Source organism: Streptomonospora arabica (assembly GCF_039531585.1).
Taxonomy (GTDB): Bacteria; Actinomycetota; Actinomycetes; order Streptosporangiales; family Streptosporangiaceae; genus Streptomonospora; species Streptomonospora halophila.
In genome coordinates this window covers 1-56,176 of record NZ_BAAAQI010000018.1, presented here as the reverse complement: position 1 = coordinate 56,176, position 56,176 = coordinate 1, and the positions used below count along the sequence as shown (strand labels likewise).

51 protein-coding genes and 3 tRNA genes (1 of these 54 cut by a window edge) are annotated in these 56,176 nt (G+C 73.2%); 14 read left to right on the top strand and 40 right to left on the bottom strand.

Translation table 11 applies throughout. From position 1 onward, the window contains the following. From ABD284_RS21865 to ABD284_RS21855, 3 genes are all read right to left on the bottom strand, one after another. A protein-coding gene (locus ABD284_RS21865) for a hypothetical protein (RefSeq protein ID WP_344146808.1) crosses the window boundary here: on the bottom strand, positions 1-274 show its 5' portion. 176 nt of this gene lie to the left of the window's left edge; the window shows 274 of its 450 coding nt (coding positions 1-274); the start codon lies at positions 272-274; the stop codon falls past the left edge of the window. A gap of 117 nt (positions 275-391) precedes the next feature. Then, positions 392-1,651, bottom strand: coding sequence for a class I SAM-dependent methyltransferase (locus tag ABD284_RS21860; RefSeq protein WP_344146805.1), 1,260 nt, complete (start codon positions 1,649-1,651; stop codon positions 392-394). Between the two features lie 52 nt (positions 1,652-1,703). Beyond that, entirely contained in the window at positions 1,704-3,128 is a 1,425-nt protein-coding gene (locus tag ABD284_RS21855) for an FAD-binding oxidoreductase (RefSeq protein ID WP_344146802.1), read from the bottom strand. 552 nt (positions 3,129-3,680) lie between these two features. Here ABD284_RS21855 and ABD284_RS21850 point away from each other — a divergent pair. Next, positions 3,681-4,445 carry a glutamate racemase gene (locus ABD284_RS21850; RefSeq protein ID WP_344146919.1) on the top strand — a complete coding sequence of 255 codons (765 nt, stop codon included), beginning with the start codon at positions 3,681-3,683 and terminating at the stop codon, positions 4,443-4,445. A gap of 74 nt (positions 4,446-4,519) precedes the next feature. On the opposite strand, the gene ABD284_RS21845 is transcribed toward ABD284_RS21850, so the two are convergent. From ABD284_RS21845 to ABD284_RS21835, 3 genes are all read right to left on the bottom strand, one after another. Then, positions 4,520-4,870 carry a hypothetical protein gene (locus ABD284_RS21845; protein ID WP_344146799.1) on the bottom strand — a complete coding sequence of 117 codons (351 nt, stop codon included), beginning with the start codon at positions 4,868-4,870 and terminating at the stop codon, positions 4,520-4,522. A gap of 220 nt (positions 4,871-5,090) precedes the next feature. Continuing rightward, positions 5,091-5,654, bottom strand: a complete 564-nt coding sequence (locus ABD284_RS21840; protein ID WP_344146796.1) for a TetR/AcrR family transcriptional regulator — start codon at positions 5,652-5,654, stop codon at positions 5,091-5,093. Then, a complete protein-coding gene (locus ABD284_RS21835; protein ID WP_344146793.1) occupies positions 5,647-6,483 on the bottom strand; it encodes an alpha/beta fold hydrolase in 837 nt (278 codons plus the stop codon). Before ABD284_RS21835 ends, ABD284_RS21840 begins: the two co-directional genes overlap by 8 nt. 290 nt (positions 6,484-6,773) lie before the next feature. Between ABD284_RS21835 and ABD284_RS21830 the strand changes: the two genes are divergently transcribed. Together ABD284_RS21830 and ABD284_RS21825 are read left to right on the top strand one after the other, a co-directional pair. Next, positions 6,774-7,262 (top strand): hypothetical protein, encoded by a 489-nt coding sequence (locus ABD284_RS21830; RefSeq protein WP_344146790.1) that lies wholly within the window; start codon positions 6,774-6,776, stop codon positions 7,260-7,262. After that, positions 7,255-7,587, top strand: coding sequence for a winged helix-turn-helix domain-containing protein (locus tag ABD284_RS21825; protein WP_344146787.1), 333 nt, complete (start codon positions 7,255-7,257; stop codon positions 7,585-7,587). The genes ABD284_RS21830 and ABD284_RS21825 overlap by 8 nt, the downstream gene beginning before the upstream one ends. Positions 7,588-7,674: 87 nt before the next feature. On the opposite strand, the gene ABD284_RS21820 is transcribed toward ABD284_RS21825, so the two are convergent. Together ABD284_RS21820 and ABD284_RS21815 are read right to left on the bottom strand one after the other, a co-directional pair. Further along, positions 7,675-8,046 carry a hypothetical protein gene (locus ABD284_RS21820; RefSeq protein ID WP_344146784.1) on the bottom strand — a complete coding sequence of 124 codons (372 nt, stop codon included), beginning with the start codon at positions 8,044-8,046 and terminating at the stop codon, positions 7,675-7,677. Positions 8,047-8,519: 473 nt separating this feature from the next. Beyond that, entirely contained in the window at positions 8,520-10,043 is a 1,524-nt protein-coding gene (locus ABD284_RS21815; RefSeq protein ID WP_344146781.1) for a hypothetical protein, read from the bottom strand. Between the two features lie 235 nt (positions 10,044-10,278). Between ABD284_RS21815 and ABD284_RS21810 the strand changes: the two genes are divergently transcribed. The 3 genes from ABD284_RS21810 (at position 10,279) to ABD284_RS21800 (ending at position 12,781) form a co-directional block, all read left to right on the top strand. Next, the gene (locus tag ABD284_RS21810; RefSeq protein ID WP_344146778.1) at positions 10,279-10,626 is read left to right on the top strand and encodes a hypothetical protein; all 348 of its coding nucleotides are present in this window, start codon (positions 10,279-10,281) and stop codon (positions 10,624-10,626) included. 135 nt (positions 10,627-10,761) lie between these two features. Next, complete coding sequence (locus tag ABD284_RS21805) at positions 10,762-12,108, top strand: AI-2E family transporter (RefSeq protein ID WP_344146775.1); 1,347 nt, start codon at positions 10,762-10,764, stop codon at positions 12,106-12,108. A 148-nt stretch (positions 12,109-12,256) separates the two neighbouring features. Beyond that, positions 12,257-12,781 carry a DUF6315 family protein gene (locus ABD284_RS21800; RefSeq protein WP_344146772.1) on the top strand — a complete coding sequence of 175 codons (525 nt, stop codon included), beginning with the start codon at positions 12,257-12,259 and terminating at the stop codon, positions 12,779-12,781. A 51-nt stretch (positions 12,782-12,832) separates the two neighbouring features. Here ABD284_RS21800 and ABD284_RS21795 read toward each other — a convergent pair whose 3' ends face one another. From ABD284_RS21795 to ABD284_RS21785, 3 genes are all read right to left on the bottom strand, one after another. Then, positions 12,833-14,974 (bottom strand): ATP-dependent DNA helicase, encoded by a 2,142-nt coding sequence (locus tag ABD284_RS21795; protein ID WP_344146769.1) that lies wholly within the window; start codon positions 14,972-14,974, stop codon positions 12,833-12,835. Positions 14,975-15,086: 112 nt separating this feature from the next. Further along, positions 15,087-15,878, bottom strand: a complete 792-nt coding sequence (locus tag ABD284_RS21790; RefSeq protein ID WP_344146766.1) for a DUF427 domain-containing protein — start codon at positions 15,876-15,878, stop codon at positions 15,087-15,089. A 383-nt stretch (positions 15,879-16,261) separates the two neighbouring features. After that, the gene (locus ABD284_RS21785) at positions 16,262-17,548 is read right to left on the bottom strand and encodes a hypothetical protein (protein WP_344146764.1); all 1,287 of its coding nucleotides are present in this window, start codon (positions 17,546-17,548) and stop codon (positions 16,262-16,264) included. 484 nt (positions 17,549-18,032) lie between these two features. On the opposite strand from ABD284_RS21785, the gene ABD284_RS21780 reads away from it, so the two are divergent. Next, positions 18,033-18,650 carry an RNA polymerase sigma factor gene (locus ABD284_RS21780; protein ID WP_344146762.1) on the top strand — a complete coding sequence of 206 codons (618 nt, stop codon included), beginning with the start codon at positions 18,033-18,035 and terminating at the stop codon, positions 18,648-18,650. Beyond that, positions 18,650-19,591 (top strand): hypothetical protein, encoded by a 942-nt coding sequence (locus tag ABD284_RS21775; RefSeq protein WP_344146760.1) that lies wholly within the window; start codon positions 18,650-18,652, stop codon positions 19,589-19,591. Before ABD284_RS21780 ends, ABD284_RS21775 begins: the two co-directional genes overlap by 1 nt. Positions 19,592-19,733: 142 nt before the next feature. Here the strand turns inward: ABD284_RS21775 and ABD284_RS21770 are convergent, their stop codons facing one another. The 5 genes from ABD284_RS21770 to ABD284_RS21750 all read right to left on the bottom strand — a co-directional run bounded on the left by ABD284_RS21770 (position 19,734) and on the right by ABD284_RS21750 (position 23,619). Next, positions 19,734-20,342, bottom strand: coding sequence for a DUF998 domain-containing protein (locus ABD284_RS21770; protein WP_344146757.1), 609 nt, complete (start codon positions 20,340-20,342; stop codon positions 19,734-19,736). A gap of 126 nt (positions 20,343-20,468) precedes the next feature. Further along, entirely contained in the window at positions 20,469-20,609 is a 141-nt protein-coding gene (locus ABD284_RS21765) for a hypothetical protein (protein WP_344146754.1), read from the bottom strand. A gap of 116 nt (positions 20,610-20,725) precedes the next feature. After that, a tRNA-Ala gene (locus ABD284_RS21760) sits at positions 20,726-20,798 on the bottom strand. 242 nt (positions 20,799-21,040) lie between these two features. Next, the gene (locus ABD284_RS21755; RefSeq protein WP_344146751.1) at positions 21,041-22,555 is read right to left on the bottom strand and encodes a family 43 glycosylhydrolase; all 1,515 of its coding nucleotides are present in this window, start codon (positions 22,553-22,555) and stop codon (positions 21,041-21,043) included. Positions 22,556-22,773: 218 nt separating this feature from the next. Beyond that, positions 22,774-23,619: an NAD-dependent protein deacetylase gene (locus ABD284_RS21750; RefSeq protein WP_386699711.1), complete on the bottom strand. Its 846-nt coding sequence runs from the start codon at positions 23,617-23,619 to the stop codon at positions 22,774-22,776. 610 nt (positions 23,620-24,229) lie between these two features. On the opposite strand from ABD284_RS21750, the gene ABD284_RS21745 reads away from it, so the two are divergent. Then, positions 24,230-25,798 carry a DHA2 family efflux MFS transporter permease subunit gene (locus ABD284_RS21745; RefSeq protein WP_344146748.1) on the top strand — a complete coding sequence of 523 codons (1,569 nt, stop codon included), beginning with the start codon at positions 24,230-24,232 and terminating at the stop codon, positions 25,796-25,798. Positions 25,799-25,870: 72 nt separating this feature from the next. On the opposite strand, the gene ABD284_RS21740 is transcribed toward ABD284_RS21745, so the two are convergent. Continuing rightward, positions 25,871-26,233, bottom strand: a complete 363-nt coding sequence (locus tag ABD284_RS21740) for an aromatic-ring hydroxylase C-terminal domain-containing protein (protein ID WP_344146745.1) — start codon at positions 26,231-26,233, stop codon at positions 25,871-25,873. A gap of 288 nt (positions 26,234-26,521) precedes the next feature. Continuing rightward, positions 26,522-26,594, bottom strand: a tRNA-Ala gene (locus tag ABD284_RS21735). A 141-nt stretch (positions 26,595-26,735) separates the two neighbouring features. Between ABD284_RS21735 and ABD284_RS21730 the strand changes: the two genes are divergently transcribed. Continuing rightward, a complete protein-coding gene (locus tag ABD284_RS21730) occupies positions 26,736-27,029 on the top strand; it encodes a GroES family chaperonin (protein ID WP_344146913.1) in 294 nt (97 codons plus the stop codon). Positions 27,030-27,577: 548 nt separating this feature from the next. After that, a complete protein-coding gene (locus tag ABD284_RS21725) occupies positions 27,578-28,540 on the top strand; it encodes a phosphatidylinositol-specific phospholipase C (protein ID WP_344146742.1) in 963 nt (320 codons plus the stop codon). Positions 28,541-28,672: 132 nt separating this feature from the next. On the opposite strand, the gene ABD284_RS21720 is transcribed toward ABD284_RS21725, so the two are convergent. Then, positions 28,673-29,527 (bottom strand): class I SAM-dependent methyltransferase, encoded by an 855-nt coding sequence (locus tag ABD284_RS21720; protein ID WP_344146739.1) that lies wholly within the window; start codon positions 29,525-29,527, stop codon positions 28,673-28,675. A gap of 130 nt (positions 29,528-29,657) precedes the next feature. Next, a complete protein-coding gene (locus tag ABD284_RS21715; protein ID WP_344146736.1) occupies positions 29,658-30,245 on the bottom strand; it encodes a helix-turn-helix domain-containing protein in 588 nt (195 codons plus the stop codon). A gap of 99 nt (positions 30,246-30,344) precedes the next feature. Between ABD284_RS21715 and ABD284_RS21710 the strand changes: the two genes are divergently transcribed. Both ABD284_RS21710 and ABD284_RS21705 read left to right on the top strand, forming a co-directional pair. Beyond that, positions 30,345-30,833: a hypothetical protein gene (locus ABD284_RS21710; RefSeq protein WP_344146733.1), complete on the top strand. Its 489-nt coding sequence runs from the start codon at positions 30,345-30,347 to the stop codon at positions 30,831-30,833. Between the two features lie 93 nt (positions 30,834-30,926). After that, on the top strand, positions 30,927-32,576 hold the full coding sequence (locus ABD284_RS21705; protein WP_344146730.1) for an MFS transporter: 1,650 nt from the start codon (positions 30,927-30,929) through the stop codon (positions 32,574-32,576). Positions 32,577-32,681: 105 nt separating this feature from the next. Here the strand turns inward: ABD284_RS21705 and ABD284_RS21700 are convergent. The 4 genes from ABD284_RS21700 to nadD all read right to left on the bottom strand — a co-directional run bounded on the left by ABD284_RS21700 (position 32,682) and on the right by nadD (position 34,691). Then, a tRNA-Ala gene (locus tag ABD284_RS21700) sits at positions 32,682-32,754 on the bottom strand. Positions 32,755-32,875: 121 nt separating this feature from the next. Continuing rightward, positions 32,876-33,502: a histidine phosphatase family protein gene (locus tag ABD284_RS21695; protein ID WP_344146727.1), complete on the bottom strand. Its 627-nt coding sequence runs from the start codon at positions 33,500-33,502 to the stop codon at positions 32,876-32,878. Positions 33,503-33,587: 85 nt separating this feature from the next. Then, a complete protein-coding gene (gene rsfS, locus ABD284_RS21690; RefSeq protein ID WP_344146724.1) occupies positions 33,588-34,010 on the bottom strand; it encodes a ribosome silencing factor in 423 nt (140 codons plus the stop codon). A 27-nt stretch (positions 34,011-34,037) separates the two neighbouring features. Then, entirely contained in the window at positions 34,038-34,691 is a 654-nt protein-coding gene (gene nadD / locus ABD284_RS21685; RefSeq protein ID WP_344146721.1) for a nicotinate-nucleotide adenylyltransferase, read from the bottom strand. A 207-nt stretch (positions 34,692-34,898) separates the two neighbouring features. Here nadD and ABD284_RS21680 point away from each other — a divergent pair, with 207 nt between their 5' ends. Beyond that, positions 34,899-35,969: a M48 family metallopeptidase gene (locus ABD284_RS21680; protein WP_344146718.1), complete on the top strand. Its 1,071-nt coding sequence runs from the start codon at positions 34,899-34,901 to the stop codon at positions 35,967-35,969. Between the two features lie 80 nt (positions 35,970-36,049). On the opposite strand, the gene ABD284_RS21675 is transcribed toward ABD284_RS21680, so the two are convergent. The 16 genes from ABD284_RS21675 to ndk all read right to left on the bottom strand — a co-directional run bounded on the left by ABD284_RS21675 (position 36,050) and on the right by ndk (position 55,829). Next, positions 36,050-36,874 (bottom strand): SAM-dependent methyltransferase, encoded by an 825-nt coding sequence (locus ABD284_RS21675; protein WP_344146715.1) that lies wholly within the window; start codon positions 36,872-36,874, stop codon positions 36,050-36,052. Positions 36,875-37,000: 126 nt separating this feature from the next. Further along, the gene (locus ABD284_RS21670) at positions 37,001-38,305 is read right to left on the bottom strand and encodes a glutamate-5-semialdehyde dehydrogenase (protein WP_344146910.1); all 1,305 of its coding nucleotides are present in this window, start codon (positions 38,303-38,305) and stop codon (positions 37,001-37,003) included. A 358-nt stretch (positions 38,306-38,663) separates the two neighbouring features. Continuing rightward, on the bottom strand, positions 38,664-38,930 hold the full coding sequence (locus tag ABD284_RS21665) for a hypothetical protein (RefSeq protein WP_344146712.1): 267 nt from the start codon (positions 38,928-38,930) through the stop codon (positions 38,664-38,666). Positions 38,931-39,035: 105 nt separating this feature from the next. Next, a complete protein-coding gene (proB, locus tag ABD284_RS21660; RefSeq protein ID WP_386699710.1) occupies positions 39,036-40,289 on the bottom strand; it encodes a glutamate 5-kinase in 1,254 nt (417 codons plus the stop codon). A 45-nt stretch (positions 40,290-40,334) separates the two neighbouring features. Then, entirely contained in the window at positions 40,335-41,699 is a 1,365-nt protein-coding gene (gene obgE / locus ABD284_RS21655) for a GTPase ObgE (RefSeq protein WP_344146709.1), read from the bottom strand. A gap of 140 nt (positions 41,700-41,839) precedes the next feature. Beyond that, positions 41,840-42,106, bottom strand: a complete 267-nt coding sequence (gene rpmA, locus ABD284_RS21650; RefSeq protein ID WP_344146706.1) for a 50S ribosomal protein L27 — start codon at positions 42,104-42,106, stop codon at positions 41,840-41,842. Positions 42,107-42,120: 14 nt separating this feature from the next. Beyond that, positions 42,121-42,441, bottom strand: a complete 321-nt coding sequence (rplU, locus tag ABD284_RS21645) for a 50S ribosomal protein L21 (RefSeq protein ID WP_344146703.1) — start codon at positions 42,439-42,441, stop codon at positions 42,121-42,123. A 275-nt stretch (positions 42,442-42,716) separates the two neighbouring features. Continuing rightward, positions 42,717-45,683, bottom strand: a complete 2,967-nt coding sequence (locus ABD284_RS21640; protein WP_344146700.1) for an Rne/Rng family ribonuclease — start codon at positions 45,681-45,683, stop codon at positions 42,717-42,719. A 153-nt stretch (positions 45,684-45,836) separates the two neighbouring features. Next, positions 45,837-46,577, bottom strand: coding sequence for a TIGR03936 family radical SAM-associated protein (locus tag ABD284_RS21635; protein ID WP_386699709.1), 741 nt, complete (start codon positions 46,575-46,577; stop codon positions 45,837-45,839). 578 nt (positions 46,578-47,155) lie between these two features. Next, complete coding sequence (locus ABD284_RS21630) at positions 47,156-49,090, bottom strand: TIGR03960 family B12-binding radical SAM protein (RefSeq protein ID WP_344146697.1); 1,935 nt, start codon at positions 49,088-49,090, stop codon at positions 47,156-47,158. A gap of 151 nt (positions 49,091-49,241) precedes the next feature. Then, positions 49,242-50,420, bottom strand: coding sequence for a rod shape-determining protein RodA (gene rodA, locus ABD284_RS21625; protein ID WP_344146694.1), 1,179 nt, complete (start codon positions 50,418-50,420; stop codon positions 49,242-49,244). A 22-nt stretch (positions 50,421-50,442) separates the two neighbouring features. After that, the gene (gene mrdA, locus ABD284_RS21620) at positions 50,443-52,533 is read right to left on the bottom strand and encodes a penicillin-binding protein 2 (protein WP_344146691.1); all 2,091 of its coding nucleotides are present in this window, start codon (positions 52,531-52,533) and stop codon (positions 50,443-50,445) included. A 98-nt stretch (positions 52,534-52,631) separates the two neighbouring features. Further along, complete coding sequence (gene mreD, locus ABD284_RS21615) at positions 52,632-53,174, bottom strand: rod shape-determining protein MreD (protein ID WP_344146688.1); 543 nt, start codon at positions 53,172-53,174, stop codon at positions 52,632-52,634. After that, the gene (gene mreC, locus ABD284_RS21610) at positions 53,171-54,181 is read right to left on the bottom strand and encodes a rod shape-determining protein MreC (RefSeq protein ID WP_344146685.1); all 1,011 of its coding nucleotides are present in this window, start codon (positions 54,179-54,181) and stop codon (positions 53,171-53,173) included. Before mreC ends, mreD begins: the two co-directional genes overlap by 4 nt. Position 54,182: 1 nt before the next feature. Beyond that, entirely contained in the window at positions 54,183-55,217 is a 1,035-nt protein-coding gene (locus tag ABD284_RS21605; RefSeq protein ID WP_344146683.1) for a rod shape-determining protein, read from the bottom strand. A gap of 201 nt (positions 55,218-55,418) precedes the next feature. Next, positions 55,419-55,829, bottom strand: coding sequence for a nucleoside-diphosphate kinase (ndk, locus tag ABD284_RS21600; RefSeq protein WP_344146681.1), 411 nt, complete (start codon positions 55,827-55,829; stop codon positions 55,419-55,421). Between the last annotated feature and the right edge of the window lie 347 nt (positions 55,830-56,176).

Here is a 56,176-nt window from a genome sequence, read left to right as displayed (position 1 = left end):
TGATCACGGCGAACTCGACCTCGGGAGGGAGCATGTCGGCGACGGTCGAGGCGACGGCCTCGCGCGAGTCGGCCGGCTTCCAGACCACGCCGGTCTCCTGCACGCGCCGGGAGAGGAAGGAGCCGAAGACCTTGAGCTCGGAAACGGTGGTGTCGGTGTCGTCGCCGATGTCGGCCAGGGTGCTGTCCAACAGGTCGCGGTCCTTGCGGACGTAGGCGTCGACCAGCGTGATAGCGAGCTGCTTCGTGCGGTCCGTGTCGTCTGTGCCAGGCATACTCCCATGATGCCCGCACCCGTGCCTTGGATGGGCATCAGCCCGGCTCCGCGCGCCGCCGCGGCCGGGCCCGGCCCCGCGTCAGCGGGGGGACCCGGCCGCCGGCCGGTGCCGCGGCTACTCGAAGCGCGGCCGCAGCGGCATGTGCGCGGCGGTGCCGTCGAGCTTGACGCCGAGGATCTGGTGCAGCTGGACGACGTTGCGCTCGAAGCCGAGGATGCAGCCGTTCATGTACAGCCGCCACACGCGGGCCGTGCCCTCACCGACCTCGCGGACCGCTGCGTCCCAGTTGCGGTCCAGGTTGTCGGCCCAGTGCCGCAGCGTCAGCGCGTAGTGCTCGCGCAGGTTCTCCTGGTGGCGGATCTCGAAGCCGGCGTCGTTCATCCGCATCTGGATCTCGGCCGGGCCCTCCAGCTCCCCGTCCGGGAAGACGTAGCGGTTGATCACGCCGCCGGGCTTCATCGCCGGAAGGTCGTTGCGCGGGCGGGTGATGCAGTGGTTGAGCAGCCGCCCGCCCGGCTTGAGCTTGTCGTTGAGCCCGGCGAAGTAGTCCGGCAGGTTCTTCTTGCCGATGTGCTCGGTCAGGCCGATGGAGCTGATCCGGTCGTAGATCCCGTCGGGCACGTCGCGGTAGTCCATGTGCCTGACCTCGGCCAGATCCGTCAGGCCCTCCTGGGCGATGCGCTTGCTCGCCCACTCGGCCTGCTCCTTCGACAGCGTCACGCCCAGCGCCTTGACGCCGTACTCGCGGGCGGCGTGCATCACCATGCCGCCCCACCCGCAGCCGACGTCGAGCAGCCGCATGCCCTCCTCCAGGCCGAGCTTGCGCGCCACGAGGTCGTGCTTGTCGTACTGGGCCTGCTCCAGCGACGCGTCGCCGCTGCCGAAGACCGCGCACGTGTAGGTCATCGACGGCCCCAGCACCAGCTCGTAGAAGGCGTTGGAGACGTCGTAGTGGTGGTGGATCACCTCGGCGTCGCGGTCCTTCGCGTGTCGGGTGCCCAGCCAGGACAGCCGCCCGCGGCGCATCTCCTGCGGCGGCGGCGGGATGCGGTTGACGAATTTCACCCACCCGATGCCGCGCACGATCCGCGCCATCTCCCCCGGCGGAATCCGCATGCCGTCGTTGAAGGCGACGCCGGCCATCCGGTCCAGGGCGGTGTACATGTCGCCCTCAAGGTCGATGTGGCCGGCCACGTAGGCCCGTGTGAGCCCCATCGCCCCCGGCGACTGGGCAAGGTAGTTCAGCGCCGCCGGATTGCGCACGACCAGTGTCGTGTCGCTCTCGGGGTCGCCGGCCGTGCTGCCGTCATAGGCGCGGAAGCGAACAGGCGCGTCCTTGCCGACGACGCGTTCGAAGATCTCCGCTAGCCGCATGATTGTTCCCTTCTCACCCGCGTCAGCCCACACCGCGCCGTGGGCCGGCGCCTCACTTGTTACCGACGCACTTGGCGTAGAGGTCGAGGAGACGCTCGTCGGGGTCGTAGGCCCGCTTGAGGCCCCGGTACCCCTCGCCGTTGTACAACCCCCAGAACTCGTCCTCGGAGTAGAACGCGTCCGAGTACAGCGACTTGTGGCCGCCCAATCGGGAGACCTCCTCCTCGACCGCCCGGTTGTGATGGGCGCGCCGCTGCCCAGGGCGCATGGGGACCATGCCCCAGAACCCGAAGTTGACGTAGAGCCGCTCCCGCTCCAGCGGGTACAGCGGCCACACATGCGAGCGTCCCGCTGCCGGCGGCGCGGTCTCGCGCAGCCGGAGCGGGCACATCCACACCGGGGACATGCCGATCTCGGCGTGGAAGAAGTCGAGGAACTCGGCGCCGCGCTCGACGCCGACCTCGATGTCCTGGATGACCGGCTCCTGCTGCGGACGGCCGCGGTAGCGGTTGAGCAGCCGGCTGAAGTCGGTGCGCCGGTCCAGCGCCACCAGCCTGCGGTACACGTCCGAGCGCTTCAGCGAGCGCGGCCAAAGCCGGCGCACGGCGGGGCTGCCCAGCCCGAACGCGCCCGAGCACCAGAACCAGTCGGTGTCCCAGCGCCATAGGTAGTCGTGGACCGTGAGGTAGTCGCCGGGGCCGGGGCCGGCGAAGCGCGGGATGGACCGGTAGTAGATGTCGGTGCCGGTGTAGTCGCTGGTCCAGGGCGCGTGGTCGACGAAGGACGCCACGGTCAGGTACAGCTCACCGGGGCCGAAGGCGACCCCGTCGACGAAGTCGACCCGCTCCCCCGCGTGCTCGGCGTCGGCGCAGATCCGCGAGAAGGCCTCCATCGCCTCCTTCGCGCCGCTGAAGCGCAGGTGCCGCAGGTGAACGTACGGCTTGACCGGCTCCAGCTCGATGCGCAGCCGCAGACTGTAGCCCAGCGTGCCGTAGGAGTTGGGGAAGCCGTAGAACAGCTCGCTGTGCTCGTTGTCGCGGCGGGCGGTGACGACGTCGCCGGAGCCGGTGAGGATCTCGATCTCCTCGACCGACTCGTGCGGAAGGCCGTTGCGGAACGAGGAGGCCTCGATGCCCAGGCCGGTGACCGCGCCGCCGAGGGTGATGGTGCGCAGCTGCGGCACGACCAGCGGCATCAGCCCGTGCGGGAGGGTCGCCGCGACCAGGTCCTCGTAGGTGGTCATGCCGCCGACCTCGGCCACCCGCTCGACGGGGTCCACGGCCAGCACGGAGTCGAACGCGGAGACGTCCAGGCGCGGGGCGTCGGTGTCGTCGCGGAACCGGAACAGGTTCGACGTGGGCTTGGCCAGCCGGACCGGGGCGTCCGCGGGCAGGCGCGCGTAGTCGCGCTGGAGCCGCTGCACTGCCTCGACGTGGTCGGCGAAGTCCCGCTGCGATGACTGACGAATCGCTCTCACCCGCTTCTCAACCCGCTCGGCGCGTCGCCGCGCCGCTGCCGTCGTGCCGTACCGCCGGCGATGGCGGCAGGCCGTGGAACACCCTATTCCCCTCCTACCGGCCGGTAGCCCAATGGGGCCTGTGACCAGTGCAACCCGCACACCTGGGAATTCCCGCCAGGCGCGCAGCCCCCCGCAGCCGCACCCGGTCACACGCGCTGCACCTCTTGTTCCCCGCTGCCCGCCGGGCGATGCCTCACCCGAGCCGGGGCGGCCGAATGCGGCCGCCGAGCCGTGTCCCCGCCGAACCAGCCAAGCGGACGCGAGCCGTGCCGTGGGCCCGACACGCGGACGGACGGGCACGGGGGGACTGCGCGGGCGTGCGGGGGCGGGCGGCGGACGCGGTGAGGGCGCGCGGGCGGCGCGGGCGCGGCTGGGCATGCGGGCCTGGGGGCATGAGGTGGGCAGCGCGCGAGGCACGGGGGCACCGCCGGGTCCAGCGCGGGCGCGTGCTCGCCGGGCAGCGTAGGATCGGCCAACGTGCGCATCGCCTTCGTCGACTCCGGGATCGGCATGCTGTCGACCGCTGCCGCCGTGCGCGCGGCCCGGCCCGACGCCGATCTCGTCCTCTCCATGGATCCCGACCACATGCCCTGGGGCGCCCGCGCCCCGGAGGCGATCGTGGGGCGGGTCCTCGCCGGTGCCCGGGCTGCGCTGGGCGCCGGGGGCCCGGGAGAGGCGGGCGCCGAGCCGCCGGACGCGATCGTCGTGCCGTGCAACACGGCGTCGGTACACGGCCTGGCGTCGCTGCGCGAGGCCTTCGAACCGCGGATCCCCGTCATCGGCACCGTCCCGCCGATCAAACCCGCCGCTGCGCGCGGAGGGCCGGTGGCCGTGTGGTCGACGGTGGCGACCTCCCGCAGCCGCTACCAGCAGAGGCTCATCGAGGAGTTCGGCCAGGGCGTGGAGGTCGTGCCGGTGCCCTGCCCGGGACTCGCCGAAGCGATCGAGTCGGCCGCCCCCGAGGCGATCGACGCGGCGATCGCCCACGCGGCCGAGCGAACCCCGCCGCAGACCACCGCTGTCGTGCTGGGCTGCACCCACTACGACCTCGTCGAGGAGCACATCTCGGAGGCGCTGGGCGGCCGGGCCGAGATGTTCACCGCCGCCGGCGCCGTCGCCGCCCAGACCCTGCGCCGCCTCGGCATCGCAGCGACCCCTGAGCTCCCGCTGACAGGCGGCGTCACCGTCCTGGCCAGCGGGCGCCCGACCCGGCTCCCCGCGGCCGCACGCGCCTACCCTTCAGGCGCCGCCCTGGCCCGCGTACCCCAGCCGTAACCGGAGCCCGCGTCGTCAGGACGGGGCGGCCGCAGAACCGCGGTGCGGGGATGCGGACGGTCGCAACCGCAGCATCAGCTCCCGAACACCACCACGATCGACATCACCGCCATGGCCTCCATGGCCACCACGCCTCCTGTCCGGAGCCCCCGCCATCGGCGGCTATGGGGTCCGAACCACACGCCGGTCGCCGTCACCAGGGCAGTCGCGGCCCAGAACACGGCGAAGTACCAGAGCGCCGTCGGGCGCCCGCAGGAGCTCGAACAGAGCTGGACCTCCAGGTGTCCGAGCACGAGAAAGAGGAAAACGACGGGTCCGGTGAGGAGGGCGAGCACGGTACCGATGAGGGGCGGCACGAACCATTTCGGGTCGTAGTCGTCGCCTCCGGCACGCGCGTCCTGCGTTTCGTCACGCTCGTTCTGCATGGGAGGCATGCTCGCAGCCGCCGGCCGATCGTTCCTGAGTACGCAGGCCTACGCGACCGCCCTCGCACGGTGCGGTCGGGCGCAGCGCCGCCGCCTCCGCACCACGGCGGGGCCGGGCACACGAGGCACCCGGTGCCGTCCCGGTCCCGGCGCGGCTCCGGCGTCCCGGCCGGGCGTCCCGGCCGGTGTGCCGTGGCGGGCGGCGCCGTCGGCGGGCCCCTCACAGAGTGCGCAGGCCGCGGTCGGCGAAGGCGATCAGCCACTCGAAGCTCTCGTCGACGTCGGCGCTCCACTGGAAGCCGTTGGCCGCCTGCAATGCCGCGAAGCCGTGGCAGAGGCTGCGGAGCATGCGCAGAGCGTGGTCCGCGTCGGATCCGTCGATCCGGTAGCCGCGCAGGACCGACGTGAACGCGTCGAGCAGCCGCCGGCTCTCGACGGCGAGCGGGTCGTCCGGGCCGGAGGGTTCCACGCCGATCGTCGCGGCGTACCGGCCGGGGTGCTCCACGACGAAGGCGCGGAAGGCGCGCGCCGCGGCCGCCAGGGCGTCGCGGCCCGCGTACCCCTGAACCGCGCGGCCGACGGCGTCGGCCGCCTCGCCCAGCGCCACGGCCGCGATGCGCCGGTTGAGGTCCCCCTGGCCGTCCACGTGCTTGTACAGGGACGGGGTGCGCACGCCCACCCGCTCCGCCAGCAGACCCATCGTCAGGTTGGCCAGGCCGACGTCGTCGGCGAGGGCGGCACCGGCCGCGACGACGGTCGCCGGGGCCAGGCCGGCCCTAGGCACGGGCGGCGTCCGATCGCAGGAAGGAGAGGAGGAGCGACACCACCTGCTCGGGGAACTGGTCGTGCGGATAGTGTCCCGCGCCCTCGATCATCTCCAGGCGGCCGAGGCCGGACGGCAGGTCGTCGACGACCGCCGCGCCCTCGGCGTGCGGGTCGGCCCAGTCGGGGTCGAGGGTGCCCATGACGACCAGGACGGGGCAGCGGACGCCGCCGAGCTGCGCGCCGGCGTCGGTCGGGGCGCTGCGGCCCATGCCCTGCATCGCCTTCATTCGGCCCGGCTCGCGCAGCTGGGCGTCGATGCGGTCGATCCGCTCGGACCAGCCGGGCGGCTTCACACCGGGGTAGGCCACGTCGAGGTAGGAGCGCCACAGCGGCACGCTGCCGAACAGGGCCGTGCCGAGCAGCCGCAGCATGCCCTGCCGGAAGCGCTTCACCCGCAGGTCGCCGAGGCGGATCGACTGCTTGCGGGTGAAGGGCGCCAGCTCGACGACCGCGGTGACCAGTGAGGGCTCCTTCGCCGCGGCGATGGTGGCGGCGCCGCCGGAGACCGAGTGGCCGACGAGCACGGCCGGTCCGCCCAGGTGGCGCACCACGGCGAGCAGGTCGCCGGCGATGTCGGTGCGGCTCCAGGCCGGCCAGTCGGCGCTGGACTCTCCGCAGCCGCGCAGGTCGACCGCGGCGACCCGGTAGCCCGCCGCCACCAGCGGCGGGACCACGGCGTGGTAGGCGGCACGGCTGTCGCCCATGCCGTGCGCGAGGACGACCAGCGGGCCGGACCCCGCCACCTCGTAAGCGATGGTGCCGCCGTCGACGGCGAGGTACTCGGTCATGGTGCGCCCTCCAAAGTTGGCTAATACCGTTAGCTACAAGCTAATGCCATTAACCAACGCTGTCAACACCGCCGGCGACCGAACGGTGCACCCCCTCTTCACCAGGGGATACGCACCCCACTCGCTTCGATCCACCCCACCCCCGACCCACATCACTTGCTTTCGGGCATGTACTTGCCTAAGAGGAAAATGCCGAGTACTTTCTTCGTAGGCAAGTACATGACGCTGAGGCAACCGCCGGAGTGGGCGGCGCTCGCCGTCCCGGCGGAGAATCGTGAGGAGTGGTGGAGATGGGATCGCAACCGTCGCCCGAGGAAGCGGCCGAAGCCCTGCAGGAGGTCGCCGAACACCGGCAGCAGGCGGCGGTCCCGGACGCGCACCCGAAGTGGACGCTGTGGGTCGTCGGTGCGCTGGCCATCGGCGTCGGCGTCGCCTCGGACCTGCGACCGGACCTGGGCACATCGCTGCTCTACGTGCTCGCCGCGGCTGCGCTGCTGCTGACCTACCTGCCGCGCTCGAAGCGGCTCGGCTCGGCGATGGGGTACCGGCGCTCGCCCGATCCCCGGCCGGTCGGGATGCCGGCGCGCGCCAGGGCGCTGCGGCTGGTCGTGTTCCTCGCGCTGATCGCCCTGGTCGCGGTGGCATCGGTGCTGCTGCGGACCTGGGACGTGCCGTACCCGGCCACCATCGGCAGTGCGGCCGTCGTCGCGACGATGCCGCTCTGGCACCGCCTGCTCCGCCGCGCGGCGCACGGACCGCGGGCGGTGCGCCGTGGCTGATCGCGGCGAGCTGGACCAGGCACTGCTGGATCCGACGCGGCTGTCGATCGTCTCGGTGCTGGCGTCCGCGCGCTGGGCGGAGTTCGGCTACGTGCGCGACTCCGTCCGGTTGTCCGACTCGGCACTGTCCAAGCAGGTCGGCACGCTCGGCAAGCTGGGCTACGTGGAGACGGAGAAGGGCTACGTCGGCAAGCGCCCGCGCACGTGGCTCAACCTCACCCGGGCGGGCCGGAAGGCGTTGTCCGCCCACGTCGCCGCCCTCCAGCGCATCGCCGCCGACGCGGAGGAGAGCGGGGCACGGCACCGACCGGAAACCCGGGAGTAGCCCGGCCGGAGAGCCGCCCCGCCTCGCCGCAGACACGGCGACGAACCGGCCCCGCCCCCGCCTGCGTGGTCGCCGGGGTCGACGGCCTCAGAAGATCGGCGGGATGGAGATGCTGTCGTCCGGGCACGGCCACGGAAGCTCGATCTCCAGGCAGTAGATGTTTCCCTGCTGGTCCGGGAACGGCCAGCAGAGCTCGATCGTGATGTGGCACTCGTGCGGAATCGGGATCGGACCATGGTTGAGCTTCACGGACCTGGACTCACCCGTACCCGACGTGACGGTGAACCTTCTGACCCGCTCTTCGAGCCGCGACGTCTCGACGCCCGTCATCTGCGCAGAAGACGCAAGCATCATGTCGAGCACGGATGCCGCCTGGTCGGCGGCCTGCTCATCACGGAGGCTGTCGTAAGCCCAGCGTCGGAGAACCGCCTTCGCATCGGCCACGGACTCCATGGTCATACGCCCCTCCCCGGCTGTCCGGAACCAGTGGGGGGACGCGCAGCAGGACCGCCCCGAGACGCGCAAACGCCCACTCGACCCCGTCATGTAGGTACCGTGTCACTCTAAGTGAACGGTCTCGGCGGCGCCCTGTCCAGCAGCGCCTCGACCTGCACGGGAACCTTTTGAGTGTCTCCTGCCGACGGTGGGGGCCTGACACAGGCCCCCACTCCCCCGAACCCCGTCCGACAGCACTGAAGCGCAAGTCATCGGGCGGATCGGTGACCACCGCCTCCGCGCACGCGCGGGAAGCACACACCGTCGGCGACGGCATTCCGGCGGGCGCGGGGAGCGCGCTTGTCGACCTGGACGGTCGAGCTCGGGCAGCCCTGGTTCGTCGCCTGCGCCGAGTCCGGCGATCGGGGCAGGGCTCCCGCCTTCCCGGGCCTGCCGGTCCGGTCGGCGGGCGCCGATACCCCGGCACCGGAGCGGCCTCAGCCCGCCGGAGCCGGAGTTGGGTCGGCCGCGACCGTCCGGTGGGCGGGCGCGGCGGTGGCCGCGCCGGTCGGGGCGGAAGGGGGCACGGCGGCGTCGGTGAGCAGGCGCACCAGGGCGCGCAGGCCGGCCGTGTCCCGGTCGGCCAGAAGGGTCTCCATCAGCGAGAGCGCGGCCTTCTGGTCGCCGGGGACCGCTCGCACGCGTGGCCAGTGCAGCTCGGCCGCTGCGTCGCTCAACGCCAGCGTCCGGCCGACCTGGCCCAGGGCGTTCAGCAGCGACGCGTCGCCGGGGCGCTCCGCCAGCGCCGTGCGTACGAGGTCGGCCTGGTGCTCGGGGTCGACGTCCTCCGGCGACTGCCCGCGCAGCATCGGCAGCACCTCTTCAGCGGCGACGGGCGCCTCGCGGGGGCCGCGGCGGGCGGCCTCGGCGCGGATCTCCTCCAGGTCGCCGAACTCCTCGGCCTCGCGCCGTACCCGCTGCAGGGACCGCTCGGCCCGCCGCAGGGTGCAGTCGGCCGTCCACCGCGCTCCGCGCGCGACGGCCAGCCGGGCGGCGACCAGGCCCACACGCAGGCACAGCCGATGGGACCCCACCCGCTCGAAGTAGCGGGTCCACGACGTCAGCGTCGTGCCCAGGCGCCAGTCGTTGTCCAGCGCCCCGGCGGCCACCAGATGCTCGGCGGCCTCGGCCCAGCCGGGCCGCATCCGCGGGTGGGCGTCGGCCTCGCGCAGCTCCGGCAGCGCCGCGCGGGCCTCCTCCGGCGGGCGCCGGCCGACGCGGGCGAGCCACGCGAGCACGCGGGCGCGCTCCACGGCCGTGCGGCGGCGCGCCGCCGCACGGGCGGCGGCGCCGGGCCAGGCGGCGGTCATGCCGGCCTCCACCCGCTCCAGTGCCGACAGCGCCTCGTCGAAGCGGTCGAGGTGGCGCAGAGCGCGCACGTAGCCGAAGGCGTAGCCCAGGCTGACGCCGCTTCCGTCCGCGCGGGCCGCTGCGGCCCGCGTGTCCAGCTCGCGGATCGCCTCGTCGGGGCGCTCGTCGTCGATCAGCATGTCGGCCTGGGCCAGCACCAGCGCCTCCCACGCGGGCTCGCCGGGCCGGGTGTGGCCGAGGCTCTCGGCCACCAGGGTGGCGCGGTCGACGACGTGGCCGGGGCCGTCGATGTTGGTGTAGCACTCCAGCACGAGTTCGGCCGCGCAGGCCGCGGGGCCGCATCCGGCGGCGCCTCCGCTACTCGCGTGGGAGGCGCGCAGGCGCGCGAGCGCCGCGGGCAGGACCGACTCCCCCTCGGCCCGGTCCCCCACGCGCGCGGCCAGCGGCCAGTGCCCCACCAGCGCAGCGGCCCAGCTCGGCGCGGTATCGCCGGCGGCGATGCGCTCCGCGGCGGGCACGGCCTCGGCCGCCGCGTCCGCCTGGCCCTCGGCGGCCATCTGCGCGAGCCGCACCAGGCTCTCGGCCAGCTCCGCCCGCCCGTCCGCCCGCAGCTCCCGCGCGGTCTCGCCCAGCCATCTCCACAGCGCCATCGGTGCAGGCTCCTCGCGTCTTCCTCCGTGCCGGTTCGGATCCCCGGCGGCGCCCGCGGTCGCCTCCGCGCACCACCAGGGGCGCTACCGAACGTATCAGCGTGATCACCGTGAGGAGGCGAAACCGCGGAATCCGCCGGGACTTCCGGCGGATAGACTCGTCAGGAGTGCCGGGGGGCGACGTTGCACACAGCCGCGATCGGCGCGGCGGCAGTGACGGGAGCGCAGGCGACATATGGGATGGCGAGACCGGTTCGGGCTCCGCAAGGCAAGGCGGCGGGGCAAGGCGCGCTTCGACCGAGCGGCGGAGGACTCCGACGTCCGGGCGCTGATCGACTTCCACAACAGCAAAGTGGGCGTGGAGTTCTTCGTCGAGCCTGAGACGTTCGCCACCAGCACCACAGCGGTCGCCGTGGCCACCGACGGCGAGTGGATCCGCCGCCGCGTCGGCTCGACCGATGTCATCCGCAAGGTCGCGCGCAACCTGGCGGCTCCCGTCTACGATGTCCAGATCGTCGGCTACCCGCAGCGCATGCGCGACTGGACCGCGCGCAACAAGCGCGGCCTGTCGATGGACGAGTAGCCGGGGCCGCATGCCCGGCCCCGGCTCGGCCGTGCAGCGCGGCGGGGCGCCCGCGGCACCGTGCCCAGGCGCCGCACCCCGTCCGCACAGCGTCACGCGTTGCGGCGATATGCAGCAGGAAGGCGACCCGCGCCCATGACCGCCCCGGCCCCACCGAACAAGAACGGCGTGCCGCCGTGGCTGCCGCGGGCGCTGATGCTGATCGCCTGGACGGTGATCGCCTTCGCGGTGGCGGGCTGGATGTTCCTGCAGCTGCGCGGCCTGCTGGTGCTGCTGCTGATATCCCTGTTCCTCGCGCTCGCGCTGGAGCCGGCGGTCAACTGGCTGAACAAGCACCGCTGGCCGCGCGGCCCCGCGACCGGCGCGGTGATGCTGGGCGTGGCCACCGTGGCCGTGATGTTCTTCTCGGTGCTGGGCTCGATGCTGGTCGGCCAGGTGCTGGAGTTCATCGACCAGGTGCCCGCGATGAGCCGCGGCCTGCTCAACTGGGTCAACGTCACCTTCAACACCCGGTTCGCGCCCGACACGCTGCTCAGCGAGATCACCGACGCCACCGGGCTGGTCGACCAGTACGCCTCCAGCCTCGCCGAGAACGCGTGGGGCGCGGGCACGACACTGCTGTCGCTGCTGTTCAACGGGCTGACCATCGCCCTGTTCACCTTCTACCTGACCGCCGACGGCCCCCGCTTCCGCCGCACGATCTGCTCGGTGCTGCCGCCGCGCACGCAGCGCGAGGTGCTGCGCGCGTGGGAGATCGCCATCAGCAAGACCGGCGGCTACATCTACTCCCGCGCGCTGCTGGCGCTGGTCGCCACCCTCGCCCACTACGTGGCTCTGGTCGTGCTGGACGTCCACTACGCGTTCGCACTGGCGCTGTGGGTGGGTGTCCTCTCCCAGTTCATCCCGACCGTGGGCACCTACATCGGCGGCGCGGTGCCGGTGCTGGTCGCGCTGATGCAGGGCACCTGGCCGGCACTGTGGATGCTCGTCTTCGTCGTCGTGTACCAGCAGTTCGAGAACTACCTGCTGCAGCCGCGCATCACCGCCCGGACCCTCGACATGCACCCGGCCGTGGCCTTCGGCTCGGTGCTGGCGGGAGCCGCGATCCTGGGGGTTCCCGGCGCGCTGCTCGCGCTGCCCGCCGGCGCCAGCATGCAGGCGTTCCTCAGCGTCTACATCCGCCGGTACCAGGTCGCCGAGCATCCGCTGCTGAACTCGACCGAACCCGCCGCGAACGGCGCCGCCGATGCCGACGCCGATGCCGAGATGGCGCCTGCCGCCCCCGCCGCCGAGAGCGAACACGTCGGCGGCGCCCCGCACTCCCGCCGGAGTCGCGACGGCACCGGGGGCGGGCCGGGCCCCCGGCGGCTGCTCGCCCGCTGGCTGGCCCCGGTGGGCGGCGCCCGCGCCACCGCCGCGCGCGGCCGCCGGCGCGCCGATACGGGAACCGGAAACGGCGACCAGGACGCCGCCCAGCGCTGATTCACACCGGATTCCCACCGTTGGAAAAATCCCTGGCGCGCACCGGTTTTGGTCACTAGTGACGACAGTTTGCCCCAACTCCTTCAGCCGCCGGGTTCCCTAATCAGGGTTTCCCATCGCATACTCGCCCTGGGAGGGGGACTGAAGGATGAAGCAGGATCTCACCGCCTTGTGCTGTGAATGCGGCACGAGCCGGATGGTCAGCACCTACCGGGCGATAGGCGAGGCGCAGTCGGCCTACGGGCTCGCCCGGTGCGTCGTCTGGCGTCTGTGCCGCACCTGCGGACACCGCACCTACCACGCGTATATGCGCGAGGACGAGGACCGGGACGAACTGGAGGACGCCCTCAACCTCGACCAGGCGCTCGCCGCCGAGGCCCTGGACGAGGAGGTCGAGCAGCTGCGGCTGTGCGGCGTCGACATCGGCCACGCACCGGTGCCCGCCATCTGGGACGGCCAGCCCGTGGGCATGGTCACCCAGCGGCTCTCCGACCTCTCCTACGCGATCGTTCTCGACCCGAGCGCGTCGGTCGTGGCGAGGCTGAAGCTGATCGACATGATGTGGAACGAGCTGTCGATCGGCGACAACGACGACCGGTGGTACATCCAGCCCGCCGACGACGACACCCCGGGCTACGCCGTCCGGCTCTTCGGCTACCGTGTCCGGCGCTGAACCGGCGGGGCCGGCCGCCCGACCGCGCGCCGGGGTACCCGCGGGCCGGCGTCAGCCCGCGACCGGGGCGGCCGCGAGCCTGCGCAGCGCCGCCCGGGCGACCTCGGGGTCGGTGGTGCCCCAGTAGGGCGGGAGCGACGAGCGCAGGAACCCGCCGTAGCGGGCCGTGGCCAGGCGCGGGTCGAGCACGGCGACGACGCCGCGGTCGGCCGCCGAGCGCAGCAGCCGCCCCGTCCCCTGGGCCAGCAAAAGCGCCGCGTGGGTGGCCGCCACCGCCATGAAGCCGTTGCCGCCGCGGGCGCCCACGGCCCGCTGGCGCGCCGAGGCCAGGGGGTCGTCGGGCCTCGGGAACGGGATGCGGTCGACGATCACCAGCTGCAGTGAGCGGCCGGGGACGTCGACGCCCTGCCACAGCGACAGCGTGCCGAACAGGCAGGAGTCCTCCTCCTCGGCGAACTCCTCGACGAGGCGGCCCGTGGAGTCGTCGCCCTGGCACAGGATGCGCACGTCCACCCGCTCGCGCAGCTCCTCGGCGGCCTGGGCGGCGGCCCGCATCGAGGAGAACAGGCCCAGCGTGCGGCCTCCGGCGGCCTCGACCAGGCCGGCGATCTCGTCCAGGTAGCGGGGGTCGAGGCCGTCGCGGCCGGGAGGGGGCAGGTGCCGGGCGACGTAGAGGATGCCGCTGCGCGCGTGGTCGAACGGTGAGCCGACGTCCAGGCCGCGCCAGCGGGGCTCGCCCGCGGCCTTGTCGGGGTTGTCGGCGTCGTCGGGAGCCGCCTCGCCACCGGTCTCCGCGGCGGTTTCGGCGCCGCCGGTACCGCCCGTGACGGCGCCGCTTTCGGCGGGGCCGGACCCGGTGGCGTCGGCGGCGTCGGCCTCGGCGCCGACCCGGGATCGGCCGGTGGACTCGCGGCCCAGGCCCCATTGGGCGGCGAGCGGAGCGAACGTGCCGCCCAGGGCGAGGGTGGCCGAGGTCAGGACGGTGGTGCGGTCGCCGAACAGCTTCTCGCGCAGCAGCCCGCCCACGGCCAGCGGCGCGACGTGCAGGGTCGGGGACTGCTTGGGGCCCTTGGCCAGCCACACGACGTCGGTGCGCTCGCGCAGCGGGGGCTCGAAGGACTCCAGGATGCGCACCGCGGAGTCGTGGACCTCGTCCAGCGCGGCCAGCGCCTGCTTGCGCTGGGTGGCGTAGTCGGGGTCCTGTTCGGACGATCCGCTGCGGATGGCGCTCAGGCAGGCGTGCGCGGCGTCGCGGACGGCCGCCACTCCCCCGGCCAGCGCGTCGGGCAGGTGGTCGTACCGGCCCGCCTCGGACTCGCCGAACAGCAGCGCCAGGCCCTCGCCGGACTCGCTGAGGCGCTCGGTCAGCCCGGCCTCCACCAGCCGGCCCGCGCGCTTGGCGGCGGTGTTGACCGGCCGCTCGCCCAGCTCGCCGGTGGCCACCGAGGTGACGCGGTCGACCAGCTCGTGCGCCTCGTCGATCACGAGCACGCGGTGCTCGGGCAGCAGGTGGTAGCCCTGCATGGTCGAGATGGCCAGCATGGCGTGGTTGGTGACGACGACGTCGGCGCCGCCGGCGTCGGCGCGGGCCTGCTCGGAGAAGCACTCCTGGCCGAAGGGGCAGGCGGCGGCGCCGACGCACTCGTTGGCCGAGACCGAGACCTGCCGCCAGGCGAGGTCGCTGACTCCGGGCGCGAGCTCGTCGCGGTCGCCGGTGACGGTCTCCTCGGCCCACTCGTGCAGCCGCTTGACCTGGCGGCCCACCGACGAGAGCTGGCGGGGGTCGAACAGCTCGGTGTCCTCGGGGTCGGCGGCGTCCGCGCCCTGCAGGCGGTGGCGGCAGAGGTAGTTGCGGCGGCCCTTGAGGATGGCGAAAACGGGCTCGCGGTTCAGCAGCGGCGCCAGGGCCGCGGACAGGCGCGGGAGGTCGCGCTCGATCAGCTGGCGCTGAAGCGCGAGGGTGGCCGTGGTGACCACGACGGTGGTGTCCTCGGCCATGGCGTGGCGGATGGCCGGTACCAGGTAGGCCAGCGACTTCCCGGTGCCGGTGCCCGCCTGCACGACGAGGTGCTCGCCGGTGTCGATGGCCGTGGAGACGGCCTCGGCCATGACGGCCTGGCCCTCGCGCCGGGTGCCGCCCAGGGCGCGCACCGCGGCGTCGAGCAGGGTGTCGACGTCGGGAAGTTCAGCCACGCGTGCGACAGTACCGCGTGCCGGTGACGCGCCGGGCTCGTTCTCCCCAGGCCCGCCCGCGCCTGCGGCAGGCGGGCCCGGCGCTTCCGGCAGCGGGGCCCCGCCGGGCCCCTCAGGACCGCTCGGCGCTGACGGTCAGCTCGTCGTGCAGGAAGCACAGGTGGTCGCGCACGTCGAGGCCGTCCTTGAGCGGGGTGGAGTAGGACCAGGCCACGTCGGGGACCTCGTGGTCCCCGAGCCGCAGCGTCCAGTAGGTCGCCCGCCCCTTGTAGGGGCACAGGGTCCGGGTGCGGCTGGGGACGAGCAGATCGCGGCGCACGTCGTTGGGCGGCAGGTAGTAGCGGTTGGGCAGCCCGGTCTCGGACAGCACCTTGGGCCGGGCCGAACGCGCGATCTCCACGTCGCCGAAGGCCACCCGCACCAGCACCGAGGCGGGCCTGGTGTCGACCCGGTGGTAGGGGTCGCGCAGGTGGCCGCGCACCGGCTCGTCCTCGTCGTACCAGGTGTCGGCCGCGTCCCAGTACATCGCCACGAGCCCGCGCAGCCACGCGGCCCCGGGCCCGGGGTCGGGGTACGCCCACACGGCGTTCTCCGCCACCCGCTCGCCGACCCGCATGTGCCAGTAGGAGGCGTCGCCCTTGTACGGGCAGTGGGTGCTGCGGTCACTGGGGGTCAGCACGTCGGTGCGGACATCCTCGGCGGGCACGTACAGCTGCGGCAGCAGCGACGTCTCGTGCAGCAGCACCCCGCGCTCGGAGTCGAGCACCTCCTGACCACCCAGCTCGGCGCGCACCCGCCGGGGGAAGGGGTGGGCGTGCAGTGCGTGGTGCGGCGATTCGAGCGTGTAGTTCACGGTGTCGGGCGCGTCCTTCGCGAACGGCCCTCCGCCCATGGTCAGCGACATCCCGGCCTCCTTCGCCGTCGAAGTGGTGGGCGCAGCAGGTCATACCCGCCGCCCGCTACCCGTACCGCCCCGCCGTCATCCGCCGGACTCCGCCGGTGCCGGGCTCCCGGCGGGCACCTCGCGGCCCGGACCCCACCGGCGCCGGCGGAGCGGGCCGAGGGCCCCGGAGGGCCTGCGGTCCGGGCGGTCCGCGCAGTCCTCGGCACACCTCGAACGGGTGGTCGCCGCATCCCGGGCGAGCCGGACGGTTCCGTCGTGGTTCGCGGCCCGCCGCTCAGCGCGGGCGGGCCGCCGACCCGTACTGCCTGCGCAGGGGCGTCGCGCGCTCGACGTGGCGCCGGGAGCCGCCCCCGCCCCCTGCCCTGTTCGAAGACACGCTCCAGCTAGGCCCAGGCGTCCCCCGATCCCTTCCGGCTCGTCCGGTGGCCGCCGCCGGCGTCGCCGTCGAAGCCGGTCTTGCGTCCCCGGCCGAGGTAGATGGCGGTTCCGCCGCCTCCCAGGGCGGCCAGGCCGGTCGCCACCAGGCCGGCCAGCGCTCCGCCGGCGACCGGCAGCCGACCGCCCGATGCGTCGTCCTGGTCGGCGCCCGCCCCGGGATCGGCGGAGGTCTCGTCGCCGGGGGCGGTGGGCGGCTCGACCGTGGGGCCGGGAGCGGGGTCCCTCTGCGTCGGCGCCTCGGTCTCGTCGCCGCCCGGCGAGCCGGTCGGGTCGGGCGAGGCGGTCGGAGGGCCGGTGGCGGACCCCGCCATGCTGCCGGGCTCCGCCCGCGGGGCGGCCTCCGCGCCGCGCGACGGTGCGGCACTCGGCGAGGGGCCGTCCGGTCCGTCGCCGGAGCCCGTGGTGGCGGGCGGTCCGTCGTCGGCCGCCGGCGCCCCGTCGGGCTCGGGCGAGGGGGTGGCGCTGTCGGGAGGGGGTTCGGTGGCGGGTACGCCGCCGGCCGGGACGTGCACGGCCGCGCCGACGAACCGCACGCCGTAGTCGAACGCGCTGACGGGGTCGCCCTCAGCGTCGATGCGAGCGACCTCGAAGCGCACGGACAGCCACGCCGCCGCGCGGTTCGCCCGGGAGTCCTGGGACGGCGGCGTCGCCGGCACCGCGGGGCGGCTGACGCCGCGTTCGGCGCTGACAGCGACGGTGATGGTGCCGTCGCCGGACTCGGCCGTGAAGGTCTTGCTGTAGTCGCCGTCGGAGACGTCGGCCGGCTGCCCGAGGATCTTCAGTCCCCGCACGGAGATCCGTGCGTCGGGCCCGCTCGCGGCGCTCCACCACGCGGTCGAGGTGGCGGATTCGAGCACCAGGAGGGCCTCGCGGCCGAACGCCTCGGCCACGGGAAGCGCGGCGGAGGCCGTGTCGGGGCGGCAGTCGGGGGTGAAGCGCACGCCGGTGACGCCGGCGGCCGCGGTGAGCCGCCCGCTGTCGTAGACCACGGAGCTGTAGGCGTCGTCGGGCTCCGCGGGGAAGTGCCGGTCGGTCGCGACGTCGGCGGGGTCGGCGCCCCAGTGGGCGCTGGTGATCGACCCGGCGCCGCCGGAGGTGCCGACCTCCCCGATCGCCCCCTGGCCGCACCAGTCGACATAGGCGATGCGCGCGCCGGCCTCGGGCCTGCCGGCGCCTCCGGGCGCGAGTGGAGGGGCCTGTTCGGCGGCGGCGGGCAGCCCGGGTGCAAGCACCGTCACAAGTGCCGCTGCCGCGGCACCTCCGGCACCGAGGAGCCGCACCGCCGTTCTTCGGAGGGGGGTGGGGGAATTCGGGGTCACGGTCGTCCTCTGCTGGTTCAACGGCCGCGGACACCTGCCGGCGGGTTTAGGGGGGCCGGCGGGGTTCCGGGGCCGTACAAAGGGGCTCCTTAGAACCTACATTCCGCTCCCCGGTATCCCGTAGTCCAGCCTGCCGCCGATCGGCGCCAGAGTGCCGCGGTGGGTCCGGTCCGGACCGGGGCGCCGTGCCCGCTACCCACCGATCGACCGCGCAACGTGCGCACGGCACGCTGTGGGGACGTGCGGGCGCCCTGCGGAGTTCCCACCGGCCGGTAGCGGCCACCGGGCGGCGGGTTCCGGTCGGGCCGCCGCGGATGCGGCGCGGGCCGTAACGCGGCGGCCGAGCCGGACATGTGACGGGGCGAGGACGCAATCACCCCCGGCGAAAGGGAGCCCGTTGCCCTATGACGGCCCAGACGGCCCACCGGAGACGCCTGCGCCGCCCGCCGGCCGCGAGGCCAGGTTCGAGGCGCTCTACACCGCGTGCTACGCCGATGTGCTCGGCTACCTGCTCCGGCGGGTCGAGGACCCCGAGTCGGCCGCCGACCTGGTCGCGGAGGTCTTCATGACGGTGTGGAACCGGCTGGAGGACGTCCCCGGCGGCAGCGGCTCCCGGCCGTGGGTCTTCGGGGTCGCCCGCAAGGTTCTGGGCAACCACCGCCGCGGAGCCCGGCGCCGTACGGCGCTGGCGGCCCGGCTGCGCTCGGAGCTGAGCCGGGCGCACGTCACCCGGCCGGAGACCGCCGAGCCCGCTCTCGGCGAGATCGGCGCGGTCTTCCGCTCGCTGTCGGAGGCCGACAGGGAGGTGCTCGCCCTCGCCGGATGGGAGGGACTGAGCCCGTCGGAGATCGCGATCGCACTGGGCTGCACTCGCGGCACCGCCCGCGTGCGCCTGCACCGGGCGCGCGGGCGCTTCGCCCGCGCCCTGCGCAAGGCGGGCGTGGAGTTCGGCGACGCCGCGGTCCCCGACCGGCCGCGCCCGCTGGAACGGCCGGTCAAGGAAGGAGCGAGCTGATGAGGAACCGCGACAGGGTGGACCCGCTGGTCGCCCGGCTCCGTCCGCGGGTGGACGCGTCCGAGGGGCTCGACCCGGCACGGTCGGGCGCTCGCGAGCTCCTCGCCACCATCACCGAGAAGAACCAGGAGCCTGCAGTGGCACCGAAACGTACCGCCCGCCGCCTGCTCGTCGCCGTGCCCGTCGCCGCGGTGCTCGCCGCCGGGGGCGTCGCGGCAACGGCGCTGATGCCGACGTCGGCCCCCGACCCCGTGGCCCCGCAGGAGGCGGCGGCCCTGGAGATCGACGTCGACGACGGCCTCGTCGTCGCCGAGGTCAAGGACCCCACCGCCGACCCCGAGCGCTATGCCGAGGAGTTCGCCGAGCACGGGCTGGACGTGGACCTCAAGCTGATCCCGGCCTCGCCGACGCTGGTGGGCAAACTGACCTACCTGGACCAGAACATGACGGGGAAGGGGACCGACGACCGCGACGTCGAGGTGATCGAGTCGCCGGAGCAGTGCACGCCGGACGGCGGCTGCCCGGTCGGCGTGCGCATCCCGAAGGATTACGCGAACCCCGTCCAGCTCGCCTTCGGCCGCGCGCCGGAGAAGGGCGAGAAGTACCAGGCCACGAACGCGGCGACGGCTCCGGGAGAGGCGCTGGAGGGCGTCGACGTGGTCGGGATGACCGTCGGCGAGGCCCGGGGGGTCCTGGCCGACAACGGGCAGGAGGTCGCCGAGTACCGCCTCGGCGGCGAGGCGGCGGAGGTGGCGGCCGCCGAGGCCGAGGCCACGGCCGCGGAGCGCCCCTCGCAGGACCCCGAGGGCCAGGACGGCGCCGGGTCCGGGGCGGGCGGCACCGAGAAGGCCGAGGACGTCCCCGACGGGTACTACGTCCACGAGGTGTCGCTGTGGGCGCCGGGCGAGGTGCTGGTCTTCGTGGGTGAAGAGCCGCGGTAGCCGTCTCGGCGCCGCCGTCCGCGGGCAGCGGGCGCCGCGCACAGGTCCGGCCTGTGTGCGGCGCCCGCGTCGCGCGCGACGGGCGGGGACGGGCGGGGACGGGCGCGGCCGTAGAAGCGCCGAGGGAGCGCGTGCGCCGGGCTCAGTCGGCCCGGACGGCGAACAAGGCGAGCATCAGCGCCAGCCACGTCCAACCGACGACGATCATCGCCCGTTGGATCAGACCCGTCAGCGGCCGGTCCAGCTCCCAGGCCCGGCTGAAGAGCAGGAGCAGTGCGAGCACCGCCGCACCTGTCAGCGCCGAGTACCAGGACACGACCGCGCCCGGCAGCACGACGGCGGCGGCGAACGCCGCGGCCGGCAGCGCGAGGAAGACCGCGGCACCGGCGGCGTCGTGCACCTGGTGGCGCATGCTGAACCGCGGCGGCGTCCCTTCGGGCGCGCCCGGCGGATATCCGCGCATCGGGTCCATGGGGAAGACTCCCGATACCGCCAGCGCCAGGCCGAAGACGGCGATCGCCGCCGCGAGCAGCGGGCCTCCGCCGACGCCGAGCACGCCGGCGGCCGCCCCGGTGACCAGCAGACCGCAGCAGAGGAAGTTGGCCGCCTGCACGCGGCCGCGCGGCCCGAGCGCCAGCGCACTGACGGGGTGGCGCAGCGGCCGGTAGCCGGGCCGTGTCCATCCGTCGATCGAGAAGACGGCGACGAACAGCACGGCCGCCGCCGCACCCGCCCACAACACCGCCGCCATGGTGCGACGCTAGCAACCCGATTCCGCCCCCGGCACCGCCGCGGTTGGCACCGAAGGGCGGTCGCCGGCGCGGATCGGGGAGCGGGTGGGTGCGGACCCGGCGACCGTGCTGAATCGGCCGGGAGGTCAGGCGGGGAACCGTACGCCGACCAGCCGCTCGGAGGCCTCCCAGAGCCTGCGGGCGTCGTCCATGCTCCGCAGCGGAGCCCGCATCTCCTGCTGCGCCGGGGCTCCCCGGAGGTTGCCCAGTCCCCGGGGGCCGAACAACCGGCCCCCTTGGGAGTCCGGGCCGGTCGCGGCCAGCAGAGCGGGCAGGGCGGCTCAAACAACGAGACGACCCGGCGAGCGCGGTCACGCGCGAGCAGGATCGTCTCGGAGTCGAGTGGAGCTATGGGGATTCGAACCCCAGACCTCCTCCATGCCATGGAGGCGCGCTACCAGCTGCGCCATAGCCCCTGATGCGTCTTTCATTCTAGCGGATACCGGGAGTGCCTCGGTCCATCGCGCACGCCTTCCGGATGTGGCGCCCCGGAACGGCCGCCGCCCGCGGGTGGAGGGGAGGCGGGCGGCGACCGCGGTTTCCGGGGGCGGTCTCGTGCGCTGTGCGCGGCGGTCGTGCGGCCGGGCGGACGGCCGGTCAGGTGCTCACGTGGGTGGCAGACGGTCAGAGGTGGTCAGGCGAGCGAGGGGGCGGTGCATCAGGTGGTCGCCTCCAGGCGCCACTGCTGGCAGGCGTTGTCCAGCCAGGACCACTGGCGCACGTTCGTCCCCGCGGCCGCGCCGCAGTCCTCCACGTCGAGCACCTTGCCGCTGTTGGCGTTGGCGACGCTCACCCAGCCGCCGGAGTCCCGCAGCACCATGCGGAAGCGCTGGCAGGTGTTGTCCAGCCACGACCACTGGCGCACGTCGGCGCCGTCCTCGGTGCTGCAGTCGGCGACGTCCAGCGACCCCCCGCCGGCGTGGTTGACCAGCCGGGAGGTGCCGTCGCCGAGGTCCTCGACGTCCCATACGGCCTGCGCACCGCTTCCGCAGCCGGCCTGCACCGCCGTGGCGCCGTCGTCGCCCGAACCGCCCTCGACGGCCAGGCACAGGCCGCTGCTGCGGTTGACCAGCCGGTAGCCCGTGGGCGTGGGACCGGTCTCGCCCGACGGCCCGGTCAGGGCCACGCCGGTGGGCTCGGGGGTGCCGAAGTCGGGCGTCCCGTCGGCGTTCCACTCGAACTTCTGCGCCCGGGTGGTGCGGTCGGGGGTGCAGCCCCCGCTCGCGGAGTCGTTGGCGTGGTAGACGATCCAGTCCTCGGTACCGTCCGGCGACTGGAAGAACCCGTTGTGGCCCGGGCCGTAGACCCCGTCCGCGTCGTCGCGCTGGAAGACCGGCTCGGGGGACTTGCTCCAGGATCCGGAGTCCAGCGGGTCTCCGCCGGTGTAGGTCAGCATGCCGAGCTTGTAGTCGGGCGTGTCGCAAAAGCTCGTGGAGTAGACGATGAAGGTGTCGTCGCCGTGGTACAGCGCCTCCGGCCCTTCCTGCACCGGGGCGCCCTGCGTCTCCCAGTCGTGGGTGGGGCGCGAGAGCATCCGGCGCGGCCCGGTGGTGGTGGCGGGATCGCTCAGGGCCTGGATGAACAGGTTCTGGGTGGACCCGTCGTGGTAGGTCCCCATGAAGTAGAGGTCGTCGTTCATCTCCAGGACGCTGCCGTCGAGCTGCCACTCGTCCAGGCCGACCGAGCCCTGGTGGGTGTAGGGGCCCATCGGGTCGAGCCCCTCGCTGCGGAGCACCTGGATGCGCTGGGTCGGGTTGTAGTCGGCGACGTCGCGGCTGGCGTTGTAGTAGATGTACCAGCGCTTGCCCTGGGGGCCGTCGAGCAGGTGCATCTCCGGCGCCCAGATGTTGCAGCACTGCTCGTCGCCGGCGGCGGAGTAGATCTGCACGCTGGGCGCGGTCGCGATGCCGGCGAGCGTGGGCGACGTGCGGATGGTCAGCTCCGAGCTCCAGCTCGTGGTGATCAGGTAGTAGGAGCCGTCGTAGTACTCCATCCAGGGGTCGGCGCCCTGGACCGGCTTGATCGGGTTCCGGTAGGGAAGGCCTTCCGCGGCGACGGTTGCGGCTTCGATCGGCTTCGGTTCGGATTCGGTGGCCGCCGGGGCCACTGCGGCGAAAGTCAGCAGCAGCGCGGCGCTGAGCGGAAGCAGGAGGGGTACTCGGTGCCGGGCCATGGGGGAAGCTCCTTCGCGGCCGAGTGGGGGATGTCCTGTCGAGGCGGCGGTCGAGCGATTGTTAGCGCTAACATTGCGCGCCGCGGGGTTCCTCTTCGAGAGCGGACGAGGGGTCGCGTGGCACCGGGTCACGGAGCCGCCGCGGTTTCGCGTTAGTGTGAGCGCTCACACATCGGGGCGTCAAGGGGTGTTCGACGCTCGGTGTTCGCGACGTTGCTTCACCGCTGGTAGGCGGATGCCAGCGCCCGCAGAACGGGCGAGCATCCCGCGTCCACGGCGAGTGCGGCGAGACGGTCGCCGCGTGTGGGCCCCCGGTTGAGGATCGCCACCGGCTTGCCCTGCTCGGCCGCGCGCTTGACGAAGCGGCGGCCTGACAGCACGGTCAGCGACGACCCCGCCACCAGCAGCGCCTCGGCGTCGTCGACGAGCCGGTAGCCCTCGGACACGCGCTGCCGGGGCACGTTCTCGCCGAAGTAGACGATGTCGGGCTTGAGGACGCCGCCGCAGCCGGCGCAGTCGGCCACGGTGAAGCCCCGGGTGGAGGCCAGGACCGCGTCGGCGTCGGGCGCGATCTCCACGTCGTCCACTCCCCCGGTGAAGCCGGGATTCAGCGCGGTGAGGCGCTCGGCCAGCCGTTCGCGGGTGGTCACCGCGGAGCACGCGAGGCACACCACGCGGTCGTAGCGCCCGTGCAGGTCGAGGACGCACCTGCTGCCGGCCGCCTCGTGCAGGGTGTCCACGTTCTGCGTGATGACCCCGGATACGACGCCGGCCTCTTCCAGCTCGGCCAGCGCCCGGTGGCCGTCGTTGGGGCGGGTCTCGTGCACGTGGCGCCAGCCGACGTGGTTGCGCGCCCAGTAGTGGCGGCGGAAGTCCGCGTCGCCGACGAACTGCTGGTAGGTCATCGGCGTGCGGGGCGGCGAGTCCGGCCCCCGGTAGTCGGGGATTCCCGAGTCGGTCGAGACTCCGGCCCCGGTCAGCGCGACCACCGGCCCCCGCCCCAGCACCGCGCGCATCCGCGCGACCGCGGTCGTGAGGTCGTCGGTGTCGAGCGTGTCGGTCACGCATCGAGCGTATGCGCCTTCAACAGGACGCGCCCGCGCCGGCGGGTGCGCCCGGACGGCGGGCCGTCCCGGCAGGACGGCGGAAACCGTGCGCGGCCTAGTGTCCCATGTCTCGGGGGGAGGCCATCGCAATTTTCAGGCAATTGACTTGCCCGAATGCTACCGTGAGTGGCGGCCGCCTGTCTGACTTATCCACGGATGCGCATTTCGCGCGCGTGTGTCGCAGCGCGGCGGATGGCCGAGGGTGAGGATTCGGCGGCAGCCCGCAAAGCCGCACGCCGACGGGGGAAGCGGGTGACGATCGTGACCGACCGGGAGCACGCCGCGGCCCCGAGACGCCGGGCGCGCCTCGGCGCTTCATCCGCCGACCGCCCCGCGCGGCTCGCCCCGCACTCGGCTGAATCCGAGCCGCCGGCCCGTGTTCCCGCCGCGACGGCCCGCCCTGATCTCCACGTCCTGCGACCCGCCGTCCTGGAGTCCTCCGGTACGCGCACAGGCGCACGCGCGCACCGCGCAGCCTGAGCGCCCGTCCGCCCGCCGAGCGCCTCCGGCGAGCGGCGCCGACCCCACCACCCCATCCGCCTGACCGGCAGCTGACGAGGTATGCCCGATGACCGACACCGCGACCACGACGCCCGGGGAGTCACCCGGTCCCCCCGACCCTCCTGTCCAGGCTGACCAGGCTCCTCCGCACCCGCGATCCGGCCTGCTGATCAGCGTGCTGGTCACCTCGGCGTTCGTGATGATCCTCAACGAGACGATCCTGAGCGTGGCGCTGCGCGACCTGACGCTCGCCCTCGATGTCTCCACGACCACGGTGCAGTGGCTGACCAGCGGGTTCCTGCTCACCATGGCCGTGGTCATCCCCACGACCGGCTTCCTGCTCGAACGGTTCACTCCGCGCCAGATCTTCCTGGCCTCTCTGAGCATGTTCACCCTCGGCACGCTGCTCAGCGCGCTCGCCCCCGGGTTCGCGACGCTGCTGGTCGGACGCGTCGTGCAGGCGTGCGGCACCGCGGTGATGATCCCGCTGCTGATGACCTCGGTGATGCGGCTGGTTCCGCCCCACCGGCGCGGCGCGACGATGGGCACGATCACCATCGTCATCGCCGTCGCACCCGCGCTCGGCCCCACGATCGGCGGCGCAGTGCTGGCCGGCCTGGGCTGGCGCTGGATGTTCTGGCTGGTCCTGCCGCTTGCGGTGGGCGCGCTGACCATCGGGGCCGTCTGGCTGCGCCTGGACAGCCGCACCAGGGCGGTGCCGCTGGACGTGCTCTCGGTGCTGCTGTCGGCCGTCGGGTTCGGCGGACTGCTCTACGGCCTGTCCTCCATCGGCGAGTCCGGCGGCGGCGAGCACCCGGTGCCGCCGTGGTCGGCGGTCGTGGTCGGCGTCGCCGCGCTGGTCGTCTTCGTGGTGCGCCAGCTCCGGCTCCAGCGCCACGACCGCGCGCTGCTGGACCTGCGCCCGTTCACCAACCGCAGCTTCGTGGTCGCCCTGATCCTGGCCGGGCTGCTGTTCATGTGCCTGCTCGGGGTCGCGTCGATCCTGCTGCCGCTGTACCTGCAGACCGTCATGGACACCGGGACGTTCGTCAGCGGGCTGGCCGTCCTGCCCGGCGGACTGGTCCTCGGCGCGCTCGGCCGCCCCGTGGGGGCGATGTTCGACCGGTTCGGCGCCCGGCCCCTGGTGATCCCCGGTGCCCTGGCCATGGCGGTGTCGCTGTGGCTGTTCGCCGCGCTGGGGCCGGATTCGCCGCTGGCCGCGGTGGTCGCCATCCACGTGGTGCTGATGACCGGGCTCGGGCTGATGATGACGCCGCTGATGACGGAGTCGCTCGGGTCCCTGCCCGACCACCTCACCTCCCACGGCAGCGCCATCCTCACCACGCTGCAGCAGGTCGCGGGCGCGTTCGGCACCGCCGTCTTCGTCACGGTCGCCGCGCTCGCCAGCGCCACCGCGGGTGCGCCGGACGCCGCCGGCCTGCGCACCGCGTTCATGGTCGCCGGGTGCATCGGCGTCCTCGCGGTGGTCACGGCGCTGTTCGTACGCCGGCCCGCCGCCGCTGCGGAGGCCGCGCCGGTCGGCGGCGGGACACCGCCCGCCGCCGGAGTCGAGGACCCCGCGGCCGCCGAGCCCCAAGGCGCGGCGCCGCTGCCGGTGCGCGACGAGAACGCCTGACCGCCCGCCCCGGCCGGGGCGGGGACCTGCCGCCATCGTTCCCGGGTGCGCGGCGCCCGCCCCGGGCCGTCCTCAGGCGCCGAGCGCCGCCGCGCGGGCGGAGGACGACGCCGCGGCGCCGATGGCGTCCGACAGGGCCGCACCCGGGTCGTCGGGGGCGGTGGCGGCCCGCCAGGCGATGTAGCCGTCCGGGCGCACGAGGCTCGCCCCGTCGGCCGCCACCCCGTAAGCCGCGCGGAACACCCCCGGGTCGCCGGGCCGCGCATCGGCGCCGATGCGCACGAACTCGACGGCGATGCCCTGCTCCTCGACCGCCTGGGCGGCGGCGCCGGACCAGCGCTCGTCCTCGGCGAGCAGCACCCAGCCGCGCTGGAACACGTCGAGCGTCGAGCGTTCGGCGCCGTCGACCCGCACGGCCAGGTGCGGCGCGCGCATACCGGGCTGACCGGCCAATCCGTCGGGGCGCCGGGCCGGCGGCAGGTCGGGACCGGCGCCCGGGACGGCGGCGGAGCGGTAGAGCCGACCCGCGCACGCCGGGCCACAGGACGCGCCGCAGCCCGCCCGCGGCGAGGACACCTGACCCGCCACCCTCGCCGCCGGCCCCGTCGCACGCCCGGCGGCGCCGGAAGCGCCCAGGTCAACGGTGACGCGGCCGACGACCTGCACGCAGAAAAAACCTGCCCCGTCACCAGACAGGGCAGGTCTCGATTCTCTCGACTTGTGTGGAGCTATGGGGATTCGAACCCCAGACCTCCTCCATGCCATGGAGGCGCGCTACCGACTGCGCCATAGCCCCGTGTGTGCTCCCCTTTATACCACCTGCCGAGGGCGGCTCGCCGCCGCCGGTGCGTGGCCCCGGGCACGGGGCACCGCGAAGCTGCAACCGGGCGAAGCGCAATAAGCTGGACTGGTGCCCGAATCCAAGCTTGAGATCCAGATGCTGCACGACCGCCTGCTGGTGCGCGAGATCCCCGAGAAGGGCGAACGGCGCAGCACCGCCGGCCTGGTGATTCCCGAGACCGTGAAGATGGCGACCCGGCTCGTGTGGGGCGAGGTCTGCGGAGCGGGCACGGGCGCTCGGCACGTGAAGACCGGCGACCGGGTGCTGTTCGACCCGCAGGACCAGAGCGAGGTCGAGTTGCAGGCCGAGCGCTACCTGGTCCTGCGCGAGCGCGACGTGCACGCCGTCGCCAACGAGCACCCCGAGCGCGGCACCGGACTCTACCTCTGACCCCGGCCGCAGGCGGATGCGCCCGGCCGCGGGCGGCTGCCCCCTCGCCCGCAGCCGTCCCGCGCGCTCCCCTCGGTCCTCCACGGCCGTCTCGCCGAGCAGCGACCGGCGGGCGGCTTCCGCGCGGTGGGAGCCGCTCAGGGAGTGAGACACCACCCGGACGCGGATACGGCCGACCGCCCGGCCGCGGCTACGGTCGGCCAGGCAGGCCGAGCCCGTTGGCCCCGGCCTCCCGCTGGGAGAAGGCACAAGGCGCCGGCGCGTCCGGCCGGCCGGTCCGTCTGTGCGACCTACTCGTGCACCGCACTGCGCGTGGAGCGACTGTGACATAGGCGACACGCGCGCCTCGGTGACCGCGCCGAACGTTGAGACGGCGCGCTCCCCGAGGCCGGGACCGCCCGCGAAGTCCCCGGAATCGGCGGCGGGCGCCGCGACCACCGCGTTTGACCGCCGCACAGGCGAGCGTGGCATCCTTATCGCGCTCTCCCGCGCCGACGCGACGCGGCGAGCGCCTCCCCCGTCCCCTCCCCTGCCCCGGAGGATTGCCCATGCCCCCTGTGCCCCGGCGCACCCGCGTTGTCACCGTCCTGGCCGCACTTGCGACCGCGCTGACCGCGGCGATGCCCGCCTCGCCCGCCCTCGCCGACACCCGCCACAGCGGCGACCTGCATCTGGCGTCCAACCCCGACTGGATGAGCCGGCTCCCCGACAGCACCAGCCTGGCCGCGCTCTCCGTCCCCGGCACGCACGACACGATGGCCTATGACGCCTCGCCCGTCTCGCAGACCCAGGAGAGCCCGCTGCCGGAGCAGCTCGACGCCGGCGTGCGGGCCCTGGACATCCGCACCCGCCACTACCGCGACGCGTTCCCGATCCACCACGGCGCGGAGTACCTGCACGCGAACTTCACCGACGTCGTCGTCGCCGCCACGGACTTCCTGCGCGCGCATCCCGGCGAGACGGTCCTGATGCGGCTGAAGCAGGAGCACACCGCCGAGGAGAACACCCGCAGCTACGAGGAGACCCTGGACTCCTACATCGAGGAGAATCCGCAGACCCGCGACCGGCTCCGGGAGCACCTGTGGCGGCCGGACGCCGGCTACGGCGGGCGCATCCCGACCCTGGGCGAGGTGCGGGGCCGGATCGTCATCCTCCAGGACTTCGGCTCCGGCCACGCCTACGGCCCGCGCTGGAACGGGGAGTGGACGGACATCCAGGACGACTACGACCTGCCCACCCTCTTCCACGTCCCGCAGAAGTGGGACGCCGCGCGCACCCACTTCGATCGCACGGCCGCGGGCGATTCCGACGTGCTCTACGTCAACCACCTCAGCGCCTCCGGCGGCGCCCTGCCCTCCTCGATCGCCTACGGCGCTCTCGGGGTCGAGGGCATGAACTCGCGCGCGCTGGACTATCTGGCCGCCGGGGGCACGCAGCGCACCGGGGTCGTCATGGCCGACTTCCCCGGGCCCGATCTGGTGGAGGCCGTCATCGCCCGCAACCCCGGCTGAGCGGCCCGCGGGCGCGTGCGCCGCGCCCGCGGTCATCGCCCCGCTACGCCCCCCGACCCGCCCTCGCGTGCCGAACTGCCGCTGACCGTCGGCGGACGGGGCCGGGCCGGCGGACCCGTCCCGGACGCCGCGTCAGCCGCGGCGCGCGGCCCAGACGGTGCGTTCAGTGCGTATCGCCAGGTCGTCGCGGCGCAGGATGCTGTGCGGGCCGTCGGTGTCCAGCAGCCGGTCGAGCGCGGTGAGGTCCTCCCCCGCAAGCTCCGCGGCGGCGGCCCCGCGGACGCGCTGCAGCACGCCCAGGGCGTAGCGGCCGACCGCTGCGTTGCGGGACCCGTCGATGTCGACGGCGACGGTGAGTTCGCCTGCGACGGCGAATCCGGCGGCGGTCAGCATGGGCCCCCAGTCGGCGCCGCGGTGGGGCACGTGCTCGGCGTGGAGGCGGTCGGCCGCGGCGTGGATGCGCTCTTCCAGGCCGGGCCGGTCAGCGGGAGCGTTCTCGGGCAGGAAGCGAGGAGGGCCGGCCAACTCGACGACGGCGAGCAGGCCGTCGGGCGCGAGCAGGTCGCGGACGGTGCGCAGGGCGTGGTCGGGGTCGGCCATGTGGTGCATGGAGGCCGACGCCCACACGAGGTCGGGCGTTCCGAGGTCGGGCCAGGCGGCGTCGTCGAGGTCGGCCGGCACGGTGTGCACGTGCTCGCCCACGCCGCGGGCGGACGCTTTCTCCCGCAGCCGTTGCAGGTGTCCGGACGAGGCGTCGACGGCTGTGACGTGCGCCTCGGGAAAGCGTTCGAGGAGTGCGAAGGTGCCCGCGCCCGTACCGGAGGCCAGGTCCACGATCCGGCGCGGGCCGCTCTTCAGGGGCAGCCACTTGGCGATGGCGGCGATGTGCTCGGCGAGGAGGTCCGCGTCCAGGTCGAGGAGCTCCGCCTGTCCGCTGTCGGCGCCGTGCTCATGGTGGCCCTCGTGCGGGGCGTGTGTATGCGTCATACCGCCAGACTAGGCACGCCATGCGCGATCGGCACAACTTATTGCGGGAAACGCAAAGCGATGGCCCGTCCTGCTGCCGGGCGCGCAAGGTGCACCCGTGCGGGACGACGGATCGGAGGCGCCGGTGCGGCTACGGGCTGTCGCCGTTCTCGCGCTGCTCGCCGGTCTCGCGATGCCCGCGCCGGGCGTCGCGGTCGAAGACGAACATGATCTCGCACGGGCCGCCCTCGGCGCCGATCGCGTGCGGCAGCATGGTCGGGAACTCGGCGGCCTGGTTGGTCTCGATGCGGTAGCGGCGGTGGCCCAGCATCAGGATCGCGGTGCCCGACAGCACGACGAGCCATTCCCGGCCCGGGTGGGCGCGCATCTTGGAGGGGCTGTCGGGCGGCGCCTCGGTCAGCCGCCGACGCATGACGCTCATGGCGGGGTCGCCCTTCATCGGCCAGCTCAGACCGTGGGTGCCGTGGGACATGGCGCTGATGACGACATCCTCGGCGGCGTTCTCGACGAGCTGATCGAGGCTGGTGTCCAGGGCGCGGGCCAGGGCGACGAGCTGGTCCAGCGCCAGGCGGCGCTTGCCGCCCTCGATGCGGCTCAGCGAGGACTGGCTGAGGTGGGCGCGGGTGGCCAGCTCCTCCAGTGACAAGCCCTGCGCGACCCGCAGGGCGCGGATGCGTTTGCGTACGAGGCCGTCCAGCGCACCATTTTCATGCGTCATAGGCAATATGGTATGCCTTCAATGCAAACCGCGCTTAACGTCGAAGGCAGGCGGCCCGGATCGGCCGGTGCCGCACACGACGGAAAAGGGCGCGAGGACATGCCCGTACGGACTTCCGCGCACGCGAGCGACGCACTGCCTGGTGAGGCCGCGGACACGGCCCCTAACCGCCCCGGCCGCAAGGTAGGCGACACGCCCGTCGGCGTCCTCTCCACCGGCCCCGCGTCCCTCCCCCGCGCCCTGCTGCTCCGTCGGCTGAGCGACGACCTCGCCTACTCCGCCCGCACCCCCGCACGCGTTGATGACGGCGCCGCCCGCGGCGCCCCCATCGTCCACACACCCGCGAAGGAGGCGGTCGTGAAGTCCGACGACGGTGATGCCGCAGGCGTGCGCCCGGCCGGCGGCGCGTCCACGGCCCGCCGCGTTCTCGCGGTCGCCACCCGGATGCAGGCCCGCACCGAAGGCCGGGGCGGGCTTGAGCCGCTACTGCAGGACCTGAAGGCGGAGCCGGGCCGCCGCTTCGCGTGCGGCACGGGCGAGACCGGCGCGGCCCCTGCCGCGGCCCGGAGCGGTACCGCCACCGCCTGACATCCGCGGCGCACCGCCGCCCTCTTCTATCCGCACCCCGGCGTCGGGCAGGGGCCCGGCGCCGAGCCCACCATGCCCTTCCGAGAGGAACCCATGAGTACGAACCGGCCCGCACAGAAGGCCGCCGCCGTGGCCGGCGGCGGGGACGGCGCACCGGACGCGCGCCGGCTGCGCACCGTCCTGATCGCCGTCTCCGTCGCGCTGATGGCCGTCATCGCGTCGGTGTCGGGGCTGAACGTCGCCCAGACCCACATGGCCGTCGAGTTCGGGGTCTCGCACGACACGGTTCTGTGGATCATCAACGTCTACACCCTGGTCCTGGCCGCGCTGCTGCTGCCGCTCGGCGCGATCGGCGATCGCCTGGGCCGCAAGCCCATGCTGATCGCCGGACTCGGCGTCTTCGGTGTCGCAAACGTCGCGGCGGGCCTGGCCCCGACCGCCGAGGCCATTATCGCGGCCCGCGCGGCCGGCGGTGTCGGCGCCGCGATGATCATGCCGATCACCCTTGCCGTCATCACCTCCACCTTCCCCGAGGAGCAGCGCGGCAAGGCGATCGGCGTGTGGACCGGCGTGGCCGGAGGCGGCGGCATCCTGGGCATGTTCCTTTCCGCGCTTCTGGTCGATGTCGCGGACTGGCGCGGGCTGTTCGTGCTACCGGTGGCTCTGGTCATCGTGGCCCTGGGCATGGCACTGAAGTCGGTGCCCGACTCCCGCGAGCGCTCGGCCCACCCCTTCGACACCATCGGCGCGCTGCTCTCCACCGTCGCCGTCGTCGGCCTCATCTTCGTCCTGCAGGAGGGGCCCGAACGCGGCTGGACCGCCCCCGCGACGCTGATCGGCCTCGCCGCCGGCCTCACCGCCGGTACCGGCTTCGTGGCCTGGGAGAGCCACCGCCGAGAGGCGTCACTGCTGGACGTGCGCCTGTTCCGGGAGCGCGGCCTGGCCGGCGGCTCCATCACACTGCTGGTGGTCTTCGGCGTCCAGGCGGGCATCGCCGTGGTCCTGTTCCCGTTCTTCCAAGCGGTGCTCGGCTGGTCGGGACTGCTGTCGACGGCGGCCCTGATGCCGATGGCCCTCATGATGATGGCGACCTCCGGCCTGGCCCCGAGGCTGGCCGCCCGCATCGGCTCACGCTCGACCATGGCCGCAGGCATCGCCCTGGCCGGCGCGGGCCTGGCGCTGATGGCGCTGCTGGTCTCCGCGGACGGCGGCTATCCCACCGTCCTGCCGGGCATGCTCGCCATGGGCATCGGCATGGGCCTGTCCATGACGCCTTCCACGGTGGCCATCACCGGCTCGCTGCCGCGTGGGAAGCAGGGCGTCGCCTCCGCACTCAACGACATCACCCGCGAGTTCGGCACCGCGCTGGGCGTCGCCATGCTGGGTGCGCTCCTGTCCGCCGGCTACCGCAGCTCGATCGACGACCGGCTGCACGGCGTTCCCCACCAGGCCGCGGACACCGCCCGCAAAGGCATCGCCAACGCCGTCGAGGCCTCGGGCGGCACCGGCCCGCACGCACAGCAGATCGTCCATGCCGCCCAGCAGTCCTTCGTCGACGGCTGGCAGCAGGCCATGTGGGCGGGCGCCGCCGTCATGGGCGCACTGCTCGTCTACATCTCCCTGCGCGGCCCGAGGAACGCCGCCCCCGTAGCGGTGGACGGGGCCGACGGCGCCGGGAGTTCCTCGGGGAGCCCCCCGCCATCCGGCGCCGGCGGGCCGGCGCGAGCGGCCCTCAGCCCGTAAGCGAAAAGGCCACCCGCGGTGCGGATGGCCCCTACTCGCCGTCGGATGCCGCGGTCCTACTCCGCGGCCTTCGTTCGGGCACGTGTTCCGGTAGGACCTTTCGGGTGGAGCTATGGGGATTCGAACCCCAGACCTCCTCCATGCCATGGAGGCGCGCTACCAGCTGCGCCATAGCCCCGTGTCGGTACCGCCGCCCCGGCGAGCGCGGCGGCGGTACCGACTGTAGCGGAATCCTGCGCACTCGTCGAAACGAAAGCGCTTGTCCCGGCCCCGGCCGCCGGGGCCGGGACGGGCGCGGCTCAGCGGTCGTCGCTGAGTGTGCGCCTCTCGGGCAGGCTCGCCGCATTGTGCTCCAGCAGCCGCCAGCCGCCCGAGCGCAGCGGACCCAGCAGGGACCAGGAGCAGTTGCCCAGCGGGCCCAGCACCTGGCTCCGGTCGGCCGGCAGGCCGAGCATGCGGTTGATCCCGGCACGCAGCGCTGCGCCGTGGCCCACCGCCACCAGCAGCCCGTCCTCGGGCACCAGCGCCAGGCCGCGCTCGATCGCGTCCTGCACCCGCTCGCCCACGGCGTCGAGGTCCTCGCCACCGGGCGGCTCCATGCGGGCGTCCTCAGCGGGCCAGCGCTCGCGGATCTCGGTGGTGGTCAGGCCTTCCCACCGCCCGCCGAAGCGCTCGCGCAGCCCCTTGTCCAGGGTGACCGGCAGCCCGGTCTCCTCGGCCAGCGCGTGCGCGGTGGCGGCGGCGCGGCGCAGGTCGGAGGAGACGACCGCGTCGGGCCGCAGCCGTGCCAGGAGGCCCGCCGCGCGGCGCGCCTGAGCGGTCCCGCGCTCGTTGAGGGCGATGTCGGTCTGTCCCTGGAACCGCTTCTCGGCGTTCCACTCGGTCTGGCCGTGGCGCCAGCAGACGACGCGGCGGGTCGGGCTCACCGGCGCCCCTCGCCGAGGGTGCCGCGGGTGCGCCCGCACTCCGCGCGGATCACGGGCGCCCGGCGCACGGGGATGCGGGGCGTGCTCACGCGGGGCCGGCGCCGTCGGCGCCCTCGTCGCCGGCGGCCTCGCGGTCGCGGCCGCGGGCGGTCTCGGGCAGCGTGATGCGCGGGCAGTCCTTCCACAGCCGCTCCAGCCCGTAACTCCCGCGCTCCTCCTCGTGCTGGATGTGCACGACGATCTCGGCGTAGTCGAGCAGCACCCAGCGCCCGTCGCGCTCGCCCTCGCGGCGGACCGGCTTGACCCCTCCGCGGTCGCGCAGGCGGTCCTCGACCTCCTCGACGATGGAGCGCACCTGGCGGTCGTTGGGCGCCGAGCACAGCACGAAGGCGTCGGTGATGACGAGTTGGTCGCTGACGTCGTAGGCGACGATCTCCTGCGCGAGCTTGTCTGCGGCCGCTTCGGCGGCGATGTTCACGAGCCCCACGGCCCGGTCAGTGGCGGACACGATGTAGCAGCTGCCTCCCTCGGGCGGCTACCCCGCCGTCGCGTCGTCGAGGTAGAGCCCGGTCTTGTTGATGTAGCGGACGATGCCGTCGGGTACCAGGTACCAGATGGGCTCGCCCTTGCGGACGCGCTCCCGGCATTCGGTGGAGGAGATCGACAGGGCCGGGACCTCCACGAGACTGACCTTTCCGTCGGGCAGGCCGGGATCGGTGAGCCGGTGTCCGGGGCGGTTACAGCCTACGAAATGCGCGAGATCGAAGAGTTCGTCCACGTTCTGCCAGCTCAGGATAGCGCCCAGGGCGTCGGCGCCGGTGATGAAGAACAGCTCCACCTCGGAGCCGTGGATCTGTCGCATCTCGCGCAGGGTATCGATCGTATAGGTCGGCCCGTCCCGGTCGATCTCCATGCGGCTCACACTGAACTGCGGGTTCTCCGCGGTGGCGATCACCGTCATCAGGTAGCGGTCCTCCGCGGAGGTCACCTGGGTGAGGTCCTTCTGGTAGGGCTGCCCGGTGGGCACGAAGACCACGTCGTCGAGGTGGAACAGGTGGGCGACCTCACTGGCCGCCACCAGGTGCCCGTGGTGGATCGGGTCGAACGTACCGCCCATGACGCCCACGCGGCGCGGATTCCTGCGCCTGTGCTCCGCGCTGGAGGGGGCCCCCGCCGGTTCGTTGCGCACGTACCGCTCCGTTTCCTGCGTGTGGCCGACGGCCGTCAAACCGGGGCTTCACGGCGCCGGATCTCCCCTTTTCGTCTGGTCCGTCCCGACATTAGCCGACAGGGACCTGCGCCTTCGGGACCACTACCCGGGGCCCGCGGAAAATCGCGTCATATCTCGATGCGCGGAAGCGTGGCATCGCGCATCCCGGAGGCATAGCATGCCGATATGTCCACCAACGCTCCAGACCGCGCCCGCGTACGACTCGAAAACATAAGCTCCCGAGCATACGAGCACCCGGCCGACCGGGGCGCGCTGGTCGCGCTGCGGTCCCTGCGGGGCTTCGACGAGATCTTCAAGCGGCTCTCCGGCCTGTTCAACGAACGCGCGCTGCGATTGATGTTCCTGTCCAGCGCAGTCCGCGTGAACGAGCAGCAGTTCCCGGAGGTGCACAACTACGTCCGCGACGCCGCCTACATCCTCGACCTCGACGAGGTCCCCGAGCTCTACATCCAGATGAACCCGCGGCCCAACGCGATGGCCATCGGCAGCAGCAAGCCGTTCATCGTGATGACCACCGGGCTGTTCGACCTGCTCGACCCCGAGGAGCAGCGGTTCGTCGTCGGCCACGAGGTCGGCCACATCCTGTCCGGCCACGCCGTCTACCGCACCATGCTGCTGGCCCTGATCCGGCTCGCCGCCCGGGTCGCCTGGATCCCGCTGGGCTACATCGGCATCCGCGCGATCGTCACGGCGCTGGAGGAGTGGTACCGCAAGTCCGAGCTGTCCTGCGACCGCGCGGGCCTGCTGGCCGGCCAGGACCCCGAGGCCGCCAAGCGGGCGCTGATGAAGCTGGCCGGCGGTTCGCGGCTGGCCGAGATGAACCCCGACTCCTTCATGGAGCAGGCCCGCGACTACGAGCGCGGCGGCGACGCCCGCGACAGCCTCATCAAGCTGCTCAGCCTCATGGGCCAGACCCACCCGTTCGCGGTCATCCGCCTGGCCGAGCTCAGCCGGTGGATCGACGACGGCTCCTACCAGCGCATCATCGACGGCGACTTCCCGCGCCGCGACGGCGACCGGGAGGCCTCGGTGGGCGCCGAAGCCCGCAACGCCGCCAACTCCTACCGCGAGTCCTGGGAGCGCTCTGAGGACCCGCTGGTGGGCACACTGCGCGACGTGGCCGGCACCGCCGCCAACACCGGCGGGCGCATCTTCGACACCGTCGCCGAGCGCTGGAACCGCGCCGGCCGGCGCAACGGCGACAACAACAACGACAGCGCCTCCTCCTCGTCCTAGGACCGGAGTCGGCGAACGCGTTCTGCGCGCCGCCGCGGGCGCCGGACGTCCGGCGCCCGCGGCGGTGTGTCAGGGACGTGTCAGGGCTTGCGGGCCACACCGCCGGTCATGAACCGGGCGGCGACCGACGTGCTGTCGCGCACGATGCCCTCGGGCCGCCACAGCGGCAGCGGCACCACCCCCGGCGGCAGCAGGTCGAGGCCGGTGAAGAACGCCTCCAGCTCCGCGGGGGTGCGCACCCGCCCGGTGCCGAGCTGGCTGAGCAGGACGCGCTCCAGCTCCTCGCTCGCGGGGGCGTCGCCCAGCCGGGTGAAGTTGGTGATGAAGAAGAACGACCCGGACGGCACCGCATCGGCCAGCGCGGCGACGATCCCCCGGGGGTCCTCCTCGTCGAGCAGGTGGTGCAGGATGCCGCAGAGCATCACGCACACCGGCCGGTCCGACTCGACCAGCGCGCGGACGTCCGGGGCGGCCAGCACCTCAGCGGGCCGGCGGATGTCGGCGGTGACCACCGCGGTGTTCGCGTCGCCGCCCAGGATCGCCTCCCCGTGCGCCGCCACCAGGGGGTCGATGTCGACGTAGACGACCTTCGCCTCGGGGTTGGCCTCCTGGGCGACCTCGTGGGTGTTGCGCGCGGTCGGCAGCCCCGAACCGAGGTCCAGGAACCGGTCCACGCCCTCGTCCGCCGCGAGGTGGCGCACGACCCGGTGGAGGATCTCCCGGTTGTACACGGCGATCTGCTTGAGCTCGGGCATGACCTCCAGGCTCGCGTGCGCGACCTGCCGGTCGATGTCGTAGTTGTCCTTGCCGTCCAGCATCACGTCGTAGACGCGCGCGGCAGTGGGGACGCCGGTGTCGAATCCGGCGGAGCCGTTGGGGTTGCGCGGGGGCCTGGAGTCAGGCATAGCGGGGCTCCTTGAACGCTGTATCGCCGTGTACACGGGCATCGTAGCGTCAACCGGACGTTTCGGTGCCGTCGCGGGCCCCGGTCCCGTCGCAGGGGACGGGACCGGGGCGGCGCCGCACCGGCCTCAGCGCAGGTGTCCCTCGCCCGTCACCACGTACTTCGTCGAGGTCATCTCGGGCAGGCCCATCGGGCCGCGGGCGTGCAGCTTCTGCGTGGAGATCCCGATCTCGGCGCCGAAGCCGAACTGGCCGCCGTCGGTGAAGCGGGTGGAGGCGTTGACCATCACCGCGGCGGCGTCCACCAGCGAGACGAACCTGCGCGCCGCCGACTGCGAGTCGGTGACGATGGCCTCGGTGTGCCCGGTGGAGTAGCGGCGGATATGGGCGAGCGCGTCGTCCAGCGAGTCGACCACCTTCACCGCCAGGTCCGCCGACAGGTACTCCGCGGCCCAGTCGGCCTCGGAGGCCGGCACCGCCTCGTCGTCGTACCCGCGCACCCGGTCGTCGCCGTGCACGGTCACACCGAGGTCGCGCAGCGCCGCGAGCACCCGCGGCAGGAACCGGTCGGCGACCGCGGTGTGCACGAGCAGGGTCTCGGCGGTGTTGCAGGTCGACAGCCGCTGCGTCTTGGAGTTGACCGCCACCGCGAGCGCCATCTCGGTGTCGGCGGACGCGTCGACGTAGACGTGGCAGTTGCCCTCGCCGGTCTCGATCACCGGGACGGTGGACTCCGTGACCACGGTCCGGATCAGCGAGCCCCCGCCCCGCGGGATGAGCACGTCGACCAGGCCGCGGGCGCGCATCAGCGCCTGCGCGGAGTCGCGGCCGGTCCCGGGGACCAGCTGTACGGCGTCGGCCGGCAGGCCGGTCTTCTGCAGAGCGCCTCGCAGCACCTCCACGATGCGGGAGTTGGAGGAGTAGGCCGAGGAGGACCCCCGCAGCAGCGCCGCGTTGCCGCTCTTGAGGCACAGGGCGGCGGCGTCGGCGGTGACGTTGGGGCGGCCCTCGTAGATGATCCCGATGACGCCCAGCGGCACCCGCACCTGGCGCAGCTCCAGCCCGTTGGGCAGGCTGGCGCCGCGCACGACCTCGCCCACGGGGTCCGGGAGCTCGGCGACGTCGCGGACGGCGTCGGCGACGGCGCCCACCCGCTCCGCGGTCAGCGCGAGGCGGTCGACCATCGCCTCGCTCTCACCGCCGGCGCGGGCGCGCTCGACGTCCTCGGCGTTGGCGGCCACGATGGACTCGGCCTCGGAGACCAGGGCCTCCGCCATGGCCAGCAGCGCCTCGTCCTTGACGGCCCGGCTCAGCGGCGCGAGGTCGGCCGCGGCGTCTCGGGCCCGTTCCGCGCCGGCGCGGACCTCGCGCTCGGTATCGCTCATGGTGCTGGTCGCTTCCCAGGTTGTCGGGGGGCAGGATGTCGCCTCCAGCCTAGCCGGGGCCCGCCGCGGCGGTCGGCGGCGAACCGGTCCCGCGGCGACGGGCGTCGGCCGCTCCCGGCCGCCGGAGAGCCGGCCGTTCTTCCTCGTTCTCCGGACAACCGCCCTGCGCAGCCGGTACGGTGACGGCGCCAGATCGCTCGAGCTAGAGCTTAGGTGGTGTCGATGTCGGCATGTCCCAACGGTGGTGAACACGACTGGGTCCTAGGAGGGGACCGCAAGTTCCACTGCTCCAAGTGCGGAGCGGAGAGCGCTCGCAGACTCTGAGGCGCCGGCGGACGGCATAGAAGACCCTCTCCTCCCCAAGGAACGGGCCCACGGCCCCCGCGAGCGCAGGTGCACTCCGTTCTCAGCGCCCCAGTCCAGGCTTCTCCTCGACGGTGCGCCCGGCGGGGTGCACCGTCCCCTCCTCCACGACGTCCCCTTCGGAGCTGGCACGCCAGGTCACCGGACCGCCGAGCTGGTCGGCGAGGTCCTGCGCCCACCTCCGCAGCGGCGCGAAGCGGTCGGGACCGGGCTGCAGCACCGTCCTGCCCCGGTACGTCACCGCGCCAAGCGTGACCACGCGGCCGTCATGGCGCAGCTCGGTATCGAACTCGTGCGTGGTGGACCTCATAGCCCGACACCCTACTGCGGGATCGCCGCAGGCCCGGGGCAACGCGCGGGATCGGGTGCCCCGATGCGGTCCTGCGAAGCGGAGGCTCCGCCGGGCCGCGGCGCGCTATTCGGCGCCGCGCCGCGCCCGCTCGCGCACCGCGCCCAGCAGCACCAGGTCGTCGCGGTGCACGATCTCGCGCTCGTACCCGGGCCCCAGCTCGCGCGCCAGCCAGCGGGTTGAGCGCCCCATCAGGTCGGGGATCTCGCCCGCGTCGAAGTTGACCAGCCCGCGGGCGATCGCGGTGCCGTCCTCGTCGCGCAGGTCCACCGGATCGCCGGCCGAGAAGTCCCCTTCGACCTTGACCACACCGGCCGGCAGCAGCGACGCCCGCCCTTCGGCGACCGCGCGCACCGCGCCCGGATCCAGCACGACGCTGCCGCGCGCCGCGGTGGCGTGGGCCAGCCACAGCTGGCGGGTGGACGGCCGCCGCCGCCCGTGGGCGGCGAACAGCGTGCCGACGCTCGCGCCCGACAGCGCGGCGCGCGCGTCCGCCGCCGAGCTCAGCACCGTCGGCACGCCCGCGTCGCTGGCGATGCGGGCCGAGGCCACCTTGGTCACCATGCCGCCGGTGCCCACCCCCCGCCGACCGGCGCCGCCGATGTCGATCCCGTCGAGGTCGGCCGGGTCGGCGATGCGCGGGATGCGGCGGGCGCCGGGCCGCGAGGGGTCGCCGTCGTAGAGCGCGTCGACGTCGGAGAGCAGCACCAGCGCGTCCGCGCGCAGCAGGTGGGCCACCAGCGCGGCGAGGCGGTCGTTGTCGCCGAAGCGGATCTCGTGGGTGGCCACCGTGTCGTTCTCGTTCACGATGGGCATGGCGCCGATGTCCAGGAGCCGGCGCAGCGTGCGCTGGGCGTTGCGGTGCTGGACGCGGCGCATCATGTCCTCGACGGTCAGCAGCACCTGCGCGGCCGTGAGTCCGTGGCGGGCGAAGGCAGCGGTGTAGTGGGCGACCAGCAGCCCCTGGCCGACGCTGGCGGCGGCCTGCTGGGTGGCCAGGTCGCGCGGGCGCGCGGTGAGCCCCATCGGGGCGATGCCCGCGGCCATGGCGCCCGAGGACACCAGCACCACCTCGGTACCGGCGGCGCGGCGCTCGGCGAGGACGTCGGCCAGCTCGGCGATGCGGCCGCGGTCGATGGTCCCCTCGGGAGAGGTCAGCGAGGAGGAGCCGACCTTGACGACGACCCGCCGGGCGCGGGTCAGTTCGGTGCGCTCGCCGAGCGCGTCGTTCCCTTCGGACGATGACGGATCTGACGGTGCGTTGCGCACGTCGCACTTCTTTCCATGGGTATCGGTCGTATCGGCGGCCGGGCCACCCATACCCCGCGCGACACGGGACCGGGACGCGTGTGGCGCCCCGCGCCCTCAACCCAGCCGGGAGTCGGTGCCGCGCGGGCCGATCGGTGTCTCGTCGGCGTCGATCGACGGATCCCAGTCGAAGACCACGGAGTCCTCCTCGTCGCCGATGTAGACCTCGGCGCCCTCGGTCGCGCCGGCCTCGGCGAGCGCCTCCTCGATGCCGAGCCGGTTCAGGCGGTCCGCGAGGTAGCCCACGGCCTCGTCATTGGCGAAGTCGGTCTGGCGCACCCAGCGCGCGGGCTTGCTGCCGCGCACCCGGAAGGTGTTGGCGCCCAGCGGCACGACCTCGAAGCGCGCCTCGCCGATCTCGCGGGGGCGCAGCACGACGCGGCTCGGCTCGGGCGCGGGCCGGGCGGCGCGGGCCGCCTCGACCTGCTCGGCCATGGCGAACGAGAGCTCGCGCAGGCCTTCGCGGGCCGCCGCCGAGACCTCGATGACGCGCAGGCCGCGTTCGCGCAGCATAGGCGCGACCATCTCGGCCAGCTCGCGCCCGTCGGGCACGTCCACCTTGTTCAGCACCGCGATGCGCGGCCGGTCGGTGAGGTCGATGCCGGCGGCCTCGCCGTAGGCCGACAGCTCGGCTTCGAGCGCGTCGAGATCGCTGAGGGGATCGCGGTCGGACTCGAAGGTCGCGCAGTCGAGCACGTGCACCAGCGTGGAGCAGCGCTCGACGTGGCGCAGGAACGCCAGTCCCAGTCCTCTGCCCTCGCTCGCGCCCGGGATCAGCCCGGGTACGTCGGCCACCACGAACTGGGTGGAGCCGGCCTCGACCACGCCGAGGTTGGGGATGAGGGTGGTGAAGGGGTAGTCGGCGATCTTGGGGCGTGCCGCCGACAGTGCCGCGATCAGCGACGACTTGCCCGCGCTGGGAAACCCGACCAGGCCCACGTCGGCGATCGTCTTGATCTCCAGGCGCACGTCCAGCGCCTCGCCGGCCTCGCCCTTTAGCGCGAAGCCCGGTGCCTTGCGCTTGGGCGAGGCGAGGGCCGCGTTGCCCAGTCCGCCGTTGCCGCCCCGCGCGAGGACCAGGCGGGTGCCCGGCCCGACGAGATCGGCGATCACCTCGCCCCCGGCATCGAGTACGACGGTGCCGTCGGGCACCGGGAGCACGGTGTCCTCGCCGTCGCTGCCGGAGCGGTGCGAGCCCTGGCCGGGGGTCCCGTTCTGCGCGCGGCGGTGCGGCCGGCGCTTGTACTCCAGCAGCGTGGCGGTGTTGCGGTCGACCTCCAGGACGACGTCGCCGCCGGTGCCGCCGTTGCCGCCGTCCGGGCCGCCCAGGGGCTTGAACTTCTCGCGGTGCACGGAGGCGCAACCGTGCCCGCCGTCACCGGCCTTGATGTGCAAGACCGCTTCGTCGACGAAGTCAGGCATGTGTCCTCTCCCCCGTACATTCTCCTGCCCGACCAGCCTATTCGCTGCGGAGGTCCGCGGCGGGCCGGGCTCAGTACACGCGTAAGGCGGGCCAGTCGACCTGGCCCGCCTTACGCGTATCAGCTTCCGCGCCGCCGGCCCTATTCCGCGGGGACCGGGGCGGGGACGATGTTCACGGCCTTGCGGCCGCGCCGCGTGCCGAACTCCACCTCGCCCGCGACCAGCGCGAACAGGGTGTCGTCGCCACCGCGGCCGACGTTGTCGCCGGGGTGGAAGCGGGTGCCGCGCTGGCGGACGAGGATCTCGCCGGCCCGGACGGACTGGCCGCCGAAGCGCTTGACGCCGAGCCGCTTGGCGTTGGAGTCGCGGCCGTTCCGGCTGGACGATGCGCCCTTCTTGTGTGCCATCTCGCGCCCCTCCCCTACTTGTTCTTGTTCGACGCGATACCGGTGACGCGCACCTGGGTGTACTGCTGCCGGTGGCCCATGCGCTTCTTGTAGCCGGTCTTGTTCTTGTACTTCACGATGTTGATCTTGGGGCCCTTGGCCTCGCCGAGGACCTCGGCGGTGACGGCGTAGCCGCTCAACTCCGAGGCGTCGCTGATGACCTTGCCGTCGTCGACGACAAGCAGCGGCTCCCAGGTAAGGGTGGCGCCGGCCTCATCGGAGACCTTGTCGATGGTCAAGACGTCGTCGACAGCCATCTTCTCCTGTCGGCCGCCCGCTCGCACGATCGCGTACACCGGGGAACTCTCTTCCTGCTCGTGTGGACCAGCCCCGCCGAAGCGGGGGCGGAAATGCGCTCAAAATCGACCTTCGACCAGCGCGCTCACACCGCGGCGGCGCAAGGTCGAGAAGTAGGTCTCGGGCGCGCGAACGATGGGGGCGCGCCGACGCACCGTCTTCTAGGTTACCACCGGTCGGCCGGGGCACGGCACGCTCGCACGTTCGCGCGCAGGGCGCGCGGACCGGCCCTGCGCGGGCCGGTCCGCGCGGCGGCGGATGCCGCCGACCCTGCTCAGGTGGCCTCGGCCACCGCCGACTCGGCGGCGGTCGTGGTCTTGGTCCGCCGGGTGCGGCGCCTGCGGGGGCGCTGCTCGGCGGAGTTCTCGGAGTCGGCCGCCTCGTCGCCGGACTCGGATCCGGCGTCGGCTCCGGCCTGAGCCGAAGCCGCGCCGCCGGAGGCTTCGGTCCCGGAGCCGGCGGACGGCGCCTCGCCGTCCTGCGCGGAGGCGTCGGCCTCCTCGGCGGAGGCCGCGGCGTCGTCCTTCTTGGTCCGGCGGGTGGTCTTGCGGCCCGCGGACTTGGTGGCGGACTTGGCGGCGGAGGCCGTCTTCGACTTGGCCGCGGCCTTGCCGGAGGCGCGCTTGCCCTTCGCGGGCACCGCCTCCTCGACGGCGTCCTCGGCCTCGGCCGCGGCGGCGGCTCCCGCGGCGGGTTCCAGGTCGGCGGGGTCGGAGGCCGCCTCGGGCGCGGGCTCGGCCGGCTCGGCGGCCGACTGGTCGGCGCGGTCCTTGTCGCCCTTGCCCTTCTTCTTGCGACCGCCGCCGCTGCCGCCGCCGTTGCCGTTCCCGTTGCCGCCGGCGGGCTTGGCGCCGACGGGTTCGGTGGAGACCGTCAGGCCGCGGCCGCCGCAGTGCTCGCAGCTGTGCGAGAAGGCCTCCAGCAGGCCCTGGCCCACGCGCTTGCGCGTCATCTGCACCAGGCCCAGCGAGGTGACCTCGGCGACCTGGTGCTTGGTGCGGTCGCGCGAGAGGCACTCCAGCAGGCGGCGCAGCACCAGGTCGCGGTTGCTCTCCAGCACCATGTCGATGAAGTCGATCACGATGATGCCGCCGATGTCGCGCAGCCGCAGCTGGCGCACGATCTCCTCGGCGGCCTCCAGGTTGTTCTTGGTGACCGTCTCCTCGAGGTTGCCGCCCTGGCCGGTGAACTTGCCGGTGTTCACGTCGACGACGGTCATGGCCTCGGTGCGGTCGATGATCAGCGAACCGCCGCTGGGCAGCCAGACCTTGCGCTCCAGCGCCTTGGCGATCTGCTCGTCGATCCGGTAGGCGGCGAACACGTCGCGCTCGTCGGTCCAGTGCGAGAGCCGCTCGGACAGGTGCGGCGCCACGTACTCGACGTAGTCGTGCACGGTGTCCCAGGCCTCGTCGCCGGAGACCACCAGGCTGGCGAAGTCCTCGTTGAAGACGTCGCGCACCACCCGAACGGTGAGGTCGGGCTCGCTGTTGAGCAGCGACGGGGCGCCGGCCGAGCGCGACTTGCGCTTGATGGAGTCCCACTGCTTGGCCAGCCGGTTGATGTCGCGCTCCAGCTCCTCCTCGCTGGCGCCCTCGGCGGCGGTGCGCACGATCACGCCGGCGTTCTCGGGCATGACCTTCTTGAGGATCTGCTTGAGGCGCGCGCGCTCCTTGTCGGGCAGCTTGCGGCTGATGCCGGTCATCGAGCCGTCGGGCACGTAGACCAGGTAGCGGCCGGGCAGGCTGATCTGGCTGGTCAACCGGGCACCCTTGTGGCCCATCGGGTCCTTGGTGACCTGCACCAGCACCGACTGGCCGGACTTGAGCACCGACTCGATGCGCTTGGGCTGGCCCTCCATGCCGGAGGCGTCCCAGTTGACCTCACCGGCGTAGAGGACGGCGTTGCGGCCCTTGCCGATATCGACGAACGCGGCCTCCATCGACGGCAGCACGTTCTGCACGCGGCCCAGGTAGACGTTGCCGACGTAGGACTTGTGCGTCGCGCGGTCGACGTAGTGCTCGACGAGGACGTCGTCCTCCAGCACCGCGATCTGGGTGCGCTCGCCGGTGCGCCGGATGACCAGGTCGCGCTGGACCGACTCACGGCGGGCCAGGAACTCCGACTCGGTAATGACGGGGGCGCGGCGGCGGCCCTGCTCGCGGCCCTCGCGGCGGCGCTGCTTCTTGGCCTCCAACCGGGTGGAGCCCTTGACGGCCTGGACCTCGTCCTGGGCGGCCTTGCCGCTGCGCGGCTCGCGCACCCGCACGACCGTGTTGGGCGGGTCGTCCTGGGTGGCGTCCTCGCCGTCGCCGCTGGAGCGCCGCCGTCGGCGCCTGCGCCGCCGGCTGCCGGCCGCCGACTCGTCGTCGGACTCCTCGTCGGCGGAGGAGGCGTCGGCGGAGGAGGTGCCGGAAGGGGCCTCCTCGGTGCGCGCCTCGGCGCTGTCATCGTCGTCCTCGGCTCCGGACTCGCCGTCCTCCTCGCCGGCGCGGGTGCGGCCGCGGCCGCGGCCGCCGCGTCGCCTGCGGCGGCGCGAGGGGCGCTCGTCGTCGCCGTCGTCCTCGTCGTCGGCGCTCTGGACGTCCTCGTCGTCCTCGGCCCGGCGGGCCTCGTCGGCCTCGGAGGCGGTCTCGGACCGCTCGGGCGCCGAGCCGTTGCTGCGGACCTTCGACTCCGGTGCGGCGGGGGCCACCGGCGGCTGGAACAGCACCATCGGCGACTGGAAGGCGCCGGACTCGGAGGCCTCCGGCGCGACTCCCGCACCGCCACCGGAGGAGGCGGGCTCGTCCTCGGCCGCGTCCTCCGCGCCGGCGGAGTCGGCCGCTTCGGCGGCCGTTCCGGCCTCCTCGGCGGGAACGGCGGCGGCGCGCGAGCGCGCGCCGGTGCTGCGGGCGCGGGTGCGCCGCTTGCGGGCGGGCTCCTCCGCCTGCGGCTCCGCGTCGGAAGCCGCGTCCTTCGCGGCGGCGGGCTCCGCGTCGGGGGCCGCGGCCTCGCCCTCCAGCGCCGACTGGCCGGCGACGGTGGTGAGGGGGCGTTCGGGCGGCGCCACCGGCTCGGGTTCGGGCGGCGGGCCGGCCGAGCGCAGCGCGCCGCTGCGGCGCACGGGCCCGCTGACCTTCACCTCGCTCTCCTGCGGCGGTGCGAAGGTCGCGGCCTGGGACGCGGGTGTCGCTGCGGCCTCAGTCGTTTCAGTTGTGCCCTCGGTGCCGTCGGCACCGGTGCTGGGCTCGTTGTCGAGCATCCGGGCGGTCTCCCGTCAAGTCCGCGGGCGCGGCCTGGGCGCAAGGCTTCGGCCGCTGCGCGCGCGGACTGTCGTCGCTATGTCGTCGCCGGCAGCCGTTTACCGGGCTGGCCGGGGAAAGTCGTTTCGGGCCGCCCGCGTCCCCAAAGGAGCTCACGCATCGGGCGCGCTCCGCGCGGGCGGGTTCGGCCGCGATGTCTCCATCGCAAGTCCGGCCGCGTCGGCCTGGGCATCCGCGGCGAGCGGATCGGCGATCGCGTCGGACCCGTCGCTGAGCGGCCCCTGCGCCAGCCGGGTCATCACAGGCGATGACAGCGGCGCGAGGTCGGCCACCCGGCGAAGGCCTTTCACCACGTCGTCCGGTCGTACGGCAGGTGTCGTGTGCCGGACGACCATCCGAAGTATGGCATATGTCTCGTCTCCACCCCGTGTGGCGCGCCCGTCCACCTCCAGGTGGAGGACGGCCGCCCGGGCGTCGAAGCGGCGGAGGCCCTTCTTCGTGGACCTCTCCACCTCGACGGTATCGGCCGCGTTGAACGCGGCCACCGCCTCCGCGGCGCCGTCGGGGCCGACGCCGGGCAGTTCCACCCGCCATTCCGACGCCTCCAGGCGGTCCGCAAGACCGCCCGGCGCCGCCGCCTCCACGACCTCGGCCACGTCAAGCCCGTCGGGCATGGCGTCGTCGAGCCGGACGCGGACCTCGTCGGACGCAACGGGCTCGGCCAGCGTGATCTCGAAGTACTCCGCCTCACTGGCCACCCCGGTCGGGGCGGCGTTGACGTAGGAGATCTTCGGGTGCGGCGTGAACCCCGCTGAGAAAGCGACGGGGACACCGGCCCGGCGCAGGGCCCGCTCAAGCACGCGGGCGATGTCGCGATGGCTCGCGAAGCGCATCCTGCCGCGCTTGGTATAGCGGACTCGCAGCCGCGGTCCGGGGCGTCCGGTGGAGGGCGGGGTGGTGCCCTCGGTTGCGGGGGGCAGCGCTTCTCCTTTCTTCGGTAACTCCCCGGTGGGCCAGCCGATTCCTCCCTGACTCACCCACCTGGGAGATTCACGTCCTACTTCAGACTACGGTGCCCGCCAAGGGACCCGCGCCAGCGGTGCGGGGCGGGACCTCCACTGGGCGGATGACCCGATGACACCGGGACGCCACCGCGCCGCGATCTGGATCACCCACGTATGTGCTGTTCCCACCCACTGACCGGTTGAAAAGCGTTCGCCCTGCTTCGCTCGCGCGGGCGCCGTGCGGACCCCTCATCCCGTGCTCCGCGCTGACCTGCGATGACACTCCGGCCAGAAATTTCTTCGAGGAAATCTCGCAGCAGTGCAAACCTCCGGCGCCACCCGTCCGTCTTACATCACGTATGGCCCGGCGCGAGCGGGGCGCCGGGCCATACACCTCGCTTCCCCGCAACTTCCCCTTCATCGGGGAGCGCACGGCCCCGGCGCCCCGCGTTCCGCGCCAGGCGGCCTCAGACCACCGTCAGCGGCAGCGACCGCCCCGGATCGCTCGGACCGATCTGGATCTCCGTGCCCATCGTGGGGCAGACCCCGCAGTCGTAGCAGGGGCTCCACCGGCAGTCGTCGACCTCGACGGACTCCTCGCCGTGCAGCGCGTCCTGCCAGTCCTGCCACAGCCAGTCGCGGTCGAGGCCGGCGTCCAGGTGGTCCCAGGGCAGCACCTCGTCGGCGCCGCGTTCGCGCACGGTGAACCAGTCCATGTCCACCGGCTCGCCGGCCAGCGCCTTCTCGGCGCACTCGGCCCAGCGCTCGTAGGAGAAGTGCTCGCTCCAGCCGTCGAAGCGCCCGCCTGCGCGCCAGGCCTCCTCGATGACGCGGCCTACCCGCCGGTCGCCGCGCGAGAGGAGCCCTTCGATGATGGAGGGCCGCCCCTCGTGGTAGCGCAGGCCGATCGCCTTGCCGTAGCGGCGGTCGGAGCGCAGTTCGGCCTTGAGCTTGTGCAGCCGCGCGTCGACCAGCTCGTAGGGGGTCTGGCCCGCCCACTGGAACGGGGTCTGCGGCTTGGGGACGAACCCGCCGATGGAGACCGTGCAGCGGATGTCGGAGCGCCCGCTGACCTCGCGCCCGGTGCGGATGACCTCCTTGGCGAGGTCGGCGATGGCGAGCACGTCCTCGTCGCTCTCGGTGGGCAGTCCGCACATGAAGTACAGCTTCACCTGGCGCCACCCGGCGGCGTAGGCCGCGGTGACGGTGCGGATCAGGTCCTGCTCGGTGACCATCTTGTTGATGACGCGGCGCATCCGCTCGCTGCCGCCCTCGGGCGCGAAGGTCAGGCCGGAGCGCCGGCCGTTGCGGGTGAGCTCGTTGGCGAGGTCGATGTTGAACGCGTCGACCCGCGTCGAGGGCAGCGACAGGCCGGTGTTGGTGCCCTCGTAGCGGTCGGCCAGGCCCTTGGCGACGTCGCCGATCTCGCTGTGGTCGGCGCTGGACAGCGAGAGCAGCCCCACCTCCTCGAACCCGGATGAGCGCAACCCCTGGTCGACCATCTGAGTGATGGTCTCCTTGCTGCGCTCGCGCACCGGGCGGGTGATCATCCCGGCCTGGCAGAAGCGGCACCCGCGCGTGCAGCCGCGGAAGATCTCCACGCTGTAGCGCTCGTGGACCGACTCCGCCAGCGGCACGATGGGGTTCTTCGGGTAGGGCCAGGTGTCGAGGTCCATGACCGTGTGCTTCTGCACGCTCCAGGGCACGCCCTCGCGGTTGGGCGTGTAGGAGGCGATGCGCCCGTCGGGGTGGTAGGCCACGTCGTAGAAGCGCGGCACGTACACGCCGCCGCCTTCGGCCAGCCGCAGCAGCAGGCCGTCGCGCCCGCCGGGCCGGCCCTCGCGCTTCCACTCGCGGACGACCTCGGTGATGGCCAGCGTGATCTCCTCGCCGTCGCCGAGGACGACCGCGTCGAGGAAGTCGGCGATGGGCTCGGGGTTGAACGCCGAGTGGCCGCCGGCCAGCACGACGGGGTGGTCGCCGGTGCGGTCGGCCGCATACAGCGGTATGCCGCCCAGGTCCAGCGCCGTGAGCATGTTGGTATAGCCCATCTCGCTGGCGAAGCTGATACCGAGGACGTCGAACGCCGCGACCGGCCGGTGGGCGTCGACCGTGAACTGGGGCACGCCGTGCTCGCGCATCAGCTGCTCCAGGTCCGATCCGACGGCGTAGCTGCGCTCGGCGAGCACGCCCTCGCGCTCGTTGAGGACCTCGTAAAGGATCTGCACGCCCTGGTTTGGCGCCCCCACCTCGTAGGCGTCGGGGTACATCAGCGCCCAGCGGACCTCGGCGTCGTCCCAGTCGCGCACGACGGAGTTGAGCTCGCCCCCGACGTACTGGACCGGTTTCTGCACACGTGGAAGCAAGGCTTCCAGCTGCGAAAACACGCTTTCGATGGGCATCGTGGTTCCCCTGCGTCGGCTCTCGCGGAATCTCCCTGTCGAGCCTCCCAGCTTAGCCACCGGATGCGGGCCCACCTTGCAGAGCGCAGCCCGGGCCGAGCGCAGCGGGACCGGCGCGGGCCGGGCGGAGTCCAGCGCGGCCGGCCGCGGCTCAGTGGACGCCGCGTTCGCGGGCGTGCACGTTGAGCACCAGGCCCAACGCCGCCATGTTGGCCACGGCCGCGGTGCCGCCGTAGGAGACGAACGGAAGCGGGATGCCCGTGATGGGCGCCACGCCGAGGGTCATGCCGATGTTGATCAGGCTCTGGAACCCCAGCCAGGTTGCCGCGCCGACGCACAGCAGCCGGGCGTAGGGGTCGCCGCTCCGGCCCGCGGTGCGCAGGATGCGCCACATCACGAAGGCGATCAGCCCGATGATCACGGCGCCGCCGACGAAGCCCAGCTCCTCCCCGGCCACCGTGAAGATGAAGTCGGTGTGCTGCTCGGGCACGAACCGGCCGCGGGTGTGCTCGCCTTCGAGCAGGCCCGTGCCGTTGAGCCCGCCCGAGCCCACCGCGATCATCGACTGGTTGGCGTTGTAGCCGGTACCGCGCGGGTCGGCGCTGGGGTTGAAGAAGGTGGTGAAGCGCTCCAGCTGATAGTCCTTGAGCAGGCCGAACCACCACACGCTGAACGCGGCGAGCAGGCCGCAGCCCACCAGGCCGACCACCCAACGCACCGGGGCGCCCGACAGCAGCAGCATGCCCATGTAGGTGCCGGTGAGCACCATCGCGGTGCCGAGGTCGGGCTGGGCGAGGATCAGCCCCAGCGGCGCCGCCAGCACCGCCAGACTGAACAGCACGTCGCGGGAGGTGGGCGCGAACTCGCCGTCGCGGGGTTCGCCCAGCAGCACGGCCACCGCCAGGAGCAGGCCGAGTTTGGCGAGCTCGCCGGGCTGCATCTGCAGGCCGGCGACGACCAGCCAGGAGCGCGACCCGTTGATGGTCTCGCCCAGCGGTGTCAGCACCAGGGCCAGGCCCAGCACGGCGGCGAGGTAGACGAAGGGCGCGTAGGCGCGGGAGACCCGGAAGTCCACCGCCGCCACCACCAGCAGCGCGACCGCGCCGACGGCCAGGTGGCCGACCTGGCGCTCGACGTAGCCCACGGCGCCGTCGGGATCGGACGGATCATAGGTGGCCGACCAGACCAGCAGCACGCCGATTCCCGACAGGGCGGCGACGGCGAGCAGCATCGGCCAGTCGAGCCGGCGCGGCGCGGCGGTGGCGACGAAGCGTCCGGCGCGTGCGGTCAGAGTCGGCGGGCTCGGTTGCGGGCTGGGAAGTGTGGTCATCGGCTACCGCCAGCGGTCGTCGTCAATGGTCGTCGAGCTGGTCGACGGAGCCGTCCGCGCGGACGCTGGGCAGCTCCGACGGCGGTGCGCCCGAGGGCAGGGCGGGCCCGCTCGGTCGGTCGCCGCCGCCCTGCTCGCCGCCGCCGGAGCCCGAGAAGCCGTAAATCCCCTCGTAGATCTTGCGCGCCACCGGCGCGGCGGCGGTGCCGCCGGTTCCGGCCTGCGGGATCAGCACCACCACCGCGAACTGCGGGTCGTCGGTGGGGGCGTAGGAGGCGAACCAGGCGGAGTCCTCGCGGTTCTGCATGGTGGCCGTGCCGGTCTTGCCGGCGATGGACACCTCGCCCTGAGGGAACCCGTCGAAGGCGCCGGCGGCGGTTCCCTCCTTGGGCACCGCGGTCAGCGCGCGCTGGAGGTACTTGAGGGTGCGGTCGTCCATCGGCAGCTCGCCGGCCTTGACCGGCTCGATCCTCTCGACCCGCTCGCCGTCGGCGGAGAGCAGCGCTCGTCCCACCCGGGGCTCGTAGACGGTGCCGCCGTTGGCGATGGCCGCGTAGGCGCGGGCCAGCTGGAGCGGCGTGAGGAGCATGTCGCCCTGGCCGATGGCGCGGTTGATGGCGTCGCCCGCGCGCCAGCGGTCGCCGTCGAGGCAGTGCTCGCGGGCGAGGCGCTCCAGGTAGGCCGCGTGGGAGGGATCCTCCTCGGCGACGTCGTCGTAGCCCTTCTTGGCCATCTTGCAGCTGTGCTCGCGGGTGTCCTCCCAGTACTCGCGCTTCCACCGGGCGTCGGGGACGCGCCCGCTGGACTCGTGGGGCAGGTCGATGCCGGTGAGCTCGCCGTACCCGAAACCGTGCGCCATCGCGGATACGGGGTCCCTACCGCTCTGCTTGTCCCCGTTCCTCTTGTGGTCGTGGTACATCTCGTCGCCGAGCTTGTAGAAGACGGTGTTGCAGGAGACCACGATGGCCTTGTGCAGGCTGATGGCCCCGTGGCCGCCGCCTGCGAAGTTCTGCCAGGAGCGGCCGGCCAGGCCGACCGACCCCGGGCAGGAGTAGGAGCCGTTGAGCGAGGCGCCGTTCTCCACCGCGGCCGCCAGGGTGGTGGGCTTGAACGTTGACCCCGGCGGGAACTGGCCCTGGAGCGCGCGCGAGACCAGCGGCTCGTCGGCGTCCTCGCTGAGCAGCTTGTCGTAGGTCTTCGCGTCGATCCCGCCGTTCCACACCTCGGGGTTGTAGGTGGGCCGGCTGGCCATGGCGACCACACCGCCGGTGCGCACGTCCAGGACCACCGCCGCGCCGGAGTCGGTCGGCTTGCCCTGCTGCTGCGCCTGCTCCACGGCGCTCTCCAGCGCGTCCTCGGTGATCTGCTGCACTCGGGTGTCGATGTTGGTGACCAGGTGCATGCCCGGCTCGGGCGGAGTGGCCTTGATGGTGCCGCGCACGTCGCCCTGGCTGGAGACCGCCAGGACGCGGCTGCCGGAGTCGCCGCGGAGCCGCTCGTCGTAGACGCCCTCCACGCCGCCGCGGCCGACCCGGTCCACGCCGCTGAACTCGGCACGCAGCTCCTCGCGGGCCTCGAACTCCTCCTGGGTGATGGGCTGGAGGTAGCCGAGCATCTGCGCGGCGAGCTCGTCGTGGGGGTACTCGCGCACCGCCATCTGCTGCGCGGAGATGCCGGGGAACTCGCTCTTGCGCTCCATGATCTGCAGGGCGACGCGCGGGTCGACGTCCTCGGCCAGCGGGATGGGCTGGTAGGGCGAGCCCTGCCAGCACGGGCGCCCGGTCTCGGGCCCGCACAGGCGCACGCGCCCGCTCAGCTTCTCGTAGGGGCGGTCGACGAGCTCGGCGACCTTGCGCAGCACGGCCGCGCCGTCGTCGTCCTGGTTGAGCAGGGCGTGGAAGTCGGCGGTGACCGTCAGCTCGGTGCGGTTGGTCACCAGCGGACGGCCGCTGGAGTCGAGGATGCGGCCGCGGACCGCGGGCTCGATGAGCTTCTGGGTGTGGCTGGCCAGGGCGAGCTCATGGTAGTGCTCGGCCCGCGGCACCTGCATGTACCACATCCGTGCGGTCAGCCCGGCGAACAGCGCCAGCACGAGCAGCTGCACCGCGACCATGCTCGCCCGCCCTGCCGTACGCGGACGCACGGGCCCGGCCTGCGGCCGGGGGCTCCGATGGCGCCGCCCGCTGAGCAGCCTGCGCCTGCGGAGTGGTGTCATCTCCCCCATCCCTTCGCGATCCAGGGCGTGGGCAGGTCGGAGTAGACGTCGCCGGAGACCCGCCGCATCAACGGGGCCACGGGCCCCAGGACCAGCGGGCTGACCAGGAGCGTCAGAGCGGCCCCGCCGAGGACCGGCCACAGGGCCTCCGGCAGCGCGGCGCGGGGGTCGCCCAGGACGACACCGATGAGCAGGAACCCCGCGGGCACAGCGAGCGCGGCGGCCCCCGCGGCCAGATAGGGGCCCAGGCCCCAGCGCGCGTCGGAGTCGTGGACGCACGCCACGAGGTAGCCGGCCAGGCACAGCAGCAGCGCGGTCCGGCCGATCTCGTGGTCGGCCGGCGGCAGCACGTCCACCGCCAGCCCGGCGGCGAAGCCGGTGACCGCCCCGGCGACCGGCGTGGACCACAGCGCGACCGCGACGACGGCCAGCAGCACGAGGTCGGGCGCCAGGCCCCAGGGCAGCGGCAGCCGGTTGACCACGACCGTCTGGACGAGCACGGCGGCCAGTACCAGCAGCGCCGAAACCGTCGCCTTCATCGTCCGTCCTCCCCGCCGGAACCGGACCCGCCGTCCGCGGCGTCGTCGCCGCCCTCGTCCCGCTTGTCCTTCTCGCCTTGTTCTTCCTGCTTGTCTTGCTTGTCCCCTTCGTCGCCCGACGCCTTGGACGGCGGGTCGGGCAGGAGGGAGTCGCGGGGGTCATCTTCGGGTCCGGCCACGATGACCCCCACGACGTCCAGTGAGCCGAAGTCGACGGCGGGCTCGGCTCTGCCCGTGCGGGTGAGCCTCCCCGGCGTCTTGTCGACCGAGGTGATGGTTCCTACGGGCACGCCCGGCACGAACGGGGTGCCGTTGAGCGAGCCCAGGGTGACGATGCGTTGTCCGGTCTTCAGCCGCGTGTCCGCGCTCATCAGCTCGAAGCGCAGCGGGTCGCCGTCGCCGGTCCCCTCGGAGCCGCCGTCGGCGACCCCGATCTCGTGGGAGCTCTCCAGCCGGGCGCCCACGGACGAGGCGTGGTCGGTCACCAGCACGACGGTGGAGGTGCCGGCTCCGGCCCGGACGATCCGTCCCACCAGGCCGTCGCCGTTGACGACGGTCATGTTCCGGCGGACGCCGTCGTCGCGCCCCACGTCGAGGGTGACGGTGTCGGAGAACCCGCGCGCGGTCACACGGGTGACCGCCTGGGCGGGCACGATCTCGTACCCGCCCATTCCGGACAGGTGCAGCAGCTCGTCGAGCTGCTCGGCGCGCTCGGAGTCGTACTCGCGGGTCTGCAGCCGCGCGCGCAGCGCCTCGTTCTCCCGCTCCAGGCTCTCGGCGCGCTCGGCGGCGCCGAAGGCGGCGGTGGCCGTCCGGAAGGCGCCGCCGATCGGGGCGCCCGCGACCGAGACGCCCGCCGAGACCGGGCGGAAGGCGGCCTCGCCGACCGTACGCGCCGCGCTGGTGACGGGGTTGGCGCCCTCGCGGGAGTCCAGCACCACCAGCACGAGCGAGAGGGCGGCGAGGATCCCCACGACGAGCCGGGCCCGGGAACCGTCGTGGCGCATGTCAGCGCCGCCGCTCGGGGACGAGGACCTGGCTGAGCCGCTCGTAGTTCTCCACGCAGGTGCCCGAGCCCACGGCCACCGAGTCCAGCGCGTTCTCGGCCACGTGTATGGGCATGCCGGTCTCGTGGCGCAGCCGGCCGTCGAGTCCGGCCAGCAGCGCGCCGCCGCCCGTGACCGCGACGCCGCGGTCCATGACGTCGCCGGAGAGTTCGGGAGGGCATTTGTCCAGCGTGGTGCGCACCGCGTCGACGATGCTGGTCACCGGCTCCTCCACGGCCTGGCGAACGTCGCCCGCCGACATCACGACGGTCTTGGGCAGCCCGCTGATCAGGTCGCGTCCGCGCACCTCGGCGTGCAGCTCCTCGCCGCCGGTGGGAAACGCCGACCCGATGGCGACCTTGAGCTCCTCCGCGGTGCGCTCGCCGATCATCAGCGAGTACTCCTTCTTGACGTAGGTCATGATCGCCTGGTCGAGCTCGTCGCCGCCCACGCGGATCGACTGCGACGTCACGATGCCGCCCATGGAGATGACGGCGACCTCGGTGGTGCCTCCGCCGATGTCGACGACCATGTTCCCGGTGGGCTCGTGTACGGGCAGCCCGGCGCCGATCGCGGCGGCCATGGGCTCCTCGATGATGTAGACCCGCCGGGCGCCCGCCTGGTAGCCGGCCTCCTTGACCGCGCGGTGCTCCACGGCGGTGATCCCGCTGGGGACGGCGACGATGATGCGCGGCTTGGCGAAGTGGCGGCGGCGGTGGATCTTCTGGATGAAGTAGCGCAGCATGCGCTCGGTGATCTCGAAGTCCGCGATGACACCGTCCTTGAGGGGGCGCACCGCCGTGATGTTGCTCGGCGTGCGCCCGATCATCTGCTTGGCGTCGATGCCGACGGCGACGATCTTCCCTGTGGAGGCGTTGAGTGCCACGACGGAGGGCTCGTTGAGCACGATCCCGCGGCCGCGGACGTAGACGAGTGTGTTGGCTGTCCCGAGGTCGACCGCCATATCGCGGCCCAAGAAGGCGAGGTTATTGTTCATGAAGCGTCCTCAGCGGCACCAAACGGGTGTGGGCCCCCACGGGGCGGTCAATACGGACTCGTTCCAGTACGGATATGGATCCAGTACCCGTATCGTAACTCTGCGCAGTCATCCGACTACGCAAACACTCCGAACGGATCAGGTGCTCGGACACCAAAAAAGCGCCGGGCACAGGCCCGGCGCTCGAGGACGCGTGGTCGCTCAGGCCCCCAGATCGGGGAAGAACAGCTTGATCTCGCGCTCAGCGGAGTAGGTCGAGTCCGACCCGTGCACGATGTTCTGCTGGACCTCCAGCGCGAAGTCGCCGCGGATGGTGCCCGGGCCCGCCGAGATGGGGTCGGTGGCGCCGGCCAGAGCACGGAAGGCCTCGACGGCGCGCTCGCCCTCGACGACCATGGCCACCAGCGGCCCGCCGGTGATGAACTCCACCAGCGAGTCGAAGAACGGCCGCTCGGCGTGCTCCTCGTAGTGGGTCTTGGCGGTGCCGGCGTCCAGCGTACGCAGGTCCATCGCGACGATCCGCAGGCCGCGGCGCTCGATGCGGGAGATGGTCTCGCCGATGATGCTGCGCCGCACGCCGTCGGGCTTGATCAGAACAAGGGTCCGCTCCACGGTGGTGACACTCCTCGGAAGTCGGTGCGGAAAGTCTCGGGGGATGCGGCGGGGTCGACACGTGGCTGCGTCCGACGCGCGGCGATGCGGCCGCCCCTGGCCGTGGCAACCTTATCGCGTCCGCGACGCCCGCGAAGCCGCTCCGCCAGGCCCCGGACCAGCGCGGACCGGCCGGATGCGGCCGCAGCGCGCACACGTGCGGTCCCCGGCGCGGACGCCCGCTAGATCGTTGATGGGAGTTGTTGTGTGTCCCGGTCAGTGGTCGTAGGCGATCAGTGACCGCTTGACCGGGGCGCCGATCAGCCAGTTGTGCCAGATCGCGGCGTTGAGCGCGCAGATGCGCTGGC

Coding starts and splice junctions, on each gene's coding strand:
- ABD284_RS21860 (WP_344146805.1), bottom strand. CDS start 1,651: ATGCGGCTAGCGGAGATCTTCGAACGCGTCGTCGGCAAGGACGCGCCT.
- ABD284_RS21810 (WP_344146778.1), top strand. CDS start 10,279: ATGGGATGGCGAGACCGGTTCGGGCTCCGCAAGGCAAGGCGGCGGGGC.
- ABD284_RS21830 (WP_344146790.1), top strand. CDS start 6,774: ATGGGATCGCAACCGTCGCCCGAGGAAGCGGCCGAAGCCCTGCAGGAG.
- ABD284_RS21715 (WP_344146736.1), bottom strand. CDS start 30,245: ATGACGCATGAAAATGGTGCGCTGGACGGCCTCGTACGCAAACGCATC.
- ABD284_RS21730 (WP_344146913.1), top strand. CDS start 26,736: ATGCTGCACGACCGCCTGCTGGTGCGCGAGATCCCCGAGAAGGGCGAA.
- ABD284_RS21710 (WP_344146733.1), top strand. CDS start 30,345: ATGCCCGTACGGACTTCCGCGCACGCGAGCGACGCACTGCCTGGTGAG.
- ABD284_RS21770 (WP_344146757.1), bottom strand. CDS start 20,342: ATGGCGGCGGTGTTGTGGGCGGGTGCGGCGGCGGCCGTGCTGTTCGTC.
- ABD284_RS21640 (WP_344146700.1), bottom strand. CDS start 45,683: ATGCTCGACAACGAGCCCAGCACCGGTGCCGACGGCACCGAGGGCACA.
- ABD284_RS21680 (WP_344146718.1), top strand. CDS start 34,899: ATGTCCACCAACGCTCCAGACCGCGCCCGCGTACGACTCGAAAACATA.
- ABD284_RS21805 (WP_344146775.1), top strand. CDS start 10,762: ATGACCGCCCCGGCCCCACCGAACAAGAACGGCGTGCCGCCGTGGCTG.
- ABD284_RS21720 (WP_344146739.1), bottom strand. CDS start 29,527: ATGACGCATACACACGCCCCGCACGAGGGCCACCATGAGCACGGCGCC.
- ABD284_RS21675 (WP_344146715.1), bottom strand. CDS start 36,874: ATGCCTGACTCCAGGCCCCCGCGCAACCCCAACGGCTCCGCCGGATTC.
- ABD284_RS21635 (WP_386699709.1), bottom strand. CDS start 46,577: ATGCGCTTCGCGAGCCATCGCGACATCGCCCGCGTGCTTGAGCGGGCC.
- ABD284_RS21665 (WP_344146712.1), bottom strand. CDS start 38,930: ATGAGGTCCACCACGCACGAGTTCGATACCGAGCTGCGCCATGACGGC.
- ABD284_RS21815 (WP_344146781.1), bottom strand. CDS start 10,043: ATGGCGCTGTGGAGATGGCTGGGCGAGACCGCGCGGGAGCTGCGGGCG.
- ABD284_RS21800 (WP_344146772.1), top strand. CDS start 12,257: ATGAAGCAGGATCTCACCGCCTTGTGCTGTGAATGCGGCACGAGCCGG.
- rodA (WP_344146694.1), bottom strand. CDS start 50,420: ATGACCACACTTCCCAGCCCGCAACCGAGCCCGCCGACTCTGACCGCA.
- ABD284_RS21755 (WP_344146751.1), bottom strand. CDS start 22,555: ATGGCCCGGCACCGAGTACCCCTCCTGCTTCCGCTCAGCGCCGCGCTG.
- mrdA (WP_344146691.1), bottom strand. CDS start 52,533: ATGGTCGCGGTGCAGCTGCTCGTGCTGGCGCTGTTCGCCGGGCTGACC.
- ABD284_RS21845 (WP_344146799.1), bottom strand. CDS start 4,870: ATGCAGAACGAGCGTGACGAAACGCAGGACGCGCGTGCCGGAGGCGAC.
- obgE (WP_344146709.1), bottom strand. CDS start 41,699: ATGCCTGACTTCGTCGACGAAGCGGTCTTGCACATCAAGGCCGGTGAC.
- mreD (WP_344146688.1), bottom strand. CDS start 53,174: ATGAAGGCGACGGTTTCGGCGCTGCTGGTACTGGCCGCCGTGCTCGTC.
- ABD284_RS21835 (WP_344146793.1), bottom strand. CDS start 6,483: ATGACCGAGTACCTCGCCGTCGACGGCGGCACCATCGCTTACGAGGTG.
- ABD284_RS21740 (WP_344146745.1), bottom strand. CDS start 26,233: ATGCGCGCGCCGCACCTGGCCGTGCGGGTCGACGGCGCCGAACGCTCG.
- ABD284_RS21820 (WP_344146784.1), bottom strand. CDS start 8,046: ATGACCATGGAGTCCGTGGCCGATGCGAAGGCGGTTCTCCGACGCTGG.
- ABD284_RS21850 (WP_344146919.1), top strand. CDS start 3,681: ATGCTGTCGACCGCTGCCGCCGTGCGCGCGGCCCGGCCCGACGCCGAT.
- ABD284_RS21630 (WP_344146697.1), bottom strand. CDS start 49,090: ATGCCCATCGAAAGCGTGTTTTCGCAGCTGGAAGCCTTGCTTCCACGT.
- proB (WP_386699710.1), bottom strand. CDS start 40,289: ATGGGTGGCCCGGCCGCCGATACGACCGATACCCATGGAAAGAAGTGC.
- ABD284_RS21745 (WP_344146748.1), top strand. CDS start 24,230: ATGACCGACACCGCGACCACGACGCCCGGGGAGTCACCCGGTCCCCCC.
- ABD284_RS21605 (WP_344146683.1), bottom strand. CDS start 55,217: ATGAACAATAACCTCGCCTTCTTGGGCCGCGATATGGCGGTCGACCTC.
- ABD284_RS21725 (WP_344146742.1), top strand. CDS start 27,578: ATGCCCCCTGTGCCCCGGCGCACCCGCGTTGTCACCGTCCTGGCCGCA.
- ABD284_RS21775 (WP_344146760.1), top strand. CDS start 18,650: ATGAGGAACCGCGACAGGGTGGACCCGCTGGTCGCCCGGCTCCGTCCG.
- rpmA (WP_344146706.1), bottom strand. CDS start 42,106: ATGGCACACAAGAAGGGCGCATCGTCCAGCCGGAACGGCCGCGACTCC.
- ABD284_RS21790 (WP_344146766.1), bottom strand. CDS start 15,878: ATGTCGCTGACCATGGGCGGAGGGCCGTTCGCGAAGGACGCGCCCGAC.
- mreC (WP_344146685.1), bottom strand. CDS start 54,181: ATGCGCCACGACGGTTCCCGGGCCCGGCTCGTCGTGGGGATCCTCGCC.
- ABD284_RS21705 (WP_344146730.1), top strand. CDS start 30,927: ATGAGTACGAACCGGCCCGCACAGAAGGCCGCCGCCGTGGCCGGCGGC.